This is a genomic window from Streptomyces sp. NPDC107528 (assembly GCF_055639295.1).
In genome coordinates, this window is the sequence record NZ_JBVKAV010000025.1 from 1 (window position 1) to 52,828 (window position 52,828).

General features: G+C 70.5%; 48 protein-coding genes. 31 read left to right on the forward strand and 17 right to left on the reverse strand.

Going from position 1 to position 52,828, the window contains the following annotated elements:
- Nucleotides 1-104 precede the first annotated feature (104 nt).
- Nucleotides 105-761: an AAA family ATPase gene (locus ACZ7L5_RS44315; protein WP_471524712.1), complete on the forward strand. Its 657-nt coding sequence runs from the start codon at nucleotides 105-107 to the stop codon at nucleotides 759-761.
- A gap of 24 nt (nucleotides 762-785) precedes the next feature.
- Here ACZ7L5_RS44315 and ACZ7L5_RS44320 read toward each other — a convergent pair whose 3' ends face one another.
- Nucleotides 786-1,892: a DUF5937 family protein gene (locus ACZ7L5_RS44320; protein ID WP_471524714.1), complete on the reverse strand. Its 1,107-nt coding sequence runs from the start codon at nucleotides 1,890-1,892 to the stop codon at nucleotides 786-788.
- Between the two features lie 180 nt (nucleotides 1,893-2,072).
- On the opposite strand from ACZ7L5_RS44320, the gene ACZ7L5_RS44325 reads away from it, so the two are divergent.
- Entirely contained in the window at nucleotides 2,073-2,288 is a 216-nt protein-coding gene (locus tag ACZ7L5_RS44325) for a hypothetical protein (protein WP_471524716.1), read from the forward strand.
- Here ACZ7L5_RS44325 and ACZ7L5_RS44330 read toward each other — a convergent pair.
- Nucleotides 2,278-3,471 carry a threonine aldolase family protein gene (locus ACZ7L5_RS44330; RefSeq protein ID WP_471524718.1) on the reverse strand — a complete coding sequence of 398 codons (1,194 nt, stop codon included), beginning with the start codon at nucleotides 3,469-3,471 and terminating at the stop codon, nucleotides 2,278-2,280. The genes ACZ7L5_RS44325 and ACZ7L5_RS44330 overlap by 11 nt on opposite strands.
- A gap of 198 nt (nucleotides 3,472-3,669) precedes the next feature.
- Between ACZ7L5_RS44330 and ACZ7L5_RS44335 the strand changes: the two genes are divergently transcribed.
- The 10 genes from ACZ7L5_RS44335 (at nucleotide 3,670) to ACZ7L5_RS44380 (ending at nucleotide 12,218) form a co-directional block, all read left to right on the forward strand.
- Nucleotides 3,670-4,599, forward strand: coding sequence for a Rossmann-like and DUF2520 domain-containing protein (locus tag ACZ7L5_RS44335; protein WP_471524720.1), 930 nt, complete (start codon nucleotides 3,670-3,672; stop codon nucleotides 4,597-4,599).
- A complete protein-coding gene (panC, locus tag ACZ7L5_RS44340; protein WP_328880134.1) occupies nucleotides 4,596-5,585 on the forward strand; it encodes a pantoate--beta-alanine ligase in 990 nt (329 codons plus the stop codon). Before ACZ7L5_RS44335 ends, panC begins: the two co-directional genes overlap by 4 nt.
- Nucleotides 5,582-7,291 (forward strand): L-aspartate oxidase, encoded by a 1,710-nt coding sequence (locus tag ACZ7L5_RS44345; protein ID WP_471524722.1) that lies wholly within the window; start codon nucleotides 5,582-5,584, stop codon nucleotides 7,289-7,291. The genes panC and ACZ7L5_RS44345 overlap by 4 nt, the downstream gene beginning before the upstream one ends.
- A gap of 5 nt (nucleotides 7,292-7,296) precedes the next feature.
- On the forward strand, nucleotides 7,297-8,268 hold the full coding sequence (nadC, locus tag ACZ7L5_RS44350; protein ID WP_471524724.1) for a carboxylating nicotinate-nucleotide diphosphorylase: 972 nt from the start codon (nucleotides 7,297-7,299) through the stop codon (nucleotides 8,266-8,268).
- A 7-nt stretch (nucleotides 8,269-8,275) separates the two neighbouring features.
- Nucleotides 8,276-9,073: a type III pantothenate kinase gene (locus ACZ7L5_RS44355; protein ID WP_217207191.1), complete on the forward strand. Its 798-nt coding sequence runs from the start codon at nucleotides 8,276-8,278 to the stop codon at nucleotides 9,071-9,073.
- Nucleotides 9,074-9,453: 380 nt separating this feature from the next.
- Entirely contained in the window at nucleotides 9,454-10,149 is a 696-nt protein-coding gene (locus tag ACZ7L5_RS44360; protein WP_471524777.1) for a hypothetical protein, read from the forward strand.
- A gap of 69 nt (nucleotides 10,150-10,218) precedes the next feature.
- Entirely contained in the window at nucleotides 10,219-10,398 is a 180-nt protein-coding gene (locus ACZ7L5_RS44365) for a hypothetical protein (protein WP_328425066.1), read from the forward strand.
- Nucleotides 10,399-10,577: 179 nt separating this feature from the next.
- A complete protein-coding gene (locus tag ACZ7L5_RS44370) occupies nucleotides 10,578-11,084 on the forward strand; it encodes a BlaI/MecI/CopY family transcriptional regulator (RefSeq protein WP_471524779.1) in 507 nt (168 codons plus the stop codon).
- A gap of 9 nt (nucleotides 11,085-11,093) precedes the next feature.
- Entirely contained in the window at nucleotides 11,094-11,657 is a 564-nt protein-coding gene (locus ACZ7L5_RS44375; RefSeq protein WP_328425062.1) for an amino-acid N-acetyltransferase, read from the forward strand.
- Nucleotides 11,658-11,882: 225 nt separating this feature from the next.
- On the forward strand, nucleotides 11,883-12,218 hold the full coding sequence (locus ACZ7L5_RS44380; RefSeq protein ID WP_328425060.1) for a histone-like nucleoid-structuring protein Lsr2: 336 nt from the start codon (nucleotides 11,883-11,885) through the stop codon (nucleotides 12,216-12,218).
- 18 nt (nucleotides 12,219-12,236) lie between these two features.
- On the opposite strand, the gene ACZ7L5_RS44385 is transcribed toward ACZ7L5_RS44380, so the two are convergent.
- On the reverse strand, nucleotides 12,237-13,034 hold the full coding sequence (locus ACZ7L5_RS44385; RefSeq protein ID WP_471524727.1) for an SCO3374 family protein: 798 nt from the start codon (nucleotides 13,032-13,034) through the stop codon (nucleotides 12,237-12,239).
- 430 nt (nucleotides 13,035-13,464) lie between these two features.
- Between ACZ7L5_RS44385 and ACZ7L5_RS44390 the strand changes: the two genes are divergently transcribed.
- Nucleotides 13,465-15,990, forward strand: a complete 2,526-nt coding sequence (locus ACZ7L5_RS44390; protein ID WP_471524729.1) for an ATP-dependent Clp protease ATP-binding subunit — start codon at nucleotides 13,465-13,467, stop codon at nucleotides 15,988-15,990.
- A 73-nt stretch (nucleotides 15,991-16,063) separates the two neighbouring features.
- Here ACZ7L5_RS44390 and ACZ7L5_RS44395 read toward each other — a convergent pair whose 3' ends face one another.
- Both ACZ7L5_RS44395 and ACZ7L5_RS44400 read right to left on the reverse strand, forming a co-directional pair.
- Nucleotides 16,064-16,705 carry an HAD family acid phosphatase gene (locus ACZ7L5_RS44395; protein WP_471524731.1) on the reverse strand — a complete coding sequence of 214 codons (642 nt, stop codon included), beginning with the start codon at nucleotides 16,703-16,705 and terminating at the stop codon, nucleotides 16,064-16,066.
- 134 nt (nucleotides 16,706-16,839) lie between these two features.
- On the reverse strand, nucleotides 16,840-19,935 hold the full coding sequence (locus ACZ7L5_RS44400; protein ID WP_471524732.1) for an NACHT domain-containing protein: 3,096 nt from the start codon (nucleotides 19,933-19,935) through the stop codon (nucleotides 16,840-16,842).
- Nucleotides 19,936-20,310: 375 nt separating this feature from the next.
- Here ACZ7L5_RS44400 and ACZ7L5_RS44405 point away from each other — a divergent pair, with 375 nt between their 5' ends.
- Nucleotides 20,311-20,931 carry a M23 family metallopeptidase gene (locus ACZ7L5_RS44405; protein ID WP_362383979.1) on the forward strand — a complete coding sequence of 207 codons (621 nt, stop codon included), beginning with the start codon at nucleotides 20,311-20,313 and terminating at the stop codon, nucleotides 20,929-20,931.
- A gap of 13 nt (nucleotides 20,932-20,944) precedes the next feature.
- On the opposite strand, the gene ACZ7L5_RS44410 is transcribed toward ACZ7L5_RS44405, so the two are convergent.
- Nucleotides 20,945-21,520, reverse strand: a complete 576-nt coding sequence (locus ACZ7L5_RS44410) for a TetR/AcrR family transcriptional regulator (RefSeq protein WP_328880126.1) — start codon at nucleotides 21,518-21,520, stop codon at nucleotides 20,945-20,947.
- Nucleotides 21,521-21,650: 130 nt separating this feature from the next.
- Between ACZ7L5_RS44410 and ACZ7L5_RS44415 the strand changes: the two genes are divergently transcribed.
- The 3 genes from ACZ7L5_RS44415 (at nucleotide 21,651) to ACZ7L5_RS44425 (ending at nucleotide 24,324) form a co-directional block, all read left to right on the forward strand.
- A complete protein-coding gene (locus ACZ7L5_RS44415) occupies nucleotides 21,651-23,252 on the forward strand; it encodes an MDR family MFS transporter (RefSeq protein WP_471524735.1) in 1,602 nt (533 codons plus the stop codon).
- Between the two features lie 117 nt (nucleotides 23,253-23,369).
- Complete coding sequence (locus tag ACZ7L5_RS44420; protein WP_471524737.1) at nucleotides 23,370-23,828, forward strand: helix-turn-helix transcriptional regulator; 459 nt, start codon at nucleotides 23,370-23,372, stop codon at nucleotides 23,826-23,828.
- Between the two features lie 61 nt (nucleotides 23,829-23,889).
- The gene (locus ACZ7L5_RS44425; RefSeq protein ID WP_362383986.1) at nucleotides 23,890-24,324 is read left to right on the forward strand and encodes a VOC family protein; all 435 of its coding nucleotides are present in this window, start codon (nucleotides 23,890-23,892) and stop codon (nucleotides 24,322-24,324) included.
- A 58-nt stretch (nucleotides 24,325-24,382) separates the two neighbouring features.
- Here the strand turns inward: ACZ7L5_RS44425 and cseC are convergent, their stop codons facing one another.
- The 5 genes from cseC to ACZ7L5_RS44450 all read right to left on the reverse strand — a co-directional run bounded on the left by cseC (nucleotide 24,383) and on the right by ACZ7L5_RS44450 (nucleotide 29,282).
- Nucleotides 24,383-25,891 carry a two-component system sensor histidine kinase CseC gene (cseC, locus tag ACZ7L5_RS44430; RefSeq protein ID WP_471524739.1) on the reverse strand — a complete coding sequence of 503 codons (1,509 nt, stop codon included), beginning with the start codon at nucleotides 25,889-25,891 and terminating at the stop codon, nucleotides 24,383-24,385.
- An 11-nt stretch (nucleotides 25,892-25,902) separates the two neighbouring features.
- A complete protein-coding gene (gene cseB, locus ACZ7L5_RS44435) occupies nucleotides 25,903-26,607 on the reverse strand; it encodes a two-component system response regulator CseB (protein ID WP_471524741.1) in 705 nt (234 codons plus the stop codon).
- A 104-nt stretch (nucleotides 26,608-26,711) separates the two neighbouring features.
- On the reverse strand, nucleotides 26,712-27,323 hold the full coding sequence (locus ACZ7L5_RS44440; protein WP_471524781.1) for a hypothetical protein: 612 nt from the start codon (nucleotides 27,321-27,323) through the stop codon (nucleotides 26,712-26,714).
- Nucleotides 27,324-27,454: 131 nt separating this feature from the next.
- A complete protein-coding gene (locus ACZ7L5_RS44445; RefSeq protein ID WP_003999062.1) occupies nucleotides 27,455-27,994 on the reverse strand; it encodes a SigE family RNA polymerase sigma factor in 540 nt (179 codons plus the stop codon).
- A gap of 352 nt (nucleotides 27,995-28,346) precedes the next feature.
- Nucleotides 28,347-29,282: an HhH-GPD family protein gene (locus ACZ7L5_RS44450; RefSeq protein ID WP_471524743.1), complete on the reverse strand. Its 936-nt coding sequence runs from the start codon at nucleotides 29,280-29,282 to the stop codon at nucleotides 28,347-28,349.
- A gap of 207 nt (nucleotides 29,283-29,489) precedes the next feature.
- On the opposite strand from ACZ7L5_RS44450, the gene ACZ7L5_RS44455 reads away from it, so the two are divergent.
- Together ACZ7L5_RS44455 and ACZ7L5_RS44460 are read left to right on the forward strand one after the other, a co-directional pair.
- Nucleotides 29,490-31,112: a sensor histidine kinase gene (locus ACZ7L5_RS44455; protein ID WP_471524745.1), complete on the forward strand. Its 1,623-nt coding sequence runs from the start codon at nucleotides 29,490-29,492 to the stop codon at nucleotides 31,110-31,112.
- Complete coding sequence (locus ACZ7L5_RS44460; RefSeq protein ID WP_471524747.1) at nucleotides 31,109-31,768, forward strand: response regulator transcription factor; 660 nt, start codon at nucleotides 31,109-31,111, stop codon at nucleotides 31,766-31,768. Before ACZ7L5_RS44455 ends, ACZ7L5_RS44460 begins: the two co-directional genes overlap by 4 nt.
- 3 nt (nucleotides 31,769-31,771) lie before the next feature.
- Here the strand turns inward: ACZ7L5_RS44460 and ACZ7L5_RS44465 are convergent, their stop codons facing one another.
- A complete protein-coding gene (locus ACZ7L5_RS44465) occupies nucleotides 31,772-32,404 on the reverse strand; it encodes a phosphatase PAP2 family protein (RefSeq protein WP_471524749.1) in 633 nt (210 codons plus the stop codon).
- A gap of 185 nt (nucleotides 32,405-32,589) precedes the next feature.
- Between ACZ7L5_RS44465 and ACZ7L5_RS44470 the strand changes: the two genes are divergently transcribed.
- Nucleotides 32,590-33,405, forward strand: coding sequence for a hypothetical protein (locus ACZ7L5_RS44470; protein ID WP_471524751.1), 816 nt, complete (start codon nucleotides 32,590-32,592; stop codon nucleotides 33,403-33,405).
- 65 nt (nucleotides 33,406-33,470) lie between these two features.
- On the opposite strand, the gene disA is transcribed toward ACZ7L5_RS44470, so the two are convergent.
- The gene (gene disA / locus ACZ7L5_RS44475; protein WP_328425026.1) at nucleotides 33,471-34,595 is read right to left on the reverse strand and encodes a DNA integrity scanning diadenylate cyclase DisA; all 1,125 of its coding nucleotides are present in this window, start codon (nucleotides 34,593-34,595) and stop codon (nucleotides 33,471-33,473) included.
- 81 nt (nucleotides 34,596-34,676) lie between these two features.
- A complete protein-coding gene (gene radA, locus ACZ7L5_RS44480; protein WP_362383996.1) occupies nucleotides 34,677-36,086 on the reverse strand; it encodes a DNA repair protein RadA in 1,410 nt (469 codons plus the stop codon).
- A gap of 210 nt (nucleotides 36,087-36,296) precedes the next feature.
- On the opposite strand from radA, the gene ACZ7L5_RS44485 reads away from it, so the two are divergent.
- On the forward strand, nucleotides 36,297-38,081 hold the full coding sequence (locus ACZ7L5_RS44485; protein ID WP_471524753.1) for a hypothetical protein: 1,785 nt from the start codon (nucleotides 36,297-36,299) through the stop codon (nucleotides 38,079-38,081).
- Nucleotides 38,082-38,104: 23 nt separating this feature from the next.
- On the opposite strand, the gene ACZ7L5_RS44490 is transcribed toward ACZ7L5_RS44485, so the two are convergent.
- Complete coding sequence (locus ACZ7L5_RS44490; protein ID WP_471524755.1) at nucleotides 38,105-38,971, reverse strand: DUF3109 family protein; 867 nt, start codon at nucleotides 38,969-38,971, stop codon at nucleotides 38,105-38,107.
- Between the two features lie 74 nt (nucleotides 38,972-39,045).
- Between ACZ7L5_RS44490 and ACZ7L5_RS44495 the strand changes: the two genes are divergently transcribed.
- The 4 genes from ACZ7L5_RS44495 to ilvD all read left to right on the forward strand — a co-directional run bounded on the left by ACZ7L5_RS44495 (nucleotide 39,046) and on the right by ilvD (nucleotide 44,213).
- Entirely contained in the window at nucleotides 39,046-39,975 is a 930-nt protein-coding gene (locus ACZ7L5_RS44495) for a Ppx/GppA family phosphatase (RefSeq protein ID WP_471524757.1), read from the forward strand.
- Nucleotides 39,976-40,771: 796 nt separating this feature from the next.
- A complete protein-coding gene (locus ACZ7L5_RS44500) occupies nucleotides 40,772-41,596 on the forward strand; it encodes a sugar phosphate isomerase/epimerase family protein (RefSeq protein WP_383249464.1) in 825 nt (274 codons plus the stop codon).
- The gene (locus ACZ7L5_RS44505) at nucleotides 41,593-42,219 is read left to right on the forward strand and encodes a TetR/AcrR family transcriptional regulator (protein ID WP_471524759.1); all 627 of its coding nucleotides are present in this window, start codon (nucleotides 41,593-41,595) and stop codon (nucleotides 42,217-42,219) included. The genes ACZ7L5_RS44500 and ACZ7L5_RS44505 overlap by 4 nt, the downstream gene beginning before the upstream one ends.
- A gap of 140 nt (nucleotides 42,220-42,359) precedes the next feature.
- Nucleotides 42,360-44,213 (forward strand): dihydroxy-acid dehydratase, encoded by a 1,854-nt coding sequence (ilvD, locus tag ACZ7L5_RS44510; protein ID WP_471524760.1) that lies wholly within the window; start codon nucleotides 42,360-42,362, stop codon nucleotides 44,211-44,213.
- Between the two features lie 152 nt (nucleotides 44,214-44,365).
- Here ilvD and ACZ7L5_RS44515 read toward each other — a convergent pair whose 3' ends face one another.
- Nucleotides 44,366-46,501: a protein kinase domain-containing protein gene (locus ACZ7L5_RS44515; protein WP_471524761.1), complete on the reverse strand. Its 2,136-nt coding sequence runs from the start codon at nucleotides 46,499-46,501 to the stop codon at nucleotides 44,366-44,368.
- A gap of 181 nt (nucleotides 46,502-46,682) precedes the next feature.
- On the opposite strand from ACZ7L5_RS44515, the gene ACZ7L5_RS44520 reads away from it, so the two are divergent.
- From ACZ7L5_RS44520 to proC, 6 genes are all read left to right on the forward strand, one after another.
- On the forward strand, nucleotides 46,683-47,021 hold the full coding sequence (locus ACZ7L5_RS44520) for an SH3 domain-containing protein (protein ID WP_471524763.1): 339 nt from the start codon (nucleotides 46,683-46,685) through the stop codon (nucleotides 47,019-47,021).
- A gap of 56 nt (nucleotides 47,022-47,077) precedes the next feature.
- The gene (locus tag ACZ7L5_RS44525; RefSeq protein WP_471524764.1) at nucleotides 47,078-47,581 is read left to right on the forward strand and encodes an EamA/RhaT family transporter; all 504 of its coding nucleotides are present in this window, start codon (nucleotides 47,078-47,080) and stop codon (nucleotides 47,579-47,581) included.
- Between the two features lie 117 nt (nucleotides 47,582-47,698).
- Nucleotides 47,699-48,469, forward strand: coding sequence for a class I SAM-dependent methyltransferase (locus ACZ7L5_RS44530; protein ID WP_471524766.1), 771 nt, complete (start codon nucleotides 47,699-47,701; stop codon nucleotides 48,467-48,469).
- Nucleotides 48,470-48,624: 155 nt separating this feature from the next.
- Entirely contained in the window at nucleotides 48,625-49,428 is an 804-nt protein-coding gene (locus ACZ7L5_RS44535; RefSeq protein WP_471524768.1) for an ABC transporter ATP-binding protein, read from the forward strand.
- The gene (locus ACZ7L5_RS44540) at nucleotides 49,425-50,213 is read left to right on the forward strand and encodes an ABC transporter permease (RefSeq protein WP_471524771.1); all 789 of its coding nucleotides are present in this window, start codon (nucleotides 49,425-49,427) and stop codon (nucleotides 50,211-50,213) included. The genes ACZ7L5_RS44535 and ACZ7L5_RS44540 overlap by 4 nt, the downstream gene beginning before the upstream one ends.
- A 140-nt stretch (nucleotides 50,214-50,353) precedes the next feature.
- A complete protein-coding gene (gene proC, locus ACZ7L5_RS44545) occupies nucleotides 50,354-51,166 on the forward strand; it encodes a pyrroline-5-carboxylate reductase (RefSeq protein ID WP_471524773.1) in 813 nt (270 codons plus the stop codon).
- Nucleotides 51,167-51,207: 41 nt separating this feature from the next.
- On the opposite strand, the gene trpS is transcribed toward proC, so the two are convergent.
- Nucleotides 51,208-52,251, reverse strand: a complete 1,044-nt coding sequence (gene trpS / locus ACZ7L5_RS44550; RefSeq protein WP_471524775.1) for a tryptophan--tRNA ligase — start codon at nucleotides 52,249-52,251, stop codon at nucleotides 51,208-51,210.
- Nucleotides 52,252-52,828: the final 577 nt, after the last annotated feature.

The following is a 52,828-nucleotide window of genomic DNA, read 5'->3' on the forward strand; positions in this document are numbered from 1 at the left end:
CGTTCCCACTCGGCATCCGTGAGATCACCCCGCCCCATGAGCACATCAACGTCCTCGACGCGAAGTAGTCACATGATCGGCCGGACAGGTCCTAGGGTCTGCGCATGCTCCTGTGGATCAACGGCCCTTTCGGGGGCGGCAAGACACAGACCGCGTACGAGATCCAGCGCCGCCTGCCCGGCAGCGTGGTCTGCGACCCCGAGCACGCGGGCTTCGGGCTGCGGCGGACGCTGCCACCCGAACTGCGCGGGGACTTCCAGGACTTGAGCTCCTGGCGGCAGGGCGTCGTCGAGGTCCTCGACCTCGCCCTCACCCAGCACGACGGTGTGGTGATCGCGCCCATGACGGTCACTCACTCCGGCTACTTCGAGGAGACGGTGGGCCGACTGCGCGAACTCGGCCATGACGTACGGCACTTCACGCTGCTCGCCGAGCGCGAGACCGTCCTGAAACGGCTGCGCGAGCGCGGCTTCGGGCACCTCCTTCAGTACGTCGCCGGCAAGAACGCCGGCAAGGGCATCGGGAAGGGCACCGGGCTGCGCCGGGAGAGCTGGGCCGTCCAGCAGCTCGACCACTGCCTGGAGCGGTTGCGGGAGCCGGAGTTCGCCGAGCATCTGTGGACGGACCACTCGACCGTGCCGAAGACGGCGGACCGCATCGCCGTCCTGGCCGGGCTGCGGCTGAGGCCCAACAACGAGGGCCCGCTGCGGACACGGCTGCGGCAGGCGAGGGTCGGGGTCAGGCACATCCGCTTCGACTGAGCCGTGGGCGCAGGAGGGGCGCGCTCAGCGCAGGATCCCCTCCAGGAAGTCGCTGCCGAGCCGGGCCACCACGGCCACGTCCAGCTGGTGCAGGACGTACCGCCCGCGGCGGCGGGTGGTGATCAGGCCCGCCTTCTTCAGCACGCCCAGGTGCCGGGATATCTCCGGAGCCGTCACGCCGTGCGCCTGCGCCAGCTCGCCCGTGGTGTACGCGCTGCGGGCGAGATTGCGGCAGATACGCATGCGCACGGGGTGGGAGAGCGCGGTCATCCGCAGGGCCAGCTGCTCGACCGTGGGCGGGGCGGCGAGTTCGGGGGAGCCGACCGGGTAGTGCAGCACCGGCTGCCAGGCGTAGCGGTGCAGGACCATCAGGTGCGGCCAGCCCAGGCTCGTCGGGACGAGGAGGAGGCCGCCGTCCCCCGTGGCCGTACGGCCATCGCCCAGCTTGTCCACTGTGATCCGTGCCGCTGCCTCGTCGAGAGTGACCGCCGGGGACACTGCGGCCAGGGCCTCCGCCAGGCCCTTGTGCCGCAGGAGATCCGTCTTGTGGCGGGCGTCCGCCGTGAGCTGGTGGCGCAGCCGGGACCAGGTATCCGCGAAGAATGCCTCGTCGCAGTCCTGGAGGAACTGCCGCAGCCAGGCCCGGATCCGCGGCGGATCGAACAGCAGCCGCTCGCTGAACCGCATCTGCTGCGGTCCGCGCGCGGCCGCGAGGTCCAGGGCGCGCCGCCGCACGCCGGCGTCGGAGAGCGCGTCGGGCCCGCGCGTGCTGTACGGCAGGGCGCAGGTGAACTCCAGGGCCGCGTCCACGAACTGCTCGTCCGTCAGCTTGTCCAGCTGATCCAGCTCCTCCGCCAGCGTGGCGCCCGGGAGGGCGCTGCCGCCCGGGATGCCGGCGAAGGGCAGGAAGAGGTCGGAGAACGTCGACCGCCACAAAAAGTCGGCCTCGCACATCCTGTCGGCCAGGTGCGGGTCCAACCGGGCCGTGACGCCCGTCACCCAGCCCTGCAGGCCCGGGTGGTGCCCCGGCTCCGACAGCGCGTGCAGCGCCATGCCGAGCTCGGCCAGCGGTGAGGGCACGACGGCGAGCCTCTCCGGCCGCAGCCCCGCGATGTCGATGGTCACGCTCATGTCCTCATGGTGCACCCCGCCACTGACAACGCGGCCGCCGATTGACGACGGCCGTCAATCGACGCGACGCAGCCGCCGGACGGAGGCAAGCCTGGGATCACCGGGGCGACCGCGGAGCCCGATCCCTCCGCATTCATGCCTCCTGCGACCTGTCTCCTACGTCCCGAGAGGCGATACGCCATGAGCATCACGCAGCAGTACCTCCTCGACACCTACCGCGCCCACCAACACGGCGACCCCGCCCCGCCCGGGCCCGGTGCCCATGACTGGCAGGTCGCGCGTGAGTGGCGCGACCACCGGCAGTTCCGGGCGGTGGTCGCCGGACGCCCGGCCCATGGGCGGATGCGCCAGGCCTTGGGGCGGTGGCTACGTCGACGGGCCCGCGCTACCCACTGACCTCCTCGGTCAGCACGGCCACGAACCGGGCGACGGCCTCCTTCACGTCCTCGGCCGTCCACTCCAGGCCGGCTCCGCGGACCGAGACCTCGGTGCAGGCCAGCCCCGGGCCCTTCTGATCCCAGGCGTTGGCGAACAGACCGGTTCTCGTCACCTCCGCCTGCCGGATCGCGGCCTCGGAGAGGACGTCGACGTCGTACGGCAGCCAGACCTGGAACTCGTTCGTGTGCGGCACCTCGGGGTGGACGCGCGCCCACGGCACCCCGGCTGCGGCGAACCCCTCGCGCAACGCGGCGGCCACCACGCGCGCGTGGGCCACGTACTCCGGCAGCCGGGGCAGCTCCCGCTCCAGGCCGACCAGCGCCGACAGCGCCGTGGGGAACTGCTGGAACACCATGCCGCCATAGCGGTGCCGCCAGACCTTCGCCTCCTCCACCAGCGTCCGCGGACCGGCGAGCGCGGCACCCCCGTATCCGCCCAGGGACTTGTAGAACGACACGTAGACGCTGTCCGCCAGGCCTGCGATCTCCTCCAGCCGGCGGCCGAAGTGGAGGGTGGACTCCCACAGGCGCGCACCGTCGAAGTGCACCACCGCGTCGAGCTCCCGCGCTGCGTCCACCACCTCGACGAGCTCGTCCCAGGAAGGCAGCAGGAAACCGGCGTCGCGGAGGGGGAGTTCCAGTACGAGTGCCCCGAAGGGCTCCCCGAAGTCGCGGACCTCGGCGGCGGTCGGCTGCCTCGGCTCGCTCGTCACCTGAACCGGGCGCAACCCACTGACCTGGCTGAACGCGTTTCGCTCATGCACCTCGGGGTGGGCCAGCGCATGGAGGGCGACGGTCGGGTCGCCGGTGCGGCCGGCCCAGCAGCGCAGGGCGATCTGCTGGGCCATCGTGCCGGTCGGAAAGAACGCGGCGGCTTCCTTGCCGAGCAGCGCCGCGGTCCTGTCCTCCAGGGCCTCGACGACGCCGTTGCCATAGAGGTCCGCCCGCTCGCCCAGGTCGTACACGTCCGGCGCCGCCTCCAGAAGTGCGAGGCGCTCGCGGAGCGTGCCCAGGAAGTCGAGGCGTGAGAGGACACGCTCCGCACTCCGGAATGCGCCTATACGCCGCTCGAAGCGCTGTTTGCGCTGTTCTTCGTCCGTCCGCGTGCTCTGCTGTATGCCCTGCTCCGCTGTATCGCTCATGGCCCTGGATCATCCCGGGAGACCACCCGAGCGGGCACCCGAGTTTCGGCTGCTGCCCTCACCCGTCCACACACGCGCGCAAGGCGTGTGGAAACCCACAGCCTGTGGACAACCGAACGCCCCTCGAACCAATCGCGTTAACATGACGAGAAATCGTCCGGTACCCCGAGCGGACTGGAACGGGAAGGCCGCCGTCGAGTGAGTACAAGCCAACAGCCAGATCCCAGGGACCGCCCCGCGCGGCTCACCGTCGGTGTCGTCGGCGCCGGCCGCGTGGGCCCCGCACTCGCCGCGTCCCTCCAGCTCGCCGGGCACCGCCCGGTGGCCGTATCCGCGGTCTCCGACGCCTCCAGGCGACGGGCCGCGCAGCTGCTCCCCGACGTGCCGCTCGTGCCGCCCGCCGAGGTGCTCGCCCGCGCCGAGCTGGTGCTGCTGACCGTCCCGGACGACACGCTGCCCGGGCTGGTCGAGGGCCTCGCCGAGACCGGTGCCGTACGACCGGGGCAGCTGATGGTGCACACCTCCGGGCGGTACGGCGCGAAGGTCCTGGACCCCGCCCTGCGCGCGGGCGGCCTGCCGCTGGCCCTGCACCCGGCGATGACCTTCACCGGCACTCCCGTGGACGTCCAGCGCCTGGCCGGGTGCTCCTTCGGCGTCACCGCGCCCGAGGAGCTGCGGCTGGCCGCCGAAGCCCTCGTCATCGAGATGGGCGGCGAACCCGAGTGGATCGCCGAGGAGAGGCGCCCGCTCTACCACGCGGCGCTCGCGCTGGGCGCGAACCACCTGGTGACGCTCGTCGCCCAGTCCATGGAGCTGCTGCGCGAGGCAGGCGTGGCGGCCCCCGACCGGATGCTCGGCCCGCTGCTCGGCGCCGCCCTCGACAACGCCCTGCGCTCCGGCGACGCGGCCCTGACCGGCCCCGTCGCGCGCGGGGACGCGGGCACCGTCGCCGCGCACGTCACGGAACTGCGCAGGCACGCCCCGCAGGCCGTCGCCGGCTACCTGGCGATGGCGCGCGCGACCGCCGACCGGGCGCTCGCCCACGGACTGCTCAAGCCGGAGCTCGCCGAGGACCTCCTCGGGGTACTCGCAGACGGGACCGACGGCGCCGAGGGAGATGCCCGATGACGACCCTGCTGCGCACCGCCGACGAACTGCACGCACGCACGCGTGCCGGCCGCCGTGCCGTCGTGATGACCATGGGCGCCCTGCACGAGGGCCACGCCACCCTGATCCGCACCGCGCGCACGATCGCCGGCCCGCAGGGCGAGGTCGTCGTCACCGTCTTCGTGAACCCCTTGCAGTTCGGCGAGGGCGAGGACCTCGACCGCTACCCGCGCACCCTGGACGCCGACCTCAAGATCGCCGAACAGGCGGGCGCCGACGCCGTGTTCGCGCCCTCCGTGGACGAGGTCTACCCGGGCGGCCGGCCCCAGGTGCGCATCAGCGCCGGCCCCATGGGCGACAGCCTGGAGGGCGCCTCGCGCCCCGGCCACTTCGACGGCATGCTCACCGTCGTCGCCAAGCTGCTCCACCTCACCCGCCCCGACGTCGCCCTGTACGGCCAGAAGGACGCCCAGCAACTCGCCCTGATCCGCCGCATGGTGCGCGACCTGAACTTCGGCGTCGAGATCGTGGGCGTCCCGACCGTGCGCGAGGAGGACGGCCTCGCGCTCTCCAGCCGCAACCGCTACCTCTCGCCCAAGGAGCGGCACACGGCACTCGCGCTGTCCCAGGCCCTCTTCGCCGGCCGCGACCGGCACGCGGCACAGGAGGCGCTGCGCGCGCGGGCACGCGAAGTGCCCGCCACCCGCGCGCGTGCGGAAGCGCTCAGCGCCATAGGGGAGTCCCGCGCGGCGGCCGACGCACACGCCGTCGCCAAGGCGGTCCCTGGCGCCACGGCGGCCATCCGCGCCGCCGCCCGCATGCTCCTCGACGAGGCCGCCCGCCTCGACCCGCCGCTCGAACTGGACTACCTCGCGCTCGTCGACCCGTCCGACTTCACCGAGATCGAGGACGACTTCACCGGCGAGGCCGTCCTCGCCGTCGCAGCCCGGGTCGGGGCGACCCGGCTGATCGACAACCTCCCCCTGACCTTCGGAGCCGCCTCGTGACCAGCACAGGCATACGACTGCACGCACCCGCGCCCGGGTGGTCCATCACCGCGGACGTCGTCGTCGTCGGCTCCGGCGTCGCGGGCCTCACCGCCGCCCTGCGCTGCGAGGCCGCCGGCCTGACGACCGTCGTCGTCACCAAGGCCCGCCTCGACGACGGCTCCACGCGCTGGGCCCAGGGCGGCATCGCCGCCGCCCTCGGCGAGGGCGACACCCCCGAACAGCACCTCGACGACACCCTGGTCGCGGGCGCGGGCCTGTGCGACGAGGAGGCGGTCCGCATCCTCGTCACCGAGGGTCCCGACGCCGTACGCCGCCTCATCGAGACCGGTGCCCACTTCGACGAGTCGGAGGAAGGCGGCCTGGAGCTCACCCGCGAGGGCGGCCACCACCGCCGCCGTATCGCCCACGCAGGCGGGGACGCGACCGGTGCGGAGATCTCCCGCGCCCTGGTCGAGGCGGTCCACGCGCGCGGCATGCGCACGATCGAGAACGCGCTCGTCCTCGACCTCCTGACGGACGCCGAGGGCCGGACGGCGGGCGTCACCCTGCACGTCATGGGCGAGGGCCAGCACGACGGTGTGGGCGCGGTCCACGCGCCCGCGGTGGTCCTCGCGACCGGCGGCATGGGCCAGGTCTTCTCGGCGACGACGAACCCGTCGGTCTCGACCGGCGACGGCGTGGCCCTGGCGCTGCGCGCGGGCGCCGAGGTGAGCGATCTGGAATTCGTCCAGTTCCACCCCACGGTCCTCTTCCTGGGCCCGGACGCGGAGGGCCAGCAGCCCCTGGTCTCCGAGGCCGTACGCGGCGAGGGCGCCCACCTGGTCGACGCCGACGGCGTGCGCTTCATGGTCGGACAGCACGAACTTGCCGAACTCGCCCCCCGGGACATCGTCGCCAAGGGCATCATGCGACGCATGCAGGAGCAGGACGCGGAACACATGTTCCTCGACGCCCGCCACTTCGGCGCCCACATGTGGGAGCACCGTTTCCCGACGATCCTCGCCGCCTGCCGCGCGAACGGCATCGACCCGGTCAGCTCCCCCATCCCGATCGCCCCGGCCGCCCACTACGCCTCCGGCGGCGTACGCACCGACTCCCAGGGCCGTACGACCGTCCCCGGCCTGTACGCGTGCGGCGAGGTCGCCTGCACGGGCGTGCACGGCGCCAATCGCCTGGCCTCCAACTCACTCCTCGAAGGCCTGGTCTACGCCGAGCGCATCGTGGCCGACATCGCGGCCGCCCGTGCGGCCGACGGCCTCCACGCGCGCGTGCCGCACCCGGTGCCGTACCCCGAGACCCCCGAGCACCCGCTGCTCGCCCCCGAGGCCCGCTTCGCGATCCAGCGAACGATGACCGACGGCGCCGGAGTCCTGCGCTCCGCGGACTCCCTCGCGAAGGCGGCCGAGCAGATCCAGCAGCTGCACACCGAGGCCCGTGACGCCCTCGCCGAGAACGGCAAGACGGCCGAGCCCGGCGTGGACACATGGGAGTCCACGAACCTCCTCTGCGTGGCCCGGGTCCTGGTGGCCGCGGCGCAGCTCCGCGAGGAGACCCGGGGCTGCCACTGGCGCGAGGACGAGCCCGACCGCGACGACGCGACGTGGCGCCGCCACATCGTCGTACGCCTGAACCCGGACCGCACACTGGCCGTGCACACCACAGACACCGCAGACTTCCCCCCGACCCGTCCCCAGGAGCAGTGACAGCAGTGACCACCCCCGACCTTCCCCTCGCCCCGACCGGCGGCTGCGGCGACGAGTGCGCCTGCGGTGCCGACGAGGAGTACCTGGAGTGCGGCCTCGACCCCGCGCTCGCCCAGCTCCTGGCCGACGCGGGCCTCGACCCGGTCGAGGTCGAGGACATCGCAGGCGTCGCCATCCAGGAGGACCTGGCGCACGGCGTGGACGTGACGACGGTCGCGACCATCCCCGAAGAGGCCGTCGCCACCGCCGACTTCGTCGCGCGTGAGGCGGGCGTCGTGGCGGGCCTCAGGGTCGCCGAGGCGGTGGTCTCGATCGTCTGCGAGGACGAGTTCGAGGTGGAGCGCCACGTGGAGGACGGCGACCGCGTGACGGAGGGCCAGACGCTTCTCTCGATCACCACCCGCACCCGCGACCTCCTGACGGCCGAGCGCAGCGCGCTGAACATCCTCTGCCGCCTGTCGGGCATCGCCACGGCCACGCGCGCGTGGGCGGACGTACTGGACGGCACGAACGCGAGGGTCCGGGACACCCGCAAGACCACCCCCGGGCTGCGCGCCCTGGAGAAGTACGCGGTCCGCTGCGGGGGCGGCGTGAACCACCGCATGTCGCTGTCGGACGCGGCCCTGGTCAAGGACAACCACGTCCTGGCTGCGGGCGGCGTGAGCCAGGCCTTCAAGGCTGTCCGCGAAGCCTTCCCGGACCTCCCGATCGAGGTCGAGGTGGACACCCTCCACCAACTCCGCGAAGTGGTGGACGCGGGCGCGGACCTGATCCTCCTGGACAACTTCACGCCGGGCGAGTGCGAGGAGGCGGTGTCGATCGTGCACGGCCGGGCGGCACTCGAAGCATCGGGCCGCCTGACCCTGGCCAACGCCAAGGCGTACGCGGACACGGGCGTCGACTACCTGGCCGTGGGGGCCCTCACCCACTCCTCGCCGATCCTGGACATCGGCCTGGACCTGCGAGCGGCGGAGTAGGACGGGCATGCTCCTCACGATCGACGTAGGCAACACGCACACCGTCCTCGGCCTGTTCGACGGCGAGGACATCGTCGAGCACTGGCGCATCTCGACGGACGCCCGCCGCACCGCCGACGAACTGGCGGTCCTGCTCCAGGGCCTGATGGGCATGCACCCGCTCCTCGGCGACGAGCTGGGCGACGGCATCGACGGAATCGCCATCTGCGCCACGGTCCCCTCGGTCCTTCACGAACTCCGCGAGGTGACCCGCCGCTACTACGGCGACGTCCCCGCGGTCCTCGTCGAGCCGGGCGTGAAGACGGGCGTCCCGATCCTCACGGACAACCCCAAGGAAGTCGGCGCCGACCGCATCATCAACGCGGTGGCGGCGGTGGACCTCTACGGCGGCCCGGCCATCGTCGTCGACTTCGGTACGGCGACGACGTTCGACGCGGTGAGCGCGCGCGGTGAGTACATCGGCGGTGTCATCGCCCCCGGCATCGAGATCTCGGTCGAGGCCCTCGGCGTCAGGGGCGCCCAGCTCCGCAAGATCGAGGTGGCCCGCCCGCGCAGCGTCATCGGCAAGAACACCGTCGAGGCCATGCAGTCCGGCATCATCTACGGCTTCGCCGGCCAGGTGGACGGCGTGGTCAACCGCATGGCCCGCGAACTCGCCGACGACCCCGACGAGGTCACGGTCATCGCCACGGGGGGTCTGGCCCCCATGGTCCTGGGCGAATCCTCGGTCATCGACGAACACGAACCCTGGCTGACCTTGATCGGCCTCCGCCTGGTCTACGAACGCAACGTGTCCCGAATGTGACACCGCCGGTGTGGCACTGGGGGCCCACGGCCCCCAGACCCCCGCTTTCGGCCCTGAACGGGCCTCGTCCCCAAACGCCGGACGGGCCGGAATGCCTGGACCGGCACTTGGAAGAGACCGGCGAAGCGGCCGTGGGTGTCGCACCCCCGCGGCGTCGCACCCGCGTACGGCGGCAAGGGGACACCACCCGGCACGGCCCCGACCCACCACGCACCCGCAGGCGCTACACGCACCCCCACCCACCAGCAACAGGCCGCCGCAGGCATCGCACCCCCGTCTCCCGAGTGGCTCCCACGCCACACCCACCCCACCTATGCCGCGTTTGTCTGATTAGCGCGTATCGTCGGCCCATGCCCACGCCATACGGATCCCGCGGCGCCATGGCGTTCGGCGCGGAGGAGCTGCGTGTGCTCCGTCGCGCTCTCGCCCTCGCCCTACACCCCAGCCCCGCCTCGGCCGAGGAGGTCCAGGACTGCCTCCGCCTCGCAGAGTCGCTAGACGAGGCAATGCGCGAGGGCGCCCGGCTGCGCGCCTTCCTGACGGCCGACCTCGCCCGCTATCGCGCCGCCCTCCCCGGCACCGCAGCCGGCTACCTCACCCTTCTGGAGGAGGCGCTCGGCGCCGGGCACCCCCCGACCGCCGAGGACCTCGCAGCCCTGCGCGCCCTGCGCGGCAACCCCACCGCGGCAGTCCTCCTCACCCGCTGCCAGGCACTGGCGGAACAGGACGTAAGAGCCCGCCTGGCGCCTGGCACCGCCCGCCCGGCCACTCCTGCCAAGCCGGCCATCCCCGCGTCCCGTACGCACCTCCTGGCCCTCCCTGGAGGCCTCTCCGAGGAGCGCCCCCGACCCCCGGCCGACCTCCCGGCGCAGGCAGCCGGCCAGGACCCCGCCCAGCCGCCCCGGAAGAAGCCGGCAGAAAAGCCGGCCACCCCCAAACCGGACCCCGGTCCCGGCCCCGAGCGCACACCGGCCCCCAAGCCGACGCGCCCCATCCCCACCCCCGGCGAGGTCTTCCCCCGCCGCAAACCGACCCCACCCCCCGCGAACCCGCCCCAGCAGCTGGCCGCAGGCTGAGACGCGAACCCACCTCACAACCCCCAACCCCCGCCCCATCCACCCACACCCCCTGGCTACCCTGGACGCATGGACTACGTCTCCGCACTCCTCCCCCCGGCCGTCATGGCCGTCTTCTTCATCGGTGTGATCAGGGTGATCGTGAAGACCCAGGGCGGAGCCAACAAGGCCAAGGAGGACGCGGCCGTGGATGCCGCCCTCGCGCGCGTGGAGGGCACCCGCCAGGCTTCGGCGACCCCGGACGCCTGACCCGACGACGTACGACGACGTACGAGGGCGTACGACTCCGAGCTCGCCGCTTTCCGAGTCGTACGCCCCTTTTTGTTCCTGTTTGCCGGAGAAAGAGCACGTCCGGCACGCCAACACCCAGATCTCCCACTATTGTGCGAGCTGTGCCTCGCCCATTGGGAGAACTCGAAGACGCGGTCATGACGCGGGTGTGGAAGTGGAACCGCCCGGTGACCGTTCGAGAAGTCCTGGAAGATCTCCAGCAGGAACGGTCCATCGCGTACACCACGGTGATGACCGTTTTGGACAATCTCCATCAGAAGGGCTGGGTACGCCGCGAGGCGGAAGGCCGGGCCTATCGATATGAGGCGGTCTCCACCCGAGCCGCCTACGCCGCCGCCCTGATGAACGACGCCTGGTCCCAGAGCGACAACCCCGCCGCCGCACTCGTCGCCTTCTTCGGCATGATGAGCGAGGAACAGCGCCAGGCCCTGCGCAACGCCGTACGCATCGTCCAGGGCCCGGAAACGCCCGAACCCACGGAAGTACCGGATACGCGCCGCGTTACGAGCACCGATACCGCCGCTGTCGCCGATACCACCAGCACCGATACCAGCGGCGATACCAGCACCGATACCGCCCCGGATACCCGTGCCGATACCGCCCCCGAGAACCCCGCCTCGGCACCGGAGCCCGACGGGCGATAGCGTCCGCTCATGTCCGCAGAGAGCCACTCGGCCGAGAGCCCCGCGGCTCAGAGCCCAGAAGTCACCGCAAAAGCCATCACCGTCCGGCGGGCCCGTACCGGCGATGTCCCGGCGGTGCGTCGTCTCCTTGACGAGTACGTCCGGCGCCGCATCCTGCTCGACAAAGCCACGGTGACGCTTTACGAGGACATCCAGGAGTTCTGGGTCGCGGAACGGGACGACAACGGCGAGGTCGTCGGCGCCGGGGCCCTGCACGTGATGTGGGAAGACCTGGCGGAAGTCCGCACGCTGGCAGTGAAGCCCGGCCTGAAGGGCGCCGGCGTCGGTCATCAGTTGCTGGAGAAGTTGCTGCACACCGCGCGCTGGCTCGGCGTTCGCCGCGTTTTCTGTCTGACCTTCGAAGTGGACTTCTTCGGCAAGCACGGCTTCGTCGAGATCGGCGAGACGCCGGTGGACACCGATGTCTACGCTGAGCTGCTGCGTTCCTATGACGAGGGGGTCGCGGAGTTCCTCGGTCTCGAACGAGTGAAACCGAACACCTTGGGCAACAGCCGGATGCTTCTGCATCTGTGATCGTCACCCACTATTCCGACGGGTGACCCTGCCCAGGTGCCCTATGTCCGAAACGCGCATGTTTCCGGACCGCAGTCGGCCTGTGAGTCTCTCCCGGGGGTTTGTGTTTTTCCAGCAAAAGCGGTTTGCTTTCCGACGTACTGCAGTACTGCATATAACAGGGGACGGCGAAACGGCGGACGCCGCAGACCCCAGGCCCTCAAGTTATCGATGAAAGGAAATCCGGTGGCACAGAAGGTTCAGGTCCTTCTTGTCGACGACCTCGACGGCGGCGAGGCGGACGAGACCGTGACGTTCGCGTTGGACGGCAAGACGTACGAGATCGATCTCACGACCGGCAATGCGGACAAGCTCCGCGGCCTTCTCGAGCCTTACGTGAAGGGCGGTCGTCGCACCGGAGGCCGCGCTTCGGGTGGGCGCGGAAAGGCGCGCGCAACTTCCGGCGGCAGCCAGGACACCGCGCAGATCCGCGCGTGGGCCAAGGAGAACGGTTACGAGGTCAACGACCGCGGCCGCGTTCCGGCGTCCATTCGCGAGGCATACGAGAAGGCCAACGCCTGATCCGGGTCGATGCCTGATCTACGGACAGGCCGAAGGCTGCACGCACGCGCGTCGCAGTCCCAGGCGGTGGCAGTGCGTTGCCACCGTGCCCAGAACCCGCACGAGATCGGGGGCGCCCCCACCGCCCCCCAGTGCCGACAGCGTCGGCAGCGAGGCCTCGACCTCGCCCCCAGGCTCGGGGGGCCGCAGCCACACGGCGGCCCCCTGCACGGCACCGGAGAGGTCCAGGGGAAGCGACCGCACTCCGCACTGCCCCGGCAGGCCAGGACGCCGTACGGCTCCCCCAGGTCCCGCATCGACGGGACACCGTACGGCCGCCGCCGCCGGACCCGGTCGCGCCCCGTCCGGCCCGGCCGCGAGATGCCGAACCAGCGCCGGTGACCCGAGAACCGCAAGAGGCCGTACGGCTGTGACAGGCCGCCTCTCGGGTGGCAGCGGTGCCTCCATGAGGCCGCCCTCACCCAGCGTCGTCAGGTCCAGGGGCAGCGCGCCCCACTCCAGCCAGTCCAGCGCCCCCGGCACCTCCTCCGCGCTGCCCGCGGCCATGAGCAGCCGCATCCGGTCGCCCTGGACGGCCACCGGCGAGTTCGGTGCCAGATGGCGCAGGGCAGCGCGGCCCGCCTCGGCAGGGACGTCCAGGACGTCGAAGCGCAGGCCCACGCGAAGGCTCAGCGGGGCTCCGGGGGCGGCGGGCACCACCGGCCAGCCCAGTTCGTTCTCGTACCACCGGCGGACCTGATCGCTCGGATCGAGCGGCCGACGGGGGAGGGGGATCGCGGCGAGGTCCGTGGTGATCTTGGGGCGGGTGCCGACCATGCCAAGTGCAACCGCCGAATGGACGTGCGGGTTACGCTGGGTGTTCCGACGAATGCACACAGTGTCTGTATAGGGGGCGTGCGGGGGTGTGGGGTGGCGCAAGGTTGTTCGCCCGTAGCGGAGGGAACCGGGGGGCGCGGCATGGAGTGTCAGTCCCAGCGGGTAAGACATCCCTAGTGGGAGGGGGCGACACGCAGGCAAGGTGGTCTCACGTTCGCCATCGGCGTACTGATGGTGAGGGTAAGTGCCTGGCCTGCGGGAACATCGTCTCGCACCATCGGGTTGGAGCAGATGTCGGCGTTCGGGGTCAGGAGGCCATCGACGGTGTCGGCAGTTGGAATGAGCGGTCCCCGCTTGCGGGACTAAGCTGCGGAAGGACAGGGAGGGGAAGTTCCCCCCACTGCCTGACCGCTCTGAGGAGCGATTAACGATGTTCGAGAGGTTCACCGACCGCGCGCGGCGGGTTGTCGTCCTGGCTCAGGAAGAAGCCCGGATGCTCAACCACAACTACATCGGCACCGAGCACATCCTCCTGGGCCTGATCCATGAGGGTGAGGGTGTCGCCGCCAAGGCCCTTGAGAGCCTCGGGATTTCGCTCGAGGCGGTCCGCCAGCAGGTGGAGGAGATCATCGGGCAGGGGCAGCAGGCCCCGTCCGGGCACATCCCCTTCACCCCCCGTGCCAAGAAGGTCCTGGAGCTGTCGCTCCGCGAGGCCCTTCAGCTGGGCCACAACTACATCGGCACGGAGCACATCCTGCTCGGCCTGATCCGTGAGGGCGAGGGCGTCGCCGCCCAGGTCCTGGTCAAGCTGGGCGCAGATCTCAACCGGGTGCGGCAGCAGGTCATCCAGCTGCTCTCCGGTTACCAGGGCAAGGAGACCGCCACCGCCGGCGGGCCTGCCGAGGGCACCCCCTCGACGTCCCTGGTCCTCGACCAGTTCGGCCGGAACCTCACCCAGGCCGCTCGTGAGTCCAAGCTCGACCCGGTCATCGGGCGCGAGAAGGAGATCGAGCGGGTCATGCAGGTGCTGTCCCGCCGCACCAAGAACAACCCGGTCCTGATCGGTGAGCCCGGCGTCGGCAAGACCGCCGTCGTCGAGGGCCTCGCTCAGGCCATCGTCAAGGGCGAGGTGCCCGAGACCCTCAAGGACAAGCACCTCTACACCCTCGACCTCGGCGCGCTGGTCGCCGGCTCCCGCTACCGCGGTGACTTCGAGGAGCGCCTGAAGAAGGTGCTCAAGGAGATCCGCACCCGCGGCGACATCATCCTGTTCATCGACGAGCTCCACACGCTGGTCGGTGCGGGTGCCGCCGAGGGCGCCATCGACGCGGCTTCCATCCTGAAGCCGATGCTGGCCCGCGGTGAGCTGCAGACCATCGGTGCGACCACGCTGGACGAGTACCGCAAGCACCTGGAGAAGGACGCGGCCCTCGAGCGCCGCTTCCAGCCCATCCAGGTCGCCGAGCCGTCGCTGCCGCACACGATCGAGATCCTCAAGGGTCTGCGCGACCGGTACGAGGCCCACCACCGGGTCTCCATCACCGACGAGGCGCTGGTCCAGGCCGCCACCCTGGCCGACCGGTACATCTCGGACCGCTTCCTGCCGGACAAGGCGATCGACCTGATCGACGAGGCCGGTTCCCGGATGCGCATCCGCCGGATGACCGCGCCGCCGGACCTGCGCGAGTTCGACGAGAAGATCGCGGGCGTGCGCCGCGACAAGGAGTCCGCGATCGACTCGCAGGACTTCGAGAAGGCTGCCTCCCTGCGCGACAAGGAGAAGCAGCTCCTGGCCGCCAAGGCCAAGCGTGAGAAGGAGTGGAAGGCCGGCGACATGGACGTCGTCGCCGAGGTCGACGGCGAGCTGATCGCCGAGGTCCTCGCGACCGCCACCGGCATCCCGGTCTTCAAGCTCACGGAGGAGGAGTCGTCCCGCCTGCTGCGCATGGAGGACGAGCTCCACAAGCGGGTCATCGGCCAGGTCGACGCCGTCAAGGCGCTGTCGAAGGCGATCCGCCGTACGCGTGCCGGTCTGAAGGACCCGAAGCGCCCCGGTGGCTCGTTCATCTTCGCCGGCCCGTCCGGTGTCGGTAAGACCGAGCTGTCCAAGGCGCTCGCCGAGTTCCTCTTCGGTGACGAGGACGCCCTGATCTCCCTCGACATGTCGGAGTTCAGCGAGAAGCACACGGTCTCCCGTCTCTTCGGTTCGCCCCCCGGCTACGTGGGCTACGAAGAGGGTGGCCAGCTGACCGAGAAGGTCCGCCGCAAGCCGTTCTCCGTCGTCCTCTTCGACGAGGTCGAGAAGGCCCACCCGGACATCTTCAACTCGCTGCTGCAGATCCTGGAGGACGGTCGCCTGACCGACTCCCAGGGCCGGGTCGTGGACTTCAAGAACACGGTCATCATCATGACGACCAACCTCGGCACCCGGGACATCTCCAAGGGCTTCAACCTGGGCTTCGCGGCCTCGGGTGACACGAAGAGCAACTACGAGCGCATGAAGAACAAGGTGTCGGACGAGCTCAAGCAGCACTTCCGCCCCGAGTTCCTCAACCGCGTCGACGACGTGGTCGTCTTCCCGCAGCTGACCCAGGACGACATCCTCAAGATCGTCGACCTGATGGTCGGCAAGGTGGACGAGCGTCTGAAGGACCGGGACATGGGCATCGAGCTCTCCCAGTCCGCCAAGGAGCTGCTGTCCAAGAAGGGCTACGACCCCGTGCTGGGTGCCCGGCCGCTGCGCCGGACGATCCAGCGCGAGATCGAGGACTCGCTGTCGGAGAAGATCCTCTTCGGCGAGCTGCGTCCCGGTCACATCGTGGTCGTGGACACCGAGGGCGAGGGCGACACCAAGACCTTCACCTTCCGCGGCGAGGAGAAGGCGGCCCTGCCCGACGTCCCGCCGATCGAGCAGGCGGCCGGTGGCACCGGTCCGAACCTGAGCAAGGACGCGTAGCGCGCGCTCCGCTTGAACAAAAGGGGCTGCCCCGGGACCAAGTCCCGGGGCAGCCCCTTTTGCACACGGTCCGTCAGGAGAGCTGCCCGTTGTAGTCCGGCAGCTTGTACGTCTTCTCGGCGTGGCCGCCCGACAGGTCGGTGGCGCTGTTGCCGATGTTCGCGATGATCGTGTAGCCCTTCTTCTCGATGTCGACGCGCTGGGCCGTCTTGTAGTCGCCGACGTTCTTGAAGAGGTCGAAGAAGCCGCGCACGTACAGCCCGGAGACCTCGTAACCGCGGTACTCGAGGTTGTAGTCGGTCACCGAGTAGATGATGCCCGGGCGGGCGGTCACGAAGAACAGGGAGACGCCGTGCTCCTGGGCGTACTCGGCCACCTCCCGGACCGGCTCGTTGGCCGGCTGCGGGTAGCTGAAGCCGAAGTCCGTCTCCAGGGTGGTGTTGTCGATGTCGAAGACGATCGCCTGCTTCTCACCCGGCTTGGTGTTCGCGATCCGCTGCTTCAGATAGGGCAGTGCCTGGTCCATCACCGCCTGGCAGTCGTTCTGCCAGGTGTCGTAGTCGACGTCCTCGGCGGTGTACGTGGCAGTGGCGCTGGAGGTGCTCGTCGCGGTGGCCGTGGTCGCGGCGTCGGCGGGGGCCGCGAGGGCCACGAGGGCGGCCGCGGAGACGGTGCCGACCGCGATACGGCGTGCCCAGGGGCGGCGAAGCGTCATGTGTGGGGGTCCTCTCACGTCACGTGCGCTGTGTTGTTGTCGCGTGCATGTTCGTGGGTGGGGATGGCGTGAGGGGAAAGATAGGGTTACTGAGCGGTAAGTCGCTAGAGATGTGCGTCACTTAGTTCTGATGATCAATCATCACTGTGCGGCGGGGCAGGTGCCACGAGGTGGATGCCGGCGGGGAGTTCGTGGGCGTTGAGAAGGCGTGCGGTGAACGTGTTCACGCGTTTCAGGCGGGGGTGAGCGGCCAGCGGGGCCAGGTCGAGTTCCTCGGCGAAGTACACGTTCAGGCCGGTCATCTCGGGGAACACCGCGACGACATCCCGCAGATCGGCCGACGGCCGGTCCTGGACGACCAGGGCGACCGATCTCATCTTCTCCAGACGGATGCCGTTCGATGCGAGATCTGTGAGCTCGTCGAGATTCAGGAAAAGGCTGTCCAGCTTCGGCAGGGACGTGACGAGCCGCCAGTTCTCCTGGCTGATGGGACTGTTCAGCATCAGCCGGAGTTCGTTCAGTGACGGGAATTCGGCCAGCACGGAGAGGTCACGTGCGTTCTCAGGCAGGAAGAGGCATTCCAGCGGCGCCCCGGCGAGCGCGCGCAGTGAGCTGATGTCCTCCAGGGCGGGGAGGTTGTTCAGGACCAGCACACCGAGGGGTGTCCCGTGCAGTGAGGCGAGGGACGAGAGCTCCAGACAGTCCTGGAGATGGAGTCGGTGAAGATTCCGGTACGGCCCGAGGAAACCCAGGTCGGTGACGGAAGCATGCCGTAATTCCAGGTTCCGGAGCTTCTGCTCGTCGAGACCGCTCCGGATCTGAGCGGGGCTGAGATCGCCGGAGATCGTGACATCGGTGTAGCTCCCCAGCCGGCTCAGCGTGGCGAGCTCGTCCGGCGTACGGACGACGACGTCCGTCCTGCCCGCCTCCAGCAGGTGGCGGACGACCTCGTTCGCGTATGTGCCGGTGTCGAACCGGTCCCAGTGGTAGCCCAGTCGGTTACGGACCGCCCGGCTCTCGTGATCCCGGTAGCGCACCAGGACCGGCAGCGCCGCATCCCCGCCGATCAGGCACGCGCTCTCGACGGTGTACATCGCGGATTCCTCGTCCAGGCCCTCCGGACCCGGCAGCAGCTCCAGCACGATGGGCCCGAGATCGGCCAGCTCCCGAGACTCGGTCTGAGTGCGCGGTGGGATCAGCTTCCCCGCCCGTGTCTCCACTTCCGCCCGCACCCCGGGGTCCAGCTTCGGCGCGTGCTCCAGAAAGGCCATGGCCAGCAGATGGAGCCGTCCTCGATGTCCCGGCTCCAGATCTCCCCGCTGCACCAGCCCCGTCAGTAACCGCCCCCGCTCGTCCGCCCGCGCATGAGCGACCGCCATCCTGATGACGTCCTCCCACTGGTCCATGTGCGCATGGGCGACCAGGACGTCGAAGTCCCGCTCCTCCACGGCCGCCCGTGCCCCCAGGTAGTCCTGGAAGGTGCGGTGGACGAAGTCCACGGCGTCGACGGCCGGTTCGCGCAGCAGACCGCTGCGGACCAGCAGATGCCGGAGGATCTCCTCGGCAGAGCCCTGGGCGGCGACGTACGGCATCGAAGGCAGCAGCCGCTCCAACTGGTGGACGGCGTCCGTGCGGTCCATCTCCGCGCGACCGTTGCGGATCAGCCAGTACGCGAGCCGTTGGAGCAACTCGACCTGGGACTCCTCGTCCAGCTCGACCGTCAGTTCGCGTTCGCGGTCCCGGCGTTCCAGGAGCATGGACAGGGCGGCGTCGTACAGCGCCTTGCGGCCGCGGGGCAGGAAGCCCCGGCGTTCGCGGTGCAGGGCGCAGATCAGGGCGCACATCAGCGGGTTGGTTGCCAGGCGCCCCAGGTCCTGCTTGGTGCGCATCGAGGACAGCAGCGCCTCGCCCAGCGCCGGGTCCGCGCCCGCGGACTCGTGCCAGCGGCGGACGAACACCGCGATGTTGTCGTGGCTCATGGGGGAGAGCGTGAGTTCGGTGAAGTCCTCGCCGGCCAGCCAGTCGTCCCGTACGGCGGACGGCCGCGAGGTCACCAGCCACAGGTTGCCGGGGAACGCGGCGAGGAGGTCGGCGAGCCAGCGCCGGGTGCGGGCGCGTTCTTCTTCCGGGACCTCGTCGACGCCGTCGATCAGGAGCACTCCGCGTCCGGCGGCGAGTACGCGGTCCGCCCAACCGGGCGGCTGGGAGCCGGTGACCGGGCAGCCGACCGCGCTCAGGAAGTCGTTAGGGACGGGGAGGCGGGCGCCTGAGCGGGTGAGGGTGCGCAGCGGCAGGACGAAGGCCACGCGGCCCATGAGGTGAGCGAGCTGACCGGTCAGCTCCTCCTGGCGGGCGGTGCTGACCGCCAGCCACTGCACCAGGGTGGTCTTCCCGGAGCCGGCCACTCCGCGCAGCAGTACGCGCTCGTGCCCGGCCAGGGCCTGTTCTGCGGGCTGGGGTGCGCAGGCGGGCCGGCCGAGCGCCGGCAGATCGTCCGGCAGCGCGCTGATCTCGGTGTCCGGCGTGGCCTCCAGGCTCAGGTAGGCCGTGTCGAGCGGCCAGTCGCGGCATTCGTCCAGGTCGATGCCGTAGATGGTGAGACGGCTGTGCTTCGTCGCGAGGTACCGCGCGTACTGCTGCTCGAAGGCCGCGTCCTGCGCCGTGCGCGAGGCGAGGCGCTCCACGAGGACGTCGGTGAGCCGGATCAGCTGGTCCAGCTGCCGGCTCTGCTCGACGAGGGTGCGGGGCACAAAGGTCGACCGCTGGGTGAAGAAGTGCAGGATGTGCAGGCAGGAGCTGTTGAGGAGGCGGAAGTAGAGGAAGGTCGAGTCGTAGCTGAGGTCCCGCAGCAGCCGGTCGCCGCCCGCCTGTGTGTGCAGCTGCCCGGCCAGCGCCTCGTGGCCGAGCCGTACGGCCTCCACGTCGTCCAGGTCCAGATCGCCGAGCGCGTGCAGGGTGCGCTGCAGGGCGCCCGCGACCGCTCCCAGCTCCCCCTCGTCCAGGGGCGCCTCGCGCGTCTCGCGCGCCGCCCGTTCCACCAGCTCACGGACGAGCTTGCCCAGCTCCCGCTCGCCGAGCGTCCGCTTCTCGCCCCGGAACGACACCAGGGCCGACAGCCGTACGGGCTTGCCGACCAGCCCTGCCCCCGGCCCTTCCTGGACGAACAGCCGCTTCACCAGCGGACCTACCAGGCCGGACGCGAGCCTGCTGCCGATGACCGTCGGGTCCACGCGGCCTCCCCCTGAGCCCCTCGTCGGTAGGGCAGCAGCGTAGTGCCCGTCACATTCCGGGGTCTTCCGATTGCATAGGGCGGTGACATGCCGCACAGGCGATTTGTCCGTTACTAGCGGGAATAGTGGAAACGGGGGTCATGGGCAAATCGGACGTTAGGCATGAAAACTGGCGAGACCTTTTGGTATCAGCGCTGGTTCGTCCGTATTAGGCGATCTGTCAAGATGCGGGGATTTTTGGGGCGGAGTACTAGCCCTAGTCGTAGATAAGGGGTTTTGGGCTTCGGGGGGCCGGGGGTTACCAAGGGATGGCCATCCGGCGATTGCCTGAGCAGTCGGGTGGTTTTCTCTGTCGTCGTCCCCGTGAGGTTTCGAATGTCCCCGCGCTTCTCGTTCCGTTCGTCCCGTACGTCCACCTTCCGCACCCGTGCGGCTGTGCTGGCCGCCGGCCTGGGGGCCTCGGTCGTGCTGGGCGCCGGAGGCGCGGTTGCTGCCGAGATGAGCTCCGCCCCCGCTGCCTCCACCGCCGTCCAGGCGCAGAGTGCCGCCGCGAAGAAGGCTGCCGCCAAGAAGGCCGCCTCCTGGGTCAGCCCGGTGAAGAAGTACACGAAGTCCGCCAGCTACGCGCAGGCCGGCGGCATGTGGCAGTCCACCCACAGCGGGCAGGACTTCGCCGTCCCGAACGGCACCGACGTCATGGCCGCGCACGGCGGTACGGTCGTCAAGGCCGGCGGCAACGGCGCCGGTGACGGTCCCGCGTACGGCAACGCCGTCGTCATCAAGCACGGCAACGGGACCTTCTCCCAGTACGCCCACCTGTCGCGCATCGACGTGAAGATCGGCCAGGTCGTCAAGACCGGCCAGCACATAGCCAAGTCCGGCAACACCGGTAACTCCAGCGGTCCGCACCTGCACTTCGAGATCCGTAAGAGCGCCAACTACGGCACCGCGATCGACCCCGTGTCCTTCCTGCGGGCCAAGGGTCTGAAGATCTGAGTGACCGAGCCGTTCAGGCGCCCTTGTGCGCCTGGGTGATCAGGTCGGTGGCGACCTCGAGGATGGCCTTGCGCTTCTCCTCGGGGTCGCCTTCGAGGTCCTTCATGACGAACATCCCGGCGTGCATCGTGAACAGGGCGCTGATGCAGCGCACCTGGTCGACCAGGTCGGCGTCCGGGTCTATGACGATGTCGCGCATGCCGAGCATGCGGTTCTTGAACATCTCTCCGATGCTCAGATCGCGGACCGTCGCCTGGTTCTCCTGCATGAAGCGGAACAGCGGTGACGCGTCGGTCAGGACCTGGCTGTAGCGGCGTACGATCTCCTGCTTGGTCTCGAGGGTGTGCGGCTGCTGCCTGCCCCACTCGATCAGGTCCTCGATCGGTTTCGTCAGGTCCTCGAAGAGGCTGACGATGATCTCTTCCTTCGTCTTGAAGTGGTAGTACAAGGCCGCTTTCGTGACCTCCAGGCGCTCGGCGATCTCGCGCAGGGAGGTCTTCTCGTAGCCCTGCTCGGCGAAGAGTTCGAGGGCCACGTCCTGGATGCGCTGGCGGGTGTCCCCGCGGCGCCGCTGCTTGGTGCCGTCCATGGTGCCGCCCATCCTCGTACGCCTCGGCTTTCCAGAAAACTTACTTGACGCCCGGCTAGTTACGCACCTAGGTTCCCTCAGTGTAGATAACTAGCCGGGCGGCAAGTAAGTAGCCGGGGGAGTGGGAACCATGGCGGACACCAAAGCAGTGGACACAGAGACGGAGCCACCGGGCGAGCAGCCCAAGAGCGTGCGCGTCGTGCTGCTCGCGCTGATGATCACGATGATGCTCGCGATGCTCGACAACATGATCGTGGGCACCGCGATGCCGACGATCGTGGGCGAGCTGGGCGGGCTGGAGCATCTGGCGTGGGTCGTGACGGCGTACACGCTGGCGACCGCGGCCTCCACTCCGCTGTGGGGCAAGCTCGGCGACATGTACGGCCGTAAGGGCATGTTCATGGCGTCGATCGTGCTGTTCCTCATCGGGTCCGCGCTGAGCGGCATGGCGCAGGACATGGGGCAGCTGATCGCTTTCCGGGCGGTGCAGGGCCTGGGTGCCGGTGGTCTGATGGTCGGCGTCATGGCGATCATCGGTGATCTGATTCCGCCGCGTGAGCGCGGCAAGTACCAGGGCATGATGGCCGGCGTGATGGCGCTCGCGATGATCGCCGGACCGCTCGTCGGCGGCACCATCACCGACCACTGGGGCTGGCGCTGGGCCTTCTACATCAACCTGCCGCTCGGGGTCGTGGCGCTCGCCGCGATCAGTGTCGTGCTGCACCTGCCGAGGAAGCGGGCGCAGGCGCGGATCGACTATCTCGGGGCCGGACTGCTGACCGTGGGGATCACCGCGATCGTGCTGGTGACCACGTGGGGCGGCACGGAGTACGCGTGGACGTCCGCCCGGATCATGGAGCTCACCGGGATCGGGGTCGCCGCGCTCGTCGGGTTCGTGTTCTGGCAGACCAAGGCGGCGGAGCCGGTGGTGCCGCTGCACATCTTCCGCAGCCGGAACTTCACTCTGATGTCCGTGATCGGATTCATCGTCGGGTTCGTGATGTTCGGGGCGACGCTGTTCCTGCCGCTGTACCAGCAGTCGGTGCAGGGGGCCTCCGCCACCAACTCCGGGCTTCTGCTGCTGCCGATGCTCGGGGCGATGCTGGTGACCTCGATGGTCGCCGGGCGTGTGACCACGAACACCGGGCGGTACAAGGTGTTCCCGGTCGTCGGCAGTGTGCTGATGGTCGTCGGGCTGTATCTGCTGTCGACGATGGACACCGGGACCAGCAGGTTCATGTCCGGGGTGTTCATGGCCGTGGTCGGGTTCGGCATGGGCTGTCTGATGCAGATCACCATGCTGGTCGCGCAGAACAGCGTCGAGGTGAAGGACATGGGTGTCGCGTCCTCGTCCACCACGCTGTTCCGTACGCTCGGGTCCTCGTTCGGGGTCGCGATCATGGGGGCGCTGTTCAACAACCGCGTGCAGGACGTCATGTCCGAGCAGGGCGGGGCGCTCGGGGCGCGGGTGACCGAGCAGTCGGCTCAGCTGGATGCCGAGAGTCTGGCGAAGCTGCCGGAGGCTGTGCGGGAGGCGTACCAGCATGCGGTGTCCGCCGGGACGCATTCCGCGTTTCTGCTGGGAGCCGTGGTGGCTGTGGTGGCTCTTGTGGCGGCTGTGTTCGTCAAGGAGGTGCCGCTGCGGGGGGCGGGACCGGACTCCGACGCCGAAGGGGGCGCTTCCGCCGGGGATGGCACGGGGGCCAAGGCTGTGGTGGTGGAGGCCGTCTGAGCAGGCGGATTGTGCGGGGCCCTCGGTGACGTTTCGTCCCGGGGGCCTTCGCGTTCTCGTCGAGCGGGTGCGTCGGCGGCCGGGGGCGGTGTCAGTGGGCCGTGTCACCATCGGGCCATGGGCAAGGTGCGGCAGTTGCGCTTGGCGAAGGACGCCATGGACCGGGAGTGGGCCGACCCGGGGCTCGACCTGGACGCCGTTGCCGCGCACGCCGGGTACTCGCGGTATCACTTCGTGCGGGCGTTCAAGGCGGCGTACGGGCAGACGCCGGGGCAGTACCTGACGCACCGGCGGATCGAGCGGGCCGAGGAGTATCTGCGGGGGGCCGATCTGACCGTGACGGAGATCTGCCATCTGGTCGGGTTCAGCAGCCTCGGCACCTTCTCGGCCCGGTTCAAGGCGCGGACCGGGCTGACGCCGACCGAGTACCGGGAGAAGCATGTCGGGCGGGGAGCGGCGTTGATACCCGGGTGCTACGCGATGTTGTGGGCCGGGGGATTCCGGCGCCGTGAAGGGGAGCGGCAGGGGGAGGGGCAGGGGGAGCGGCAGGAGAGCAAGTTTGGAGAAGCCCCCTGATGGCGCCTCTGCCTAACGTGACGAAAGAGAACAACCAGCCACAGCACGGGAGGGCACCGTCATGATCAAAGGCCTCGGCATCACCACCGTATGGACGTTTGACCAGCAGCGCACCAAGGCCTTCTTCACCGAGAAGATCGGCTTCGAGGTGCGCAACGACCTTTCCATGGGTGACATGCGATGGGTCACCGTCGGCGCCAAGGACCAGCCGGACGTCGAGCTCGCGCTGATGAGCCTCGACGGGCCGGGCCTCGACCCCGAGTCCTCCGAGGCGCTGAAGACGCTGGTCGGGAAGGGCGTCATCGGGGCCGGGGCGTTCCGGACCGACGACTGCCGGGGGGACTACGAGACCTTCAAGGCACGTGGGGTGGAGTTCATCCAGGAGCCGCAGGAGCGGCCGTACGGCATCGAGGCGATCTTCCGTGACGACAACGGCAACTGGTACTCGCTGACCGAGCGCAGTGAGGAGCTCGACTTCTCGAAGTCGTTCGGGTGAGCAGCCGCCGAGCTGCCCGAAAGCCGGCCCGACCGTCGGCGCCGGCGGCAGAACAGGCCTACGGCAGCATCGGATGGCTTCCCGTGTTGGTCGGCGCGTGCTCCGGGAGCCAGAGGACGGCCACCGCGCCCTCCGCCGAGACATGCTCAGGGGCGCCCGCCGGCCGCACGTTGCGGAAGGTCAGGCGGGCACCGAGGACCCTGGCCTGACCTGCCGCGATGGTCAGGCCGAGGCCATGGCCGTGGCCCGCGCGGTCGCTGCTGCCCGTGCGGAAGCGGCTCGGCCCGTCGGCGAGCAGGTCCTCGGGGAACCCGGGGCCGTGGTCGCGGACCCGGATGACCCGCCCCTCGACCGTGACCTCGATGGGCGGCCGGCCGTGCTTCGCCGCGTTCGCCAACAGGTTGAACAGCACGCGCTCCAGGCGCCGCGGGTCCGTCGTGACCTCCGACTCGTGGACGACCCGCACCTCGATATCGGGATCCTTGGCCGCGACCCGCCGGCTCACGAACTCGCCGAGCATGAGGTCCTGCAACTCGGCCCGCTCCGAGGCGCTGTCCAGCCGGGCCACCTCCAGGACGTCCTCCACGAGCGTGCGCATGGCCTTCGCCCGGTCCAGGACCAGTTCGGTGAGCCGGCTGGGCGGCAGCAGCTCGGCCGCGGTCAGCAGCCCGGTCACCGGCGTGCGCAGCTCGTGCGCGATGTCCGCCGTGACCCGGCGCTCCGCCTCCAGCCGCTGCTGCAGCGCGTCCGCCATCGCGTCCACCGCGCTGGCCAGATCGTCGGTCTCGTCCCGTACGACACCCCCGATGGCGTCCCGCACCCGCACGTCCGGCTCCCCGCTCGCGACCCGGTTCGCCGCGGCCGCCGCATTGCGCAGCCGGCGCGACAACTGCCCGCCGACGAGGACGCCGAGCGCGCTGCCGCCGAAGACGACCGCGATGGAGCCGATGATCAGTGCGTCGTCGAGGTCGTCGAGGATGTCCTCGCTGCGGTCGGTGAACCCGGTGTGCAGCGACAGGACATGGCCGTTGCTGAGCGGTACGGCCGCCCAGATGTCGGGCGTGCCGCCCGGCGTGTCGGCCACATAGGTCGCCCGCCGGCCCTCCTCGACCTTCTCCCGGAGTGCCGCGGGCAGCTCCGGGTCGTCAATCGTGGCGTTGGGGAAGTTCAACCGCTTGGACTGCTCGTAGCTGCGCTGGGCGATCTTAATCCGCTCGTCGGCGAGGTCACGCGCGTTGTCCAGCATCGAGACCCGGGCCGCGTTGTGCACGACCAGGCTCAGCACGACCGCCACGAGCGCGCCGACCAGCGCGATCGCCGCGCTCAGCTTCCACCGCAGACCCGTACGGATGGCCATACGGCTGCCCAGGCGACCGCGCCCGCGCGCGCCGCTGCGGCCGCGCGTACGACCACCGTTCTTACGGCCACCGCCCATGCGGCCTCTTACGCGCGTTCCCGCACCGACGCCTGCCCCGCCGCCACCGACGGTCGCGGCGTCGGCCGCGTCCGTGAGGCCCGCCGCGCGCACCACGCCGGACGGAGCCGGACGTCTGAACATCCCCCGCATGCCCGCCCCGCTCAGGCCTTCAACTTGTAGCCGAAGCCACGGACCGTCTCGATACGGTCCTGGCCGATCTTCTGCCGCAGCCGCTGCACATGGACGTCGACGACACGGGTGTCCCCGCCCCAGCCGTAGTCCCACACGCGCTCCAGCAGCTTGTCCCGCGACAGCACCGTGCCCGGCGCCGACGAGAACTCCAGCAGCAGCCGCATCTCGGTCGGTGTGAGGGCGACCGGCTGCCCGTCCCTGCGCACCTCCATGCCCTCGGTGTCGACCTCCAGGTCCCCGAAGGCCAGCAGCCCGCCGGTGGCGGCCGACTCGGCCTCCTCCAGGCGGTCGGTGCCGCTCGCGTGCCCGAAGCGGCGCAGCACCGCGCGGATCCGCGCGACCAGTACGGCACCATCGAACGGCTTGGTGACGTAGTCGTCGGCGCCGGCCTCCAGGCCCAGCACCACGTCGATCGAGTCCGCGCGGGCCGAGAGCATGATCACCGGCACCGTCGACTCGTCGCGGATACGGCGGCACAGACTGACGCCGTCCAGGCCCGGGACCATGACGTCCAGCAACGCGATGTCCGGCCGGTCCGTCCGGAACGCCTGCAGGCCCGACAGCCCGTCGGGCATGGCGGTGACCGCGAAGCCGTCCCGCTCCAGGGCGAGTTGGGTGGCCTCGCGGATGACGTCGTCGTCCTCGACGAACAGGACGTGGGTCTGGTCTGCCATCCCGGTGCTCTCAGTCCTCGTGTTCCGTGTGCCGTATGCCTTCAGGGGTGCTCGTCAGCGGTGCTGTTCAGCGGTTTTCGTCCTCCGGGTGCGTCGACCGGACCTCAGCCGTCGGGCGCCGCCGACTCCTCGTCACTGCCGAGGGTGCCGTAGTCCGTGCGCGTCCTGAACTTCAGGACGAAGCGGCCGGAAGTCCACTCGTATGAGATCACGTTCTCGCTGGACGGGTTCGACAGCGCGTCGTCCTTCGCGTACACCTGCTTCGTCACCACCAGGTAGCCGCGGTCGATCTCCGCGTAGACGGGCGGCTCCTCGGCCTTGAACACATTGCGGTACTCGCCACCCGACTCCCGGTAGACGTACGAGCCGACGCCGACCGCATCGCCGCAGGACAGGACGTTGACCACGATGTCGTCCACGGGTCCGCCGGTCAGATCGCCGTACGACACGTCGACGGGATAGTCGTCGGAGACGCACGGCTTCAGCTCGCGCTTGACCTCCGACGAGACCGCGGGGTCCGCCTTGACCAGGCGGACGGCCTCCGTCCGGTCCGGCACCGCCGAGGCAGAGGCCGACGCCGAGGGCGAGGGTGCGACCGTCGACGACACGGCCGCGTCGCCCACCGAGTCGGCGTGGGCCGGCCCCTCGTCGCGGGCGCCGGTGCCGCCGGTGGCGCACCCGGAGGCGAAAAGGGCGAGGGCGACGACCACGGCCACCGCCGTGAACGCCGCCTGGAAGGTCCCCCGGACGGGGGCGGGCCCGGGCCGGGGTGAGCCGAGGTCCTCGCTGTCCCCGTCGGTGCCCCTGTCACCCGTTTCCGTGCGTCCGGTGCCGCCCGTCGTCGTGCCTAGGCCGCGCAACGCTCCCGCTCCTCACGCTCCAGCGCGCGTGCGTCCAGATCGCGGCTCTCCAGCTCCTCGCGGAGCCGGGCGAGCGCCCGGTGCAGCGTGCTCTTGACCGTTCCGGCCGACATGCCGAGGGCGGCGGCCGTCTCCTCCGTGGACATCTGCTCCCAGTGTCGCAGCACGACGACGCTGCGTTGCTTCGGAGCCAGAACCTTCATGATGTCCATCAGCAGGGCGCGGTCCGCGTGCTGCTCGGTGGAGTCGTCGACCGAGGCGTCAGGCAGCTGCTCGGTCGGCACCTCCTCCAGCTTCCGGGCCCGCCACCACTCGGTCCGCGTGTTGATCATGACGCGGCGCAGGTAGGCGTCCGCGAGTCGCTTGTCCGCGATGCCGTCCCAGCGGTGGTACGTCCGCACCAGCGCCGTCTGCAGCAGATCCTGGGCGTCCACCGGGTCCGGGACCAGTCGGCGGGCACTGCGCAGCAGCGCGTCCTGCCGGGTGCGGACGTACTCCTCGAACTCGAGCACCTCTCCCTGCGCCATGTTGACCGCCTCCGATTCCCCGTACCCGTCGGCTCGTTGGCCGCCGGTTGTCACTGCCTGTGGTTCGTAGTCGTCCCCGTCTGTCGGGTACGGAAATGAAGCTACGGAGGCGTTGTCACGGGGCTGTCCGAAGCAGCCTGCGGCTAGCGCTCGGCTGTCCGTCGGTTGTGTAACGGAAGCAGGAAAGGGGTAAAACGGCAGGGGAGTTGAGGGTGGGTATGGGGGGATTTGTCCATATTGTGGCCGTGTAGCGGCCGTGCGGCGGCTGTGTCTTCCGTGTTGCAGACGCTCTACGGCTGTGAGGTGGCTGTGCGTCCGGGACGCGGCCGCCCGTCCGTGATGTGTCGGCGCGTCAGCTCAGCGGCAGCCGGTACATCCCGCCCTGCAGCGGCTCCACCAGACCGTCCGAGACGAGGCCGTCCAGGGCGCGGGCACGCTGCACCGGCTCGTGCCACACACGGTCGAGTGCGGCCTGCGGGACGGGCGCATGCGCGTCGCGGAGTACGGCGAGGAGCTTGCCGCGCACCTGACGGTCCGTTCCGGCGTACGTCTGACCTCGGCGCGGCGGGCCCTCGTGCTCCGGCTTGCCCGCGAGCTGCCAGGCGCACTGCGCGGTGATCGGGCAGCGGTGGCACGCCTCGTTCTTCGCGGTGCACACCAGCGCACCGAGCTCCATGGAGGCGGCGGCCCAGCGCGCGGCGGTGCCCTCGTCGTCGGGGAGCAGCGCGCGGGCGAGCTTGCGCTCGGCGGCGGTGGTGGCGTTCGGCGGGTACTGCACGCCGGTCACGGCACGGGCGAAGACCCGGCGGACGTTGGTGTCCAGGACGGGATGCCGCTGACCGTAGGCGAAGGAGGCGACCGCCGCGGCCGTGTACTCGCCGATGCCGGGCAGCGCGAGGAGCTGGGCGTGGTCGGTCGGTACGTCCCCGCCGTGCCGTTCCGCTATGGCGACGGCAGCGCCGTGCAGCCGCAGCGCGCGGCGCGGGTAGCCGAGCCTGCCCCAGGCGCGGACGGCCTCACCGGGGGCGTCCTTGGCGAGGTCGGCGGGGCGGGGCCAGCGGGTGAGCCACTGCTCGTAGACGGGCACGACGCGGTTCACGGGCGTCTGCTGCAGCATGAACTCACTGACCATCACTCCCCAGGGGCCGGCTTCGGGGCGCCGCCAGGGGAGGTCGCGGGCGTTCTCGTCGAACCAGTCGATGACGGTGGCTTGCAGCGGCGTGGCGAGGGGGGCGTCGCAGCCGGCGTTGGTGGAGTGGCTGTGCGGGGGCTTCGTTGGCGCAGTCATGGCCTTTCCGATCCTGCCACGTCGTGGGCGATCGGGTGGGTAGGTGGTGGTGGCGGTGCGTTTTGCGGCTGCGCGTGGATGGGTGGGTGGGTGGATAGACGGGCGGGTGGCGGGTCGGGCTGGGATGCCGGGGCCGGCCCCGGAGAGTGCGCAGCACCTGACGATCGACAGCAGTGTCCCCCGCCCCTCGCTTGTAGCGTCAGGCGGATGCAACGTCCTCGCACCTGGCGGGCCTGTCTCCTGTGGGCCGCCCTCGTGCTGCCCGCGCTCACGGCCGATCGGCTCGGGATGAACGAGCCGCGTGCCGTGTGGCAGCAGTTGGCCGGAGTGGCCGTACTCGCCGCCGCGGTGGCCGTGGCCCGGTGGCGCCCCCTGGCGGCCTTCGCGCTGACGGCCGTACTGGGTCTGGTCGCCGCCCCGGCCCTGTTCACCGTCTCCTACGGACCCGCGCTCGGCGTCTTCGCGCTGCTTCTCGGACTGCGCGCGCAACGGGTGCGGCCGGCCCTGGTCGCCTTCGGGGGCGCCTGCTGTCTCGGTACGGCGCGGATCGCGCTGTTCGGGGTCGATCCGGCGCCGGAATGGGTGGTGCTGACGGGCACGTTGCTGTTCGGGTGTGTCTTCCCCTGGCTCGGTGGCCGGTACTGGCGGCAGAGCCGTCAGCTGGCCGCGGCCGGCTGGAACCGCGCCGCGCGTCTGGAGGGCGAGCAGCGCATCGCCGAGGAGCGGGCCCGGCTGCGCGAGCGGGCCCGGATCGCCCAGGACATGCACGACTCCCTGGGCCACGAGCTGAGCCTCATCGCCCTGCGCGCGGGCGCCCTCCAGGTCGCTCCCGACCTCCCGGACCACCACCGCGCCGCGGCTGCCGACCTGCGCGCGGCGGCTGCGGACGCCACCGACCGGCTGCACCGCATCATCGGCGTCCTGCGGGAGGAGAACGAGCCGGTGTCCCTCAGCCCGCCGGGGGAGACCGTCGAGCAACTCGTCACCCGCGCCGCCGAGTCGGGGCTGCCGGTCCGGTGGGGGAAGCCCGAAGGCGGTACGGCAGTGGCGCTGGAGCCGGGCGGCGTCGCCGAGCGGGTCCTGTACCGGGTGGTCCGCGAGGCGCTGACGAACGCCGCCCGGTACGCGCCGGGTGCCGAGGTCACCGTGATGGCGGCCAGGGAGGGGGGCGGCACGACGGTCACGGTGACCAGTGAGCGGGCCTCGGCGACGCCGCCCGACTCCGGCACCCCTTCTGTCCCCTCCGGTTCTCTCCCCTCGGCTTCTCTCCCCTCGGGCGGAACCGGCCTGCAAGCCCTGCGCGCCGCCGTTACCGCGGTCGGCGGTGACTTCGAGGCCGGTCCCCGTGGCGACGGCTTCCGCGTGTGCGCGTACGTCCCCGAGCAGGGCGTCGCCCCGGCCGTACGGCCGACGCCGGCCCCGTACGCCCCCTACACCCACGCCCGCCGCAGAGTCGTCCTCGCCCTCGTGGCCGCCGTAGCTGCCGGTGTCGTCCTCGTCGGCGGGGGGTTCACCTGGTACGCGTACACGGAGGCCCACTCGGTGCTGCCGCCCGCGGCCTACGCCGAGCTGCGGCTCGGGGCCTCGGGCGACGAACTCGCCCACGTCCTGCCGGACCGCAGCGTGCGGGACGCGCCGGTGGACCGCGCGCCCGTGCCGCCCCCGGCGGGCAGCGATTGCCGCTACTACCGCGCGAGCGGCGAACTCCTCGTCTCCGTCGACCACTTCAGGCTCTGCTTCGACGACGAGGGGCGGCTCGTCGCCAAGGACGTGATCCCGAGGGTGGGTCTGTCGCAACGCCCTTCCACAGATGAGGAGTTCGTACGGTGATCCGGGTACTGCTGGCCGACGACGAGGCGATGGTGCGGGCCGGCGTGCGCGCCATCCTGACGAGCGGCGGGGAGACCGAGGTCGTCGCGGAGGCCGGCGACGGGCGCGAGGCGGTCGAGCTGGCCCGGGCGCACCGGCCGGACGTGGCCCTGCTGGACATCCGCATGCCGCGCCTGGACGGGCTCGCGGCGGCCGAGGAGATCGTCCGCAGCGTCCCCGGCACGGCCGTCGGGATGCTCACCACCTTCTCCGAACAGGCTTACGTGGCCCGCGCCCTCGGCGGCGGCGCCACCGGCTTCCTGCTGAAGTCCGGGGACCCGTACGAACTGATCGCGGGCGTCCGGGCTGTGGCCGGCGGCGCGGCCTTCCTGTCACCGAAGGTGGCCCGCCACGTCATCGACGGGCTCGGCGGCAGCGACGGGCGACTCGGCCGCGAGGCCGCCGCACGCGCACGCGTGGCCACGCTCAGCCCGCGCGAGCGCGAGGTGCTCGGACTCGTCGGCGCGGGCCTGTCCAACCCGGAGATCGCCGCCCGGCTGCATCTCGTCGAGGGCACGGTGAAGGCGTATGTGAGCGCGGTGCTGGACCGGTTGGGGGTGCGCAACCGGGTGCAGGCGGCGATCGTGGCGTACGAGGCGGGTCTGGTGGGGTCGTGAGGCTCAGCGCATGCCGTACGCCGGGACCCGCTCGGGTCCCGGGCCCGTGAACCACCGGACGGCGGGCGCCGACGAGGCCCGCATCGCCTCCGCCAGCCGGATCGCCGGGCCGGTGCCGAGCCGTACGGCCGCCACGGCGACGACCGTGCCGAGGACGAGGCCCGCCGCGACGTCGTGCGGATAGTGCACCCCGACGAAGACGCGGGAGAAGGCCATGAGCAGGGCCAAGGGGGCCGTCAGCCACAGGAGTGCCTGCCTGGTCAGGGCCACGGTGACGGCCGCGGCGCCCGCGATGGTGGCGTGGTTGCTGGGGAAGGACCAGTCGCCGGGCGGCGGACAGGCGGCGAGAGAGGCGGTCGCGTCCGGTATCGCCCGGCACGGACGTTCCTGCGTGACAACCGACTTGAGGAGCTCACTGCAGACGTACGCCACAGCCGTGGCCAGAGGTGCAAGGGCCGCGATCGCGAAGGCCCGGGTCGTGTCGCGTCTAGCTCGCCACCACGCGGCGACGAACAGGGCGGCGAACAGCAGCAGTCCGGCCTCCGTCCCTGTCTCGGCGGTGTGTTGTACCCACGTTGGGGTGTCATGGGCGAAGCCGGTGATGTCGCGGTAGAGCTCCGCGTCCTCGAAGTCCATGGTCACGGACCGTAGGCGGCGGGCCGATACCGTCACATCCTGCGATCGGCAGGTGTCGGGCCTGACGAAAGACAGGGGTGGGGCGGCCTCGCCGGGCGGTTTCCGGAATGATGATCCGGAAAAGTTGCGGCCTTCGGCGGCGGGTGGAGCAAGTTAGCGCGCCGATCTCTCGTACAGTTTGCGCCGTGGGATCTCTGCGCAATCCGGTCGGGCCGCTTCCCTCCTCCATCTACTGGCGTCGGAGGGCCGTAATGCTGTCTGTGGTCGCCCTGTTGGCCCTGCTGGCCGCCTGGGTGCTCACCTCGGGCGGCGGTGGCGGCAAGAACGACGAGGGCGGCTCCGACGGCAAGAATCCCGCGCCCTCGACGATCACACCGGGCCCGTCGAGTTCGGGGCCGGCGATCAGTGAGGCGCCGGGCGGGCGCGACGAGTCGCCCGGCAGTGGGGACTCCGACGGGTCGGGGTCCGGTGACGGCTCCGGATCGGACGACGACAGCGAGTCCGGGGACGGCTCCGGCGGCTCGGGCAGCGGATCCGCGGGCGGCGGCTCCGGCAGCGGCGTCGGCGCGGACGACGCGGTGGCCGCGGGCTCCACGCTGCCCGACTGTGTCACTGGGGCGGTGAAGGTGACGGTGCGGAGCCTGCGCAACGCGTACGAGCCCGGCCAGACGCCCGCCGTGCTGCTGACCGCGACGAACTCCTCCAGCTACGACTGCAAGGTCGACCTCGGCCCGAAGAACGCCGTGGTGACGCTCACCCAGGCGGGATCCGAGGACGACTTCTGGTCCTCGGCCGACTGCCCCAAGGTCTCCGGCAGCCTGAAGTTCCGGGTGCCCACCGGTGAGAGCATCACGTACACCGTGAAGTGGGACCGCAAGGCCAGCGCTCCGCAGTGCGCGACGCCGCCCGCGGGGGCCGCCCCGGCGGGGACGTATCTGGTGGAGGCGAAGACGCCCGGGTTCGGGACGGCGCAGACGTCGTTCGTGCTGGAGAACGACTAGCGGCCGGCAGCGGACAGAAGTCTGCTGAACGAAGTCTGCTGAGCGAAGTCTGCTGAGCGGCCCGGCTAGACGTACCGCTCCAGGATCGAGCTCTCCGCCAACCGCGACAGGCCCTCACGGACGCTGCGCGCCCGGGCCTCGCCGACGCCGTCCACCGTCTGCAGGTCGTCCACGCTCGCGGCGAGCAGCTTCTGCAGGCCGCCGAAGTGCTCCACCAGGCGGTCGATGATCGCGCCCGGCAGCCTCGGCACCTTGGCCAGGAGGCGGAAGCCGCGCGGGGAGACCGCGGAGTCCAGCGCCTCCGGGGAGCCGGTGTAGCCCAACGCCCTTGCCACCGTGGAAAGTTCGAGAAGCTCGGCGTGGGTGAGCGCGTCCAGCTCATACAGCGCCTCGTCGACCGTGCGGGAGCGCTTCGCCGTCGGCTCGGGGACGTAGTCCCGCACCACGAGCTCGCGCTCGGGCTCCACGCCCGCGATCAATTCGTCCAGCTGAAGGGCCAGGAGACGTCCGTCGGTGCCGAGCTCCACCACGTACTCGGCGATCTCGGTCGCGATGCGCCGGACCATCTCCAGGCGCTGGGCGACCGCGGAGACGTCGCGGACCGTCACGAGGTCCTCGATCTCCAGCGCTGACAACGTTCCCGCGACCTCGTCGAGGCGGAGCTTGTAGCGCTCCAGGGTCGCCAGGGCCTGGTTGGCGCGGGAGAGGATCGCCGCCGAGTCCTCCAGGACGCGACGGTGGCCGTCGACGTAGAGCGCGATCAGCCGCATGGACTGGGAGACCGAGACGACCGGGAAGCCGACCTGCTTGCTGACCCGGTCCGCCGTGCGGTGCCGGGTGCCCGTCTCCTCGGTGGGGATGGTCGGGTCCGGGACCAGCTGGACGCCCGCGCGCAGGATCTTCGACAGATCCGACGACAGCACGATCCCGCCGTCGAGCTTGCACAGCTCACGCAGTCGCGTCGCCGTGAACTCGACATCCAGGACGAATCCGCCCGTGCACATCACCTCGACGGTCTTGTCGGATCCGAGCACGATGAGTCCGCCGGTGTTGCCGCGGAGGATCCGCTCAAGCCCGTCGCGCAGGGCCGTGCCGGGTGCCACGGCGCTCAGTGAGGCGCGCATCAGGCCATCGGCACCGGAGCTCCCACCGGACTTTCCGGGAGCTGCTGCCCGGTCGTTGGCTGCCACTGCACTCCTCCGGTCGCAGGTTCTGGGGCGCCCCCGTTTCGCACATTCTGTTCGCACGGACGGGCGAGACCTGGGCAAAGTCTACCGGCGGTCCTCGTCGTCCCGTGGGGCCTCTCTGCGACGCGAGCGCGGAAGGACCCGCAGCGCGTCCCCTATGTCGGCCACTTCCAGCACCTTCATGCCCGCGGGGATCTTGCCCGGGTCGCCCGGTACGAGGGCGTGCGTGAAGCCCAGGCGGTGCGCTTCGGCGAGTCTGCGCTGCACGCCCGTGACCCGTCTGACCTCGCCCGCAAGGCCCACCTCGCCGATCGCGACGAGGTTCTTGGGGAGAGGTGTGTCACTCGCGGCGGAGGCGAGGGCGAGGGCCACGGCGAGGTCGGCGGCGGGCTCCGAGAGCTTTACTCCGCCCACTGTCGCGGAGTAGATGTCCCGCTTGCCGAGGGCGCTGATCCGGCCGCGCTGTTCGAGGACGGCCAGCATCATCGAGACGCGGGACGTCTCCAGGCCGGACGTCGTACGGCGGGGCGAGGGGATCTGTGAGTCGACGGTGAGCGCCTGCACTTCGGCCACCAGCGGGCGACGGCCCTCCAGGGTGACCGTTAGACAGGTGCCGGGGACCGGTTCGGCACGACGGGTCAGGAAAAGTCCGCTTGGGTCGGCAAGGCCCGTGATGCCCTCATCGTGCAGTTCGAAGCAGCCGACCTCGTCCGTCGTGCCGTAGCGGTTCTTGACGCCTCGTACGAGACGCAGGCGCGCGTGCCGGTCGCCCTCGAAGCTGAGCACCACGTCCACGAGGTGTTCGAGGAGGCGGGGTCCGGCGATGGCCCCGTCCTTGGTGACGTGCCCCACAAGGAGGGTGGACATCCCGCGCTCCTTGGACGCCCGGATCAGGGCGCCGGCCACCTCGCGGACCTGGGCCATGCCCCCCGGTGCGCCGTCGATCTCCGGCGAGGCCACGGTCTGCACGGAGTCCATGATGAGCAGCGACGGCTTCACCGCGTCCAAGTGGCCCAGCACGGCGGCCAGATCGGTCTCGGCCGCGAGATACAGGTGGTCGTCGATGGCGCCGATGCGGTCGGCCCGCAGCCGCACCTGGCTCGCCGACTCCTCGCCGGTGACATAGAGCGTGCGGTGCTCGTCGCTCGCCGACTTGGCCGCCACGTCCAGCAGCAGCGTGGACTTGCCGACGCCGGGCTCGCCCGCGACGAGGACGACGGCGCCGGGCACCAGTCCGCCGCCGAGCACCCGGTCCAGTTCGGGCACGCCGGTGGGCCGCGCGGTGGCCTGCCGTCCGTCGACCTGCCCGATCGGCAGCGCGGACGTCGTCACCCGCCCCGGCGTCGTCGTGCGGACCGCGGGCGCGCCGTACTCCTCGACGGTCCCCCAGGCCTGGCACTCGGGGCAGCGGCCGAGCCACTTGGCCGTCTGCCAGCCGCACTCCGTGCAGCGGTAGGACGGGCGGTCCTTCGTGGACTTGGTACGGGCAGCCATGCGATGAACCGTAACCGAGCCCACTGACAACGCCGTACGGCTGTGCACAGCCGCTTCGGGTCGGTGCAATGCCTGCTCGGGGCCTTCTCGTCATGCACAAACCACGGAATCCGGCGCTCCTGTCCCCTATTGAGGGATCGTTTCACCCGTACGGAGTAAAACTGCTCAAGCGGGGAGAAGGCGCCACCCGGAGCCGCCTACGGTCCACCAATGATGAGCAGCAGTCCGGAGACCTCGACCCGCACGGCCGGCGCGCACCGGGCGCAGCGGGAGGCGCGCGATCGCGCGGCGGCGCGCACGGTGGCGCAGCGGACGCCCGCGCGCTACGAGCCGTATCTGGACGGGCTGTTCACCTACTGCCTGTCCGTGCTGTGCGACCACGACACCGCGACCGCCGCCCTCGGCGACGTCCTCGCCCTCGCCGAACGGCGCGGACAGCGTGTGCCGGAGGCCGCCGCGGACCGACGGCCCTGGCTGTACGCGCTGGCCCGCTGGGCGTGTCTGCGCAAGCTGGCCGAGGCCAAGCAGAAACGTCAGGGCAGCCACGCGGCGGGCCGGACCGGCGCCCATCGGCAGACCGGGACACAGGCCGCGCGGCCGGCCGTCGCCGAGGAGGTCCAGGAGCAGCGGCGCCGCGAACTGGCCCTGCTGGCCTGGCCGGAGGCCGCAGGCACCACGCCGGAACAGCGCGAGGCGCTCGAACTCGCCGTACGCCACCACCTCGCCACCCATGAGGTCGCCGCCGTCCTCGGCATGGACCTGGCCGGCGCCCGCGAACTGCTCGCCTCCGCCGCCTGCGAGGTCGAGCGCACGCGCGCGGCCCTCGCCGTCGTCGAGACCGGCGCCTGTCCGGGCGTCGCCCGGCTCACCGGCGACAACCAACTCGTCCTCGGGACCGCCCTGCGCCGCGAGCTCGTCCGGCACGTCGACGACTGCCCGCGCTGCCGCCGTACCGCCGAGCGCGCCATCCCGGGCCGGTGGCCCGGCGCGGCCGTCACCCCCGCCGAACTGCCCGTCCTGCAAGCGCCCCGCGCGGCCCTGCACATGGCCCTCGCGCACGCCCCACGCGCGCGGGGCGTGGCCGTGCCGCGCTTCGACCGGCGCGGGTTTCCGATGGACCCGAAGGATCGCGCCGCCCGCCGGGACCGGCTACGCGCGCGTGCTGTCACGACGACCGTCGTCGCCACCGTCGTCGCCGCCCCCGTCATCGCCTTGTGGGCCGCCTACCGGGGCACCCCGACCGGCGAGGGCGTCGACGGCAGCTCGGCCAGCGCGAGCGAGGCGCAGGGCCCCGGCAGCCTCGACGGGGAGGCCGCGGGCGACGGCTACGAGAACGCGGGCAACGCGAGCACCAGACGCGGTGAAAGTTTCGGCGACCGCGGCAAACCGGACGTCTCCGTGGAGGTCGTCAGCGTCAGCGGCGCGCGCGGGGCGGGCGTCGGCGGCCTGGAGGTGTCGGCCGGCAACAGCGGCGACACCACGCTCGTCACCCTCAGGGCGACGGGGCGTATGCCGGTGCGCTGGTCCGCGAGCACCGGTGCGCACTGGCTCTATCTGAGTCAATCGGCGGGAACGCTGGCGCCCGGTGAGACGTTGACGATCAAGGTGTACGTCGACCATCTGCGGGAGCCGTCCGGGTACTGGAGCGCGCGGCTGGCGATCTCACCAGCCGGTGCCCTCGTCTCCATCGAGGGCTACGGCACCGCCCCGAGCCCCTCCGGCCCGGGACAGGGCCCCGGCCCGTATCCCAGCAACCCTCAGCCCACCGATCCGACCGACCCCGGGACCCCCAGCGAGCCGCCGCCCTCGTCCTCGGGGCCCGATCCGACGCCGACGACCCCGGTTCCGACCGACCCGACGCCCAGCGACCCGCCGACCTCGCCCTCCGACCCGCCGCCCACACCGGGCGAGCCGTCCGAGTCGGGCCCGTCCGAGCCGGGGGACTCGACGCCGCCGCCCAGCGGGAGCGGCGACCCGAGTCCCTCGGGGTCGTAGGCCGCCGGCCCCTGACCGTGCCGTCAGCCGACGGGATCCGCCGGATGCGGCGCCAGCAACGGCAGCTGCGACGCCAGCCGCTCCTCGCACAGCTCGACGAGGCGGTCGTAGCCCGCTTTGCCCATCAGTTCGATCAGCTCCGGCCGGTACGACACGTACACCGGGTCGCCCGCGCCGTGCGCCGAGGTCGCCGACGTGCACCACCAGTGCAGGTCGTGGCCGCCCGGGCCCCAGCCGCGCCGGTCGTACTCACCGATCGACACCTGGAGCACCCGGGTGTCGTCGGGCCGGTCGATCCAGTCGTATGTCCGCCGGACCGGCAGCTGCCAGCAGACGTCCGGCTTGGTCTCCAGCGGCTCGCGGCCCTCCTTCAGGGCGAGGATGTGCAGCGAGCAGCCCGCTCCGCCCGCGAAGCCGGGGCGGTTCTGGAAGATGCACGAGCCGTTGAAGGGGCGGGTCTGACGGTCGCCGTCCTCGTCCTCGGAGATCCAGCCGTGCTCCATGCCCTCGTCATGGTGCTGCCAGATCTCCGGCGTGAGCCTCGCCACATGATCGGCGACTCGCTTCTCGTCGTCCTCGTCGGAGAAGTGCGCGCCCAGCGTGCAGCAGCCGTCGTCCGCGCGGCCTGCCTGGATGCCCTGGCAGCCGCTGCCGAAGATGCAGTTCCAGCGGGAGGTCAGCCATGTCAGATCGCACCGGAAGACCTGCTCGTCGTCCGCCGGATCCGGGAACTCCACCCATGCGCGTGCGAAGTCCAGGCCCTTCTCGTCCGGTTCCTGGTCCTGGGAGGGCTTCGAGGACTTCTTCGACTTCATGGCTGCCTTCGCCTGCGAAGAACCCTTGGCTGATTTGGCCGTCTTGTCGTTCTTCGCCTTTTTCGTCTTTGGCACGCGTCCAGAGTACGGCGTCCGCACCTGCGACTTCGAGGACGGAGGATCGACCAGGGGGCAGTAGCGTTCCGTGCATGAGACTCGGTGTCCTCGACGTTGGATCCAACACGGTGCATCTCCTGGTGGTGGATGCGCACCCCGGCGCGCGCCCGTTGCCCGCGCACTCGCACAAGGCGGAACTGCGCCTTGCCCAACTCCTCGACGACAGCGGGGCCATCGGTCCCGAGGGCATCGACAAGCTGATCGGCGTCATCCACGGGGCGCTGCAGGCCGCCGAGGACAAGGGCGCCGAGGAGGTGCTGCCGTTCGCGACGTCCGCGGTGCGGGAGGCCACCAACGCCGATGACGTGCTCTCGCGCGTGAAGGCTGAGACCGGGGTTGAGCTGCAGGTTCTCACCGGTGCGGAGGAGGCTCGACTGACCTTCCTCGCCGCGCGGCGGTGGTTCGGGTGGTCGGCCGGGAAGCTGCTGGTGCTGGACATCGGGGGCGGGTCCCTGGAGATCGCGTACGGCATCGACGAGGAGCCGGACGCGGCGGTGTCGCTGCCGCTGGGCGCGGGGCGGCTGACGGCCGGCTGGCTGCCGGGTGATCCGCCCGAGCCGGAGGACATACGCGCGCTGCGCCGGCATGTCCGCGCGCAGATCGCCCGTACGGTCGGTGAATTCACCCGGTTCGGCGCGCCTGATCACGTGGTCGCCACGTCCAAGACCTTCAAGCAACTGGCCCGCCTCGCCGGCGCCGCCCGCTCCGCGGAGGGCCTGTACGCCCAGCGCGAGCTGAAGCGGGAGTCCTTGGAGGCGTGGGTTCCCCGACTGGCGGGGATGACGGTGGTCCAGCGCGCCGAACTGCCGGGGGTCTCCGAGGGGCGGGCGGGGCAGTTGCTCGCGGGGGCGCTGGTGGCCGAGGGGGCGATGGATCTGTTCGGGGTGGAAACGCTGGAGGTCTGCCCTTGGGCGTTGCGCGAGGGCGTGATTCTGCGGAAGTTGGATCACTTGTCGGTCTGAGTGCGGGTTGCCTCCGGCGGTTGGGCGGGGGTGCCTGCGGCGGCCTGTGGCTGTTTCGGTGGGGTGCGCGTAGCGCCTGCGGTGCGGTGGGTGGGTCGGGGCTGCGCACGGGTGCCGACGGCCCTTCTCGGTGCCGGTCCAGGCAATTCCACCCCGTGCGGTGTTTGAGGCCGCGTCCGTCCCTAGCTCCCGTCCAATGGCAGGGGGCTGCGCATGGGTGCCGGGGGTGCTTTTTCGGTGTCGGCCAGGGGTATTCAGCCGGTGCGGTGTTTGAGGCCGCGTCCGTCCCTAGCTCCCGTCCACTCGCAGGGGCTGTGCATGGGTGCCGGGGGTGCTTTTTCGGTGTCGGCCAGGGGTATTCAGCCGGTGCGGTGTCTGGCCGCGACCGTCCCTAGCCCCCGCCCACCCGCAGGGGGCTGCGCATGGGTGCCGACGGTCCTTCTCGGCGCCGGTCCAGGCATTGTCAGCCCGTCCGGCGTTTGAGGACGAGGCCGTTCGGGCCGATGGGGGTCCAGGGGGCGGAGCCCCTTGGCGGGGTTGAAGGGGCGGAGCCCCTGGAGGTGGGACGGGTAGGGGCGGCGGGGGCGAGTACTGCTGCCGAGCGGCACCCCTTGGAACCCGCCCCGCGTCGACGCCCGCCCCGAACGACCCCCCCCGCGGCGTGAACCCCGCCACACCCCCCGACCCCACCCCCCGGCATACCCCCAGTTCGCACCCATGGCCGATTGCACCCCCTCCCAGAGCCCTCACCCCCATCAGTTCCCCGACGCCCAGCACCGCCCCGTACGCTGTCCCCGTGGCAGAACCAGTGGTGCGCATCCCGGATGCGAAGGTCGCCCTGTCGACGGCTTCCGTCTATCCGGAGTCGACGGCGACGGCCTTCGAGATCGCCGCGCGCCTCGGGTACGACGGTGTCGAGGTCATGGTGTGGACCGACCCGGTCAGCCAGGACATGGAGGCCCTGCGGAGGCTGAGCGACTACCACCGCATCCCGATCCTCGCCGTTCACGCCCCTTGTCTGCTGATCACGCAGCGCGTGTGGTCCACCGACCCGTGGACCAAGCTCCAGCGCGCCCAGGCGGCCGCCGAGAAGCTCGGGGCCGGCACCGTCGTCGTACACCCCCCGTTCCGCTGGCAGCGCCAGTACGCCCGCGACTTCGTCGAGGGAATCTGGCGAATGGCGAACGAGACGGATGTGCGGTTCGCCGTCGAGAACATGTACCCCTGGCGCTACCGCGACCGCGAGATGCTCGCGTACGCCCCCGACTGGGACGTGACGAAGGACGACTACCGGCACTTCACGATCGATCTCAGTCATACGGCGACCGCCCGGGCGGATGCCCTGCAGATGATCGACCGCATGGGCGACCGGCTGGGCCACGTCCACCTCGCCGACGGCAGGGGGTCGGCGAAGGACGAGCACCTCGTCCCGGGCCGCGGCACCCAGCCCTGCGCCGAGGTGCTGGAGCGGCTCGCCCTGACCGGCTTCGACGGCCACGTCGTCATCGAGGTCAACACCCGCCGCGCGATGTCCAGCGCCGAACGCGAGGCCGACCTCGCCGAGGCTCTCGCCTTCACGCGACTGCATCTGGCCTCGGCGATGAAGGTGTCCCGGCCGTGACCGGCATCACCTCGGGCGAAGGCGGGGTGGGCTCCCGACGCCGTGGCCGACCCCCGCGTACGGAGGCCGCAGACACCCGCGACCGCATCCTGAGCGCCGCCCGCGAGGAGTTCTCCGAGCGGGGCTACGAGAAGACGTCCGTGCGCGGCATCGCGAAGGCGGCCGGCGTGGACTCGGCGCTCGTGCACCATTACTTCGGCACCAAGGAGCAGGTCTTCGAGGCGTCCGTGGAGGTCGCCTTCGCGCCCGCCTTCAAGGTGCGGGACCTGGTGCTTCAGGGTCCTCTCGACGACGTCGGTGAGCGCATGACACGCTTCATCTTCGGGCTCTGGGAGAACCCCGTGTCCCGGAAGCCGCTGCTCGCCATCGTCAGGTCGGCGGTCAACACCGAGGCCGCTGCCGCCGTCTTCCGGCGGCTCGTCTCCGCCCAGCTGCTGCGGCGCCTCGCCGGCGAGCTCGACGCCCCGGACGCCGAGCTGCGCGCCGAGCTCGCCGCCGCGCAGCTGGTGGGCGTCGCGATGATGCGGTACGTGATCAAGATCGAGCCGATCGCCTCGGTGGACGTGGAGCAGATCATCGCGCGTGTGGCGCCCGTAGTGCAGGGGCACCTCACCGGTCGGTGACGGGACAGGTGCCTGTTCCGCGAGACATGCGTCCCGTATTCCGGACACCTTGTCCCGCCCTCTGGATGACCGGCGTACGCTCGTTAGCAGTCAGAAGTCTCTGATCGCAGTCTCTGCTGTCTCTGAAGGAGCGAGCGACGATGCCCGAGCTGAGGTCCCGCACAGTCACCCACGGCCGCAACATGGCGGGCGCCCGCGCCCTTATGCGCGCCTCCGGTGTACCCGGTGCGGACATCGGCCGGAAGCCGATCATCGCAGTGGCGAACAGCTTCACCGAGTTCGTGCCCGGTCACACGCACCTCCAGCCCGTCGGCCGGATCGTCAGCGAGGCGATCAGGGAGGCCGGGGGCATCCCGCGCGAGTTCAACACCATCGCCGTCGACGACGGCATCGCGATGGGGCACGGCGGGATGCTCTACTCCCTGCCGTCCCGTGATCTGATCGCGGACAGCGTGGAGTACATGGTCGAGGCGCACTGCGCCGACGCCCTGATCTGCATCTCCAACTGCGACAAGATCACGCCGGGCATGCTGAACGCCGCCCTGCGGCTCAACATCCCCACGGTCTTCGTCTCCGGTGGCCCCATGGAGTCCGGCCGCGCCACGCTGGTCGACGGCACGGTCCGTACGCTCGACCTGGTCGACGCGATCTCCGACGCCGTGAACGACAAGATCTCGGACGAGGACATCCTCCGTATCGAGGAGAACGCCTGTCCGACCTGCGGTTCCTGCTCCGGCATGTTCACCGCCAACTCGATGAACTGCCTGACGGAGGCCATCGGCCTGTCCCTGCCCGGCAACGGCTCCGTCCTCGCCACGCACACGGCCCGCAAGGCCCTGTACGAGGACGCGGCCCGCACGGTCATGGACATCACCCGCCGCTACTACGACCAGGACGACGAGACGGTCCTCCCGCGCAACGTCGCCACCTTCGCGGCCTTCGAGAACGCCATGGCCCTCGACATCGCGATGGGCGGCTCGACCAACACGATCCTGCACCTGCTGGCCGCCGCCCAGGAGGCGGGCGTTCCGTTCGGGCTGGAGCAGATCAACGAGGTCAGCCGCCGGGTTCCCTGCCTGGCGAAGGTCGCGCCGAACGTCGCCAAGGACCGCACGTACTACATGGAGGACGTGCACCGCGCGGGCGGCATCCCGGCTCTGCTGGGCGAGCTGCACCGCGCCGGGCTGCTCAACGAGGACGTGCACGCCGTCCACAGCCCGTCCCTGTCGGACTGGCTGAAGACCTGGGACGTGCGCGGTGGCTCGCCCTCGCCGAAGGCGGTCGAGCTGTGGCACGCGGCCCCGGGCTGTGTCCGGTCGGCGGAGGCCTTCTCACAGTCCGAGCGCTGGGAGGCGCTGGACGAGGACGCCGAGGGCGGCTGCATCCGCAGCGCCGAGCACGCGTACTCCAAGGACGGCGGCCTGGCGGTTCTGAAGGGCAACCTCGCCGTCGACGGGTGCGTGGTCAAGACCGCGGGTGTGGACGAGTCGATCTGGACCTTCGAGGGCCCGGCAGTCGTCTGCGAGTCACAGGAAGAGGCCGTCGAGAAGATCCTCAACAAACAGGTGACGGACGGCGATGTCGTCGTCATCCGCTACGAGGGCCCCAAGGGCGGCCCCGGCATGCAGGAGATGCTCTACCCGACGTCCTTCCTCAAGGGCCGCGGCCTCGGCAAGACCTGCGCTCTGATCACCGACGGCCGCTTCTCCGGCGGCACGTCCGGTCTGTCCATCGGCCACGCCTCCCCGGAGGCCGCGTCCGGCGGCACGATCGCCCTGGTCGAGGACGGCGACCGTATCCGCATCGACATCCCGAATCGCTCGATCGAGTTGCTGGTCGACGATGCGGAACTCGCCCGCCGTGAGCAGGCGTTGAACGGGGCGTACGCGCCGAAGAACCGCGACCGCAAGGTGTCGGCGGCGCTGCGGGCATACGCGGCGATGGCGACCAGCGCCGACAAGGGCGCGGTGCGGGACGTGACCAAGCTGGGCTGAGCCCCGCCAGGGGCTGGCTCGTGAGGTACAGCGAGGGTTCCTGAAGTTTCTGAGGTTCCTGAGGGGCAGTCTCTTCGGAGGCGGCCCCTCTGCCACGTCACCCGGCGGACGGGCTCCTCTGCCGTCACCCGGCGGACAGGCCCCCTCTGCCGTCACCAGGCGGACGGACTGAGCGTGTCCACGGCGAAGACGGTGCCGTCGGGGGCGGTGGCGTAGATCCCGCCGTCGCCCAGGCCGGGTGGCGGCAACGCCGCTGTGGCCTCGGCGGAGTTCGCGTTGAGGCGCGGGGGCGTCTGGCCGAGGAGCTTCCCCTCGGCGGCGTCGACGGCGAGCAGCCGCCCGTCAGCGGCGGTGAAGTACACGCGCCGGCCGTCGGAGACGGGCGCCGAGCCCTGGCTCACGGTTGTCTCCAGCGACCACAACTGCTTGCCCGCGCGGGTGTCGACCGCCACGAGTGATCCGCCGGTGCCCAGGAGGTAGACCACCCCACCGTGTACGCCGGCCTGCGCCTGAACCACCGGAACGGGCAGGTCCACGCGCCGCGTAGCCCCGGACTCCAGGCTGTAGCGGACCACGGCCTTCGCCTCGCCGTAGTCACCGCCGCCCGCAAGGAAGAACACCTCGCCGCCGGTGACCCCTACGGGAGTCAGATCGCCGTCGAGTCGTACGTCCCATCGCACATCCCCGGTACTCGGATCGACCGCCATGACCCGCGTCCGGTCCCCGTCGGCGGACGTACTCGTCACGAGAACCCACGGGCTCTTCGGGAACGACACGACGTACGCCTCGCTCAGCCCCGGGATCCCCCGCGACCACTTCGTCTCGCCGGACGCGCTGTCGACACCGGTCATCCGCCCGTCGGCTCCGCTGAGCAGCAGCATGCCGTCCGCGAACCGGAACCCCCGGTACGCCGAGACGTCCAGCTGCCACCGCGCCTTGCCCGTCGCGGGATCGAGCGCCTCCAGACGCCTGCCGGCGTGCGTCAGCACATGCGCCAGCCCACCGGAGAGGGTCGGCGGGCCGCCGGGGGAGTCGCCTTTGTCCAGGTCATGCCGCCACAGCACGCTGCCGTCCATGGGATCGAGCGAGCTGATCAGCCCCGGTTGTGTACACAGCAGTCTGGGTCTTTCGTACGTGCATCTGGGCAGCCCCTTTCCCTGCGGCACCGGCTTGACGGCCCAGGGCCCGAACCCTGCCGACGCGGAGGATGCGCCGTCGCTGCCGCTCCGGCTCGGACGCTCTTGGTGGACGTCGTCCATCAGCTGCACAGCGGCGACTCCGCCGACGACGACAAGCGCCAGAGCCACGCCGGCAAGCGCTGCCCGCCTGAGCAGGCGCCGTCTCGTCGACGCCGGCCCTGCCTCTGGCTGCGGATCCGGCTCCGGCTTCGCGGAACCACGTTCCGGCTTGGGCGCATCCCCCGTGCGCTGCGCCGGTATGAACGCCTGCGTGTCGTACGAGGCCGCCACCGACCGCAGCTCCCGCATCAACTCGTCCGGCGTGGGACGGCCCTCGGGCTCCTTGGCGAGACACTGCCCGATGAGCGGCGCGAGATTCTCCGGTACGCCGGTCAGGTCCGGCTCGTCATGGACGACCTGGTAGGCGACGACGTACGGGCTGTCGGAGTCGAACGGACCTCGCCCCGTCGCGGCATGCACCATCACGGACCCCAGCGCGAAGATGTCGGCGGCCGGCCCGACCTCCCGCGGCCGCCGGAACTGCTCCGGCGCCATGAACGGCGGCGTGCCGATCAGCTTCCCGGTCTCGGTGCGCAGTTCGCTGTCCTTTGGCCGAGAGATGCCGAAGTCGATGACCTTCGGCCCGTCCTCGGCGAGCAGCACATTGCTCGGCTTCAGGTCCCGGTGCACCACCCCGACCCGGTGGATGTCGCGCAGCGCCTCCGCCAGCCCGGCCATCAGCTGCCGCAACTGCGCCGGCTCCATCGGCCCGTTCCGCTTCACCTGGTCGGAGAGGGTCGGCCCGGGGATGAACAGCGTGGCCATCCAAGGCCGTTCGGCCTCCGGATCGGCGTCCACCACCGGCGCGGTGAAGGCCCCGCTGACCCTGCGAGCCGCCCCCACCTCCTGCCGGAACCGCCCCCTGAACTCGGGATCCTTCGCGAACTCGGCATGCACGACCTTCACGGCGAGCTGCATGCCCGACGTACTCCGTGCGAGATGTACGACGCCCATGCCGCCGGACCCCAGGTGGGACTCCAGACGGTAGTGACCGGCGTACTCGGGAAGTTCCGCTTCCGCGCCCGCTCCGGCGTTCTGCTGTGGCGCCATGGGACCACCCCCGTGCTGTTCGTCCGCGCGCGCGACGCACGGAGCCTAGTCGATGACTCGTGCGATACAGAGGCGGCTTGCTAGTCTCCGCGTTCGAGTTGTGAACTTCTGTTTCATGGCGTGATTTAGGGGAATCAACGGGACCCCATGACGGTCATGGGGATCAACGGGGGGAAGTCTCATGTCTGTTGACCGTGTCGATTTGCTGGACGGCGGCGAGGAAAAGGCCGCGGATGCCGCCGTCACGATGGCCGCAACGGCCGCGGCCGTGCCGTACTACTCGGTCGCGCCGGGCGTCCGTCTCAACGTCCGCAGCGGCCCCGGCACCAGCTACCCGATCATCAAGGTCCTGTCCGAGGGAATCCGGGTCGCGATCTACTGCCAGACGCCGGGCACACGCGTGTCGGGCCCGTACGGCACGACGAACATCTGGGACAACATCGCCAGCGGCGAGTACGTCTCGGACGCCTATGTACGGACAGGCAGCGACGGCTACGTCCGCCCCCGCTGTTCGTCCTGACCGGTATGCGGTGACCCGTACGGAGCCCGCGGCCGTGCCGGAGCCATAATCGACGCGTGAGCGAGACGAACGGCACCCCGGACATCCCCGCGGGCTCCACGGGCCCCCGCCCCGAGCCCCTGCGCTTCTTCGGCACGACCTGGGTCGACCGCGACAACGGCTACACCGCCCGCCGTATCGCGGTGTCCGCCGGCTCCCTCGCCACCGCGGCCGCCGCCTGCCTGGTGCTGCGCCTGGCCTACCAGGGGCTACAGATCGCCGACATCGGCGGCTTCGTGACCCTCCTGATGGTCCTGATGTTCGCGGTCTGCAGCGCCCTCGCCTTCCGCCACACCTGGGACGGCTTCACCAAACGCCCCGACCCCGACCGCCACGCCTCCCTGCGCGGCCTCCTGACCATCGGCTTCGTCGGCTCTCTCCTCGCCTACTTCTTCCGCTCCCTCACCGAGGCTCCCGGCGAGAAACTCCACCGCGAGGAGTACGAGGCGGCCCGCAAGCAACACCAGAACCGCACCACCCGCCGCACGGGCAACCCAGCGAAGAAGCGTCGCCGCGGCTAGCACGGGAGCCGTACCAACACCTCCGCCCATCGCCCCGTGGCGCTGTGCCGGGCGCGCAGCCCGCCCCCTCTCGGAAAAGTCGGCGCCTATCGCACCGACCAGGGCCACCATGGCCGTATGACGGCCCCTTCCCACGCCGACCGAGCCCGTTCCTTCAACGCGGCCGCGGCTCAGTACGCCGCGAACCGCCCCTCCTACCCACCCGCCCTCTTCGACGCGATCGAAGAGCTCGCCGGCCGCTCCCTCACCGGCGCGCGCGTCGTGGACGTCGGCGCGGGCACCGGCATCGCCACCGAACTCCTGCACCGGCGCGGCGCCGCCGTACTGGCCGTCGAGCCCGGCGACGGCATGGCGGCCCAGTTCCGCCGCACCCACCCCGACATACCGATCGTCCGCGGCAACGGCAACGCCCTCCCCCTCGCCACAGCCTCCGCCGACTTCCTCACCTACGCCCAGGCCTGGCACTGGACGGACCCCGCCCACGCCGTGCCCGAGGCCCTGCGCGTACTGCGCCCCGGCGGCGCACTCGCCCTGTGGTGGAACACCACCCCGCTCGACATCCCTTGGCACGCCGCACAGGCAGTCCGTATCGAGAAGCGCTTCGGTCATCACCCCGCCGTCGAGCAGAACGGCAGCGGCGCCCGAGCCGCTCTCTCCGACCCCACCGGCCTCCTCGACTTCACCGGCCACAAGGTCCGCTGGAGCCGTCGCATCCCCATCGACACGCACCTGGCGAATCTCGGCAGCCACTCGCTCTTCCTGGTTCACGGCCCGGAAGCAAGCACCACCTTCCTCACCGAGGAAAAGCAACTCCTCCTCGACACCTTCCCGACCGGAATCATCGAGGAGACCTACGACGTCGACCTCCTCATCGCCACCACCTCCTGACCCCCACGCCGTCCAGCAACCAGCGACCGACCGTCACGTCCCCTCCGCCCGCCCCGCCCCCGACCCGGCGTGGGCGGGCGAGCCATGTGCCCACACCTGACCCCGGCCCTCCCCGGCGCTTGACGCCATAGGTCCGCCGGAGGATTATTCATCACATGATGAATTACGCCTCCGTCCGATCCGACCCGCCACCCGACACCCCCGCCATCCGAGCCGAGGCCCTCAACGTCGTACGCGGCACCCGCCAGGTGCTCCGCGACCTCGATTTCACCGTCCCGCGCGGTCAGATCACCGGTCTGCTCGGCCCGTCCGGCTGCGGCAAGACCACCCTCATGAGGGCGATCGTCGGCACCCAGGCCAAGGTCACCGGCACCCTCGACGTGCTCGGCAGCCCCGCAGGCCGGCCCACCCTGCGCACGCGCATCGGCTACGTCACCCAAGCTCCCTCCGTCTACGACGACCTGACGATCCGCCAGAACCTCACTTACTTCGCCGCGATCCTCGACCCGGGCCGCGCCTCAGCCGACCGGCGCCACGAGAACGTCACCCGTGCCATCGCCGACGTCGACCTCACCAGCCACGCCGACTCCCTGGCCGGCAACCTCTCCGGCGGCCAGCGCAGCCGCGTCTCCCTGGCGGTCGCCCTCCTCGGCACCCCCGAACTCCTCGTCCTGGACGAACCGACGGTCGGCCTGGACCCGGTCCTGCGCCGCGACCTCTGGAGCCTCTTCCACGACATCGCTGCCTCCCGCAACGCCACCCTCCTCATCTCCTCCCACGTCATGGACGAGGCCGAGCGCTGCCACCGCCTCCTCCTGATGCGCGAGGGCCAGATCCTCGCCGACGACACTCCGGACGCCCTCCGTACCCGTACGCACTCCGAGACGGTCGAGGCGGCCTTCCTGCACCTGGTCGACGAGGCGACAGCGGCAGCCCGCGCGAAGGAGACCACGCGATGACCACGACGACGAGCACCACCACGCTCCGGCCGGCCCCCACCGGAGCCCTGAGCCTTGCCCGCACGACCGTCACCGCCGCCAGGGTCCTGCGCCAGCTCCGCCACGACCCGCGCACCATCGCGCTGCTGGTCCTCATCCCCTGCGTGATGCTGTTCCTACTGCGCTATGTCTTCGACGGCAGCCCACGCACCTTCGACAGCATCGGCGCCTCCCTCCTCGGGATCTTTCCGCTGATCACGATGTTCCTGGTCACCTCCATCGCCACCCTGCGCGAACGCACCTCGGGGACCCTCGAACGCCTCCTCGCCATGCCCCTCGGCAAGGGCGACCTGATCGCTGGCTACGCCCTCGCCTTCGGCACCCTCGCGATCATCCAGTCGGCCCTGGCGACCGGACTCGCCCTCTGGTTCCTGGGCCTGGACGTCACCGGCAGCCCCTGGCTGCTCCTGCTCGTGGCACTGCTCGACGCACTGCTCGGCACCGCGCTCGGTCTCTTCGTCTCGGCCTTCGCCGCCTCCGAATTCCAGGCCGTCCAATTCATGCCGGCCGTGATCTTCCCCCAACTCCTCCTCTGCGGCCTCTTCACTCCCCGCGACAACATGCACCCCGCCCTCGAAGCCATCTCCAACGTCCTCCCCATGTCCTACGCGGTCGATGGCATGAACGAGGTCCTCAAACACACCGACATGACCGCCACCTTCGTACGCGACGCCCTGATCGTGGCGGGCTGCGCTTTGCTCGTCCTGGGCCTCGGCGCAGCAACCCTGCGGCGCAGGACGGCATGACCGCCCAGGGCCGGGCCCGGTGTCCGGCCCGCCCGCCCAGCCCGCCCAGCCCCGTCCGCCCACTGGACTCGCCACCTCGAAAGGGGCCCCTGGTGGGAGGATGAACCCGGACAACGCAACCCCCGGAGGGCACCGCAGCCATGACCCAGAAAGTCGCAGTCCTCGGCACCGGCAAGATCGGCGAAGCTCTGCTCAGCGGAATGATCCGCGGCGGCTGGGCCCCGGCCGACCTCCTGGTGACGGCCCGCCGCGCGGAACGAGCCGAAGAACTCCGTGCCCGCCACGGAGTAACCCCGGTCACCAACGCGGAAGCCGCCAAGACCGCCGACACCCTGATCCTCACGGTCAAGCCGCAGGACATGGGCACCCTCCTCGACGAACTCGCCCCGCACGTCCCCGCCGACCGCCTGGTCATCAGCGGAGCCGCAGGCATCCCCACCTCCTTCTTCGAGTCCCGCCTCGCCGCCGGCACCCCGGTCGTCCGCGTCATGACGAACACCCCCGCCCTCGTCGACGAGGCGATGTCCGTCATCTCCGCCGGCAGCCACGCCAGCGAAGCCGACCTCGCCCACGCCGAGGAGATCTTCGGCTCCGTGGGCAAGACGCTGCGCGTCCCCGAGTCCCAGCAGGACGCCTGCACCGCCCTCTCCGGCTCCGGCCCGGCGTACTTCTTCTACTTGGTCGAAGCCATGACCGACGCCGGCATCCTTCTCGGCCTGCCCCGCGACAAGGCGCACGACCTGATCGTCCAGTCCGCGATCGGCGCCGCGACGATGCTCCGCGACAGCGGCGAACACCCCGTCAAGCTCCGCGAGAACGTGACGTCCCCCGGCGGCACCACCATCAACGCCATCCGCGAACTCGAGAGCCACGGCGTACGAGCCGCCCTCATCGCCGCCCTCGAAGCAGCCCGCGACCGCAGCCGCGAGCTGGCCTCCGGAAACAACGCCTGACGCGCCGGCCGCCCCGCCCGAGGGGCGGCCCAGCGCGCCCCCTAAGCGGTCACCTCGATATCGGCAGCCGCCGCCGCAGTTGTAGCTGCAATCGCCGGCAGCAACCCGATCGCGCGATAGGCGGCATCCACGACCGGCCGGGCCATCGCCCGAGCCCGCTCTGCACCATCCCGCAGCACCCCCTTCACAAAGCCAGGATCCGCGCACAGCTCCCTGTGCCTCGCCTGCACGGGCCTGAGGACCTCGACCACAGCCTCCGCGGTGGCTGACTTCAAAGCTCCGTACGATTCATATACACCGCTCAGCTCCGATGGGTTCCCACCCGTACAGGCCGCGAGGATCTCCAGCAGATTCGCCACCCCTGGCTGCGCGGCCCGGTCGTAGACGACCTCCCGCCCGCTGTCGGTCACGGCCCGCATGACCTTCTTCCGCACCACATCGGGCTCATCGAGCAGATAGACGATCCCCGGCCCGGAATCGTCGCTCTTGCCCATCTTCGCCGTCGGATCCTGCAGGTTCATCACGCGCGCCGCGACCTGCGGAGGCGTGGCCCGAGGCACCACGAACGTATGCCCGTAGCGCTGGTTGAACCGCACCGCGAGATCCCGCGCAAGCTCCACATGCTGCGTCTGATCGTCCCCGACCGGCACCTGATCGGTCCCGTACGCCAGGATGTCCGCCGCCATCAGCACGGGATACGTCAGCAGCGACAGCCGCACACTCCCGCCCCGCACCCGCTCCCGCTCGGCCTTCTCCTTGTACTGGATCATCCGCCGCATCTCGCCGTCCGTGGCCACGCACTCCAACAGATACGACAGCCGCGCGTGCTCATCCACATGACTCTGTACGAAGACGGTGCACAGCTTCGGATCCAGCCCGGCCGCCAGCAGCAACGTCGCCGCCTGCCGGCTCAGCCTGCGCACCCGCGCCGGATCGTGGTCCACGGTCAGCGCGTGCAGATCGACGATGCAGAACAGCGCGTCGGACTCGTGCTGATCGAGGGCGGCCCACCGCCGCATGGCACCCAGGTAGTTCCCCAGCGTCAGATGCCCGGTCGGCTTGACCCCACTGAAGACCCGCGTCATCTCTTCTCCACCTCCTGGTCGAGGCCGCCGTCCCGGCGGCCGACCCTCTGGAGCTCTGGAGGGAGAAACGAAAACGGCCGCCGAGGCGGCGGCCGTTGAGTGCATACGTGACTACGGCCGCCGTCAGGCGGCCCACCACAGTTGGGTGCACGTACGCGTCGTCATGCGTCCCAGAGTACGCCCCGAGGGTGCCGTCAGGAGCGAAGTTGACACGCCCTGGGCCGATCCGTAGTGTTCTCCGAGTTGTCCGACGTGAGCGCCGACTCCGGTCGGTCCCCGGACAGCCACTCCGCAAGTACCAACAACTATTCGACGACAGTCGACCTGTCTGCCGTCGTTTCATTGGCATGCGTATTTACGGAATGAGGAATCCGCGTTCGACAGAACGCAGCTCCCGATTAGCTCGGGAGCGAGGAATCCGCTAAAGTCTCACTCGTCGGAACGGCCCAACGGCCGGGAAGGCAAGCCTCTCTGACTGGGAGTCAGGCCCGAAAGGATCTGATAGAGTCGGAAACGCCGGAAAGGGAAACGCGAGAGCGGAAACCTGGAAAGCACCGAGGAAATCGGATCGAGAAAA

Excerpts from the sequence above, each read along its gene's own strand:
- ACZ7L5_RS44455 (WP_471524745.1), top strand. The coding sequence starts at position 29,490 with ATGCAACGTCCTCGCACCTGGCGGGCCTGTCTCCTGTGGGCCGCCCTC.
- ACZ7L5_RS44370 (WP_471524779.1), top strand. The coding sequence starts at position 10,578 with ATGACGCGGGTGTGGAAGTGGAACCGCCCGGTGACCGTTCGAGAAGTC.
- ACZ7L5_RS44410 (WP_328880126.1), bottom strand. The coding sequence starts at position 21,520 with ATGGACGGCACCAAGCAGCGGCGCCGCGGGGACACCCGCCAGCGCATC.
- ACZ7L5_RS44320 (WP_471524714.1), bottom strand. The coding sequence starts at position 1,892 with ATGAGCGTGACCATCGACATCGCGGGGCTGCGGCCGGAGAGGCTCGCC.
- ACZ7L5_RS44385 (WP_471524727.1), bottom strand. The coding sequence starts at position 13,034 with ATGGTCGGCACCCGCCCCAAGATCACCACGGACCTCGCCGCGATCCCC.
- ACZ7L5_RS44395 (WP_471524731.1), bottom strand. The coding sequence starts at position 16,705 with ATGACGCTTCGCCGCCCCTGGGCACGCCGTATCGCGGTCGGCACCGTC.
- ACZ7L5_RS44405 (WP_362383979.1), top strand. The coding sequence starts at position 20,311 with ATGTCCCCGCGCTTCTCGTTCCGTTCGTCCCGTACGTCCACCTTCCGC.
- ACZ7L5_RS44355 (WP_217207191.1), top strand. The coding sequence starts at position 8,276 with ATGCTCCTCACGATCGACGTAGGCAACACGCACACCGTCCTCGGCCTG.
- cseB (WP_471524741.1), bottom strand. The coding sequence starts at position 26,607 with ATGGCAGACCAGACCCACGTCCTGTTCGTCGAGGACGACGACGTCATC.
- ACZ7L5_RS44330 (WP_471524718.1), bottom strand. The coding sequence starts at position 3,471 with ATGAGCGATACAGCGGAGCAGGGCATACAGCAGAGCACGCGGACGGAC.
- cseC (WP_471524739.1), bottom strand. The coding sequence starts at position 25,891 with ATGCGGGGGATGTTCAGACGTCCGGCTCCGTCCGGCGTGGTGCGCGCG.
- ACZ7L5_RS44315 (WP_471524712.1), top strand. The coding sequence starts at position 105 with ATGCTCCTGTGGATCAACGGCCCTTTCGGGGGCGGCAAGACACAGACC.
- ACZ7L5_RS44425 (WP_362383986.1), top strand. The coding sequence starts at position 23,890 with ATGATCAAAGGCCTCGGCATCACCACCGTATGGACGTTTGACCAGCAG.
- proC (WP_471524773.1), top strand. The coding sequence starts at position 50,354 with ATGACCCAGAAAGTCGCAGTCCTCGGCACCGGCAAGATCGGCGAAGCT.
- ACZ7L5_RS44530 (WP_471524766.1), top strand. The coding sequence starts at position 47,699 with ATGACGGCCCCTTCCCACGCCGACCGAGCCCGTTCCTTCAACGCGGCC.
- ACZ7L5_RS44365 (WP_328425066.1), top strand. The coding sequence starts at position 10,219 with ATGGACTACGTCTCCGCACTCCTCCCCCCGGCCGTCATGGCCGTCTTC.
- ACZ7L5_RS44415 (WP_471524735.1), top strand. The coding sequence starts at position 21,651 with ATGGCGGACACCAAAGCAGTGGACACAGAGACGGAGCCACCGGGCGAG.
- ACZ7L5_RS44495 (WP_471524757.1), top strand. The coding sequence starts at position 39,046 with ATGAGACTCGGTGTCCTCGACGTTGGATCCAACACGGTGCATCTCCTG.
- ACZ7L5_RS44515 (WP_471524761.1), bottom strand. The coding sequence starts at position 46,501 with ATGGCGCCACAGCAGAACGCCGGAGCGGGCGCGGAAGCGGAACTTCCC.
- ACZ7L5_RS44375 (WP_328425062.1), top strand. The coding sequence starts at position 11,094 with ATGTCCGCAGAGAGCCACTCGGCCGAGAGCCCCGCGGCTCAGAGCCCA.
- ACZ7L5_RS44445 (WP_003999062.1), bottom strand. The coding sequence starts at position 27,994 with ATGGCGCAGGGAGAGGTGCTCGAGTTCGAGGAGTACGTCCGCACCCGG.
- ACZ7L5_RS44360 (WP_471524777.1), top strand. The coding sequence starts at position 9,454 with ATGGCGTTCGGCGCGGAGGAGCTGCGTGTGCTCCGTCGCGCTCTCGCC.
- ACZ7L5_RS44540 (WP_471524771.1), top strand. The coding sequence starts at position 49,425 with ATGACCACGACGACGAGCACCACCACGCTCCGGCCGGCCCCCACCGGA.
- ACZ7L5_RS44450 (WP_471524743.1), bottom strand. The coding sequence starts at position 29,282 with ATGACTGCGCCAACGAAGCCCCCGCACAGCCACTCCACCAACGCCGGC.
- ACZ7L5_RS44420 (WP_471524737.1), top strand. The coding sequence starts at position 23,370 with ATGGGCAAGGTGCGGCAGTTGCGCTTGGCGAAGGACGCCATGGACCGG.
- ACZ7L5_RS44465 (WP_471524749.1), bottom strand. The coding sequence starts at position 32,404 with ATGGACTTCGAGGACGCGGAGCTCTACCGCGACATCACCGGCTTCGCC.
- ilvD (WP_471524760.1), top strand. The coding sequence starts at position 42,360 with ATGCCCGAGCTGAGGTCCCGCACAGTCACCCACGGCCGCAACATGGCG.
- ACZ7L5_RS44485 (WP_471524753.1), top strand. The coding sequence starts at position 36,297 with ATGATGAGCAGCAGTCCGGAGACCTCGACCCGCACGGCCGGCGCGCAC.
- panC (WP_328880134.1), top strand. The coding sequence starts at position 4,596 with ATGACGACCCTGCTGCGCACCGCCGACGAACTGCACGCACGCACGCGT.
- ACZ7L5_RS44325 (WP_471524716.1), top strand. The coding sequence starts at position 2,073 with ATGAGCATCACGCAGCAGTACCTCCTCGACACCTACCGCGCCCACCAA.
- radA (WP_362383996.1), bottom strand. The coding sequence starts at position 36,086 with ATGGCTGCCCGTACCAAGTCCACGAAGGACCGCCCGTCCTACCGCTGC.
- ACZ7L5_RS44390 (WP_471524729.1), top strand. The coding sequence starts at position 13,465 with ATGTTCGAGAGGTTCACCGACCGCGCGCGGCGGGTTGTCGTCCTGGCT.
- trpS (WP_471524775.1), bottom strand. The coding sequence starts at position 52,251 with ATGACGCGGGTCTTCAGTGGGGTCAAGCCGACCGGGCATCTGACGCTG.
- ACZ7L5_RS44520 (WP_471524763.1), top strand. The coding sequence starts at position 46,683 with ATGTCTGTTGACCGTGTCGATTTGCTGGACGGCGGCGAGGAAAAGGCC.
- ACZ7L5_RS44535 (WP_471524768.1), top strand. The coding sequence starts at position 48,625 with ATGATGAATTACGCCTCCGTCCGATCCGACCCGCCACCCGACACCCCC.